Consider the following 46,554-nt stretch of genomic DNA (forward strand, 5'->3'; position numbering starts at 1 on the left):
CTTGCCATTAACCCTGCGACGCCATAAGGCGTTAGCGCTATCACCATTCTTACTAAGTTCATTACTATGGCTTGTAAGGCGTTAACACCGTTGCGAATTGGATCTGCTAGTTCGCTACGTTCAAGCATCACCTTGCGTGCGGCAATCCCCACAAGGACACCAAAAATAACGACGGCAATTATAGAGGTTGAGCGTTGGTTACTTAAATCAGCAAATGGATTTTCTGGAATAAAGCTCAATAGCATTTGTGGCACACTTAAATCAGCTACATTAGCTGCTTTACCCTCTAGCGTGCTCATTTTTGCTGCCTCACGGGTTCCCGAAACTAAGCCTTCAATACTTAAATTAAAGCCATAGGTTACGGCAATACCAATTAAGGCTGCAATTGCCGTAGTAAAGAGTAAAACAGCAATACTAATGAACGATATTTTGCCCAAAGAGCCTTGGTTTTCTAGTTTCACCACGGCGGCAATCATAAACACCAATACCAATGGCATGATGATCATTTTTAATAGCCCAACATAGCCTTTACCAACAACACTTACCCAACTTAAAACGTCATTAATAGACTCCGGGGAGTGGGAAAATAAAAATTGTAAGGCTAAACCAAAAGCACTACCAACAACTAAGCCAAATAAAACAGTGCGAGATAAGGTTTTACTTTTTTGCGAAAAAAGATAAATCGCAAACAGCAAACCGACAAATAATGCCAGCATTAATAAAACAGCAAGCGACATAACATCCTCTTTAAAGCTGTGAATAAGCGCGGCACTTTAGCGTTTTGTATCGGGTTACGAAAATACACTTTTGATATGCTATAGAACAAATTGATATGTGCTAATAATATTTGAGTATAAAAAATACTATTGCACACAAATATAACCGTTGAGCTTCTATTTAAAGGTGCTAATAATGAATGCTAAATTAAGCAATGATAAAAACAGTATGAATGGACTTCTTTGGTCGTTATTTAGATCTTAATAATGTGTTTATTCGTATCAAAAAGTTGTATTCAAAAGAATTTTTCCTAATTATTAATTAATAGTGAGAACAGAGATGTTGCGATCAGTTGTTGGTTTAATGTTTTTTATTTTTTTAAGTGGGTGTTCGAGTCAATACCCAAATCAGAACTTAGTCGGTAAACAGTTTCCAACTATCAGTGGTGAAAGCTTGGAGCAACAGCAATTTACTATCCCTACAGACTTTAACAACGCACAGACATTACTGTTAATTGGGTATAAACAAGATAGTCAATTTGATATTGATCGCTGGCTTATTGGCTTGGATATGAGTGGCATAAACGTCACCGCTTATGAGTTACCCACAATTCAAGGCATGGTGCCGCGTATGTTTAGTACTTTTATTGATAGCGGTATGAGAAAAGGCATTCCTAAAGAACTGTGGGGCGGGGTGATCACTATTTATAAAGACGGTGATGCAGTACAAGCGTTCACTGGTAATGAAAATCCGAATAATAGCCGCATCGTATTAATTGATGGTAGCGGTAAGATTATTTACTTTTATGATCGGGGTTTTTCGGTTGCTGCATTAAATGAACTAAAAATGGTGATAGATAAAAAGTAGTAATACCCTGTAATGACCCAAACATGGGCTGCATGTTTGGGTCATTTATTTTTAACTTAAGCTGCCTCTTACTCCGTTATTTTTATCAATCATTTTTATAGCAAGGGTAGTCACTGTAACCTTGCTCAGTGCCGCCATACATGGTGGCTGCATCGGCTTCATTTAATGGCCATTGATTTTTTATGCGCGCTGGTAAATCAGGGTTTGCGATAAAAGGGCGACCAAAAGCAAATAAATCACCGTAGCCCTTAGCTAACATTGCCACCGCTTTTTCAACGGTGTACTTACCAGCGTAAATAATACGCCCAGAAAATTCAGCTCTGACTGCTTGATAAAATTGCTCTGGTAAATCAGGGGCATTGTCCCAGTCAGCTTCTGCAATTGAGAGGTAGGCAATACCGGCTTGTTCAAGTACTTTAATTGCTTCAATGTAGGTATGGTGCGGGTTTGATTCTACTAACCCTAAATAAACACGGGTTTCATCAGTACTGCTAAATAAGGGCGCAAATCTAACCCCTAAGCGCTCCGGGCCTACTACGTCACTTACTGCCGCGACAATTTCTTTTAAAAAGCGCAGGCGATTAGTAAGAGAGCCGCCGTATTCATCATCTCGTTTATTGGTGTGCTCAGAAATAAACTGATTTACTAAATACCCATTAGCACAATGCAGTTCTACGCCATCAAACCCCGCTTCTAGCGCATTACGGGCAGCTTGTGCATACATGCCAACAAGCTCTTTTACTGCATCGGTTGTCAAAGCTTGTGGTTCACTTGGATCGGCTAAAGCGCCTTGAGCCGGTCCTGTTTCAATAAAGACTTTAACGCTATCAGCTGTTAGAGCTGAGGGAGCAATAGGTTTGGCTTCATTAGGCTGTAAGCTGGTGTGTGAAACGCGGCCAACATGCCAAAGTTGGGCAAAAATAATTCCACCTTCTGCATGTACTGCATCAGTTACTTTTTTCCAACCAGCTATTTGTTGATTAGAATGAATGCCCGGTGTCCAGGCATACCCTTGTCCTCTTGGTTCAATTTGAGTGCCTTCGGTAACCATAAAGCCAGCACTAGCACGCTGTGCATAATATGTGGCCATCACTTCGTTGGGGATATTGCCAGGAACCGTGCTGCGTGAGCGTGTAAGTGGCGGCATTACAATACGGTTTTTAAGCGTGTGTGGGCCTAAATTGATTGATGAAAATAGACTGTCGATATTTTTACTTGGTTGACTCATTTTAATACCTTTTAAATTAATAATGCTGTTTAGCGCCAATTACAATGCTGGTGAGCATAGGGATTAAAAGGTACAATTTGAAACAATGCTTTTTTGTTTAAGATACAATTATGAATGGTATATCTCGGCTTGATATAAAACAATTACGAATATTGAGTGCATTACTTAAACTAAAAAATGTGTCGGATGTGGCGCGAAAAATGGGCTTAACCCAGCAGGCTATTAGTGAGCAGCTGCGAAAATTGCGTGACTTATTTGACGATCGGCTTTTTATTCGCCAAGGCAATACAATGGTTGCAACACCTAAGGCAATTGCACTAGAGAAGCCCGTTAATCAAATATTAACTCAGGTAGAAGCGTTATTAATACCTAAACAATTTACCCCAAGTAGCTACAAGGGCGTATTTACAATAAGTGCGACTGATTACGCTATAGCAGCTCTTTTGCCACAATTATTAGAAATAACAAGACGCAAAGCGCCAGGATTAAAGCTGATTATTCGTGACTTTGCCTCTGATAATGTTAATCAATTAATAAGTGCAGGAGAGCTGGATTTATTAATTAGTTTTCCTGAATTTATCCCTGCAAACTTAATCTATGACACATTATTTGAAGAACAGCATATTTGTATTGCAGGGAAAGACACGGTGTTTTCTTCATCGACATTGAATCTTGCTGAAGTGGCGGCACACCCTCAATTAGTGGTTTCGGCGTCCCGTGCTAACTTACGAGGCTCTCACGACCAATGGTTTGCTGATAAGGGCTATGCGCGCAATATTGTAATGTCAGTGCCTGGCTTTTCATTTGTCCCCGATTTGCTTTGCAGTACTGACTTAATTGCTTTTTACCCATCGCGTTTACTGCCAAACGCCAAAGTGAAACAGCTTGAGGTTGAATTATTACCACCGCCATTTAAGGTGATTGCTGCATGGCATCCACGTTCAAATAACAGCGATATTCACCAGTGGTTAATAGCGCAATTAAAACGGATTTAGTGACTATTTAATTAGTTGACGAATATCGTTCCCTGTTGGTGCCTCATGGGCACGTAACGAAAAGGCGGGTAATATCGCTAATATATGGTCAAATATATCTGACTGAATATTTTCATATTCACCCCAATTAGTTGTATTGGTAAATGCATAAATCTCAATGGGTAAGCCATTTTTAGTTGGCTCTAGCTGCCTTACCATCAGTGTCATTCCCTGATGAATATGTGGGTGATGTTTTAATAGCGCGACTAAATAATGACGAAATGTGCCAACATTAGTGAGCCGGCGACCATTTAAAGTACAGCTCATATCTATTTTTTTCGTGGTATTTTGCTCGTTAATAGCCGGTAGGGTAATTTCGAGGTAGTGACTTAATAAATCTGCTTTTTTCAGCGCGGTGATTTCTTGTTCATCTAAAAAGCGCACACTGCTCATTTCTATGTGAATACTCCGTTTTATGCGCCTGCCACCGGATTCTGACATACCGCGCCAGTTTTTAAATGAGTCAGAAATTAGCGCATAGGTTGGGATAGTGGTAATAGTTTTATCCCAATTTCTTACTTTAACTGTGGTCAAGGCTATATCAATCACATCGCCATCTGCGCCGTATTTGGGCATTTCTAACCAATCACCAACCGCAAGCATATTGTTTGCTGAGAGCTGAATACCGGCCACCAGCCCTAAAATAGCGTCTTTAAACACCAGTAGCAGTACAGCCGATAGCGCACCTAAACCACTGAGTAATATTAACGGGGATTTATTCATTAATAATGAAATCGCTAAAATACCGGTTAATACGCTGGCGATCAGTTTAATTGTTTGTAAAAAACCACGTAATGGAAAGTGAGCTGCAATGGGTTGTCTATCAGATATCGCTTGAAAAATATTGAGCAAAGAGAACAGCGAAAGTAGTGCAAATAAAATGATCCACTGATCAGTAAACATCTCAATGATATGTAAAAAAGCCGTTCCTTCGGGAACCCAGAGCCTTGCTTGTATAACAACCACAGCACCTTGTAAAACAAAGGAAATATTACGTGTTAATTTAAGCGCTAAGTCGGCAGGCGTGTGGGTATCGGTTTGAACAACTTTATCACTAAAGCGGCCTTTAAGTAGTCGTTTTGAAACTGACCTTAAGATGAGGTGCAATATGAGCGCAAATAAGCCAACCCAGCACAGTACTAATATGTCGTACCATAAATACGCACTCCCAGGAAAATAAAGACTAAACCATTGCAGTAAAAATTCTCGCAGCTGCGATCGTATTTCAGTCATTTATATTCCCAAGAGATTTATTTGCGTGAGTTTCACTATTTAATGAAATCTAGTTAAGCAGATGGGGCGTGAAAAGTCTATTTAAGCCGCGCTTAAATAGACGTTTTAGAAATAATATTTATATTTTATTTTCAGCAAGTTGCAGAGTTAATTCCTCAAAAATACTCGGATCGTCAATGGTTGATGGAATTTGCAGTTCTTCACCATCAATAAGTTGACGTAAGTTTTTGCGTAAAATTTTACCTGAGCGTGTTTTTGGTAAGCGTTCTACACACATAATATTTTTAAGACACGCAATAGCGCCGATTTGATTACGCACGGTTTGCACCAATTGCTGTTCTACTTCTTTATGCGAGCCATGAAAATCATTTTTTAACACTACCATGGCCATGGGGTTTTGACCCTTGAGCGCATCATTAATACCAAATACGGCACACTCAGCAACTGCTGGGTGAGCGGCTACAATTTCTTCCATTTCACCAGTTGATAAACGATGCCCCGCGACATTAATTACATCATCGGTGCGGCCCATAATAAATAGGTAGCCATCATCATCAATATAACCGCCGTCGCCAGAAAGATAATAGCCTTCATATTCACTTAAATAACCGGCTTTAAAGCGTTCGGTATTTTGCCAAATAGTGGGTAAACATCCTGGTGGTAAAGGCAGCTTAATAACGACTGCACCTTGTTTATTGGGGGCGCATTGGTCACCATTCATATCTAAAATACGTACGTCAAACCCAGGAGTAGCAACCGTTGAACTGCCTGCTTTTGTAGGCAGGTGCTCAATGCCGACAGGGTTACAGGCTATCGCCCAGCCAGTTTCGGTTTGCCACCAATGATCAAGTACAGGTAGGCCTGTTTTTTCTTTGAGCCAATCGTAGGTGGGGGGATCTAAGCGCTCGCCTGCTAAAAACAAGCGTTTCAGACTTGAAGTATCGTATTGTTTAAACCCATCGGCATTGGGGTCTTCTTTTTTTATCGCTCTAAAGGCCGTTGGTGCGCTAAATAAAGCCGTTACTTTATACTGTTCAACCACACGCCAAAATGCACTGGCATCCGGGGTTCTTATTGGTTTACCTTCAAATAAAATAGTGGCGCAGCGGTACATAAGCGGGGCATACACTATGTACGAATGGCCTACAACCCAACCAATATCCGAAGCGGCCCAAAACACGTCACCAGGTTTCATTCCGTATACGGTTTCCATGCTGTAATGCATGGCAACGGCATGGCCGCCATTTTCACGAACAACCCCTTTGGGAGTACCCGTTGTGCCTGAAGTGTATAAAATATAAAGCGGGTGATCGCCACTTACCGGAACAGGATCAACGCCAGTAGCTGTTTGCATTGCAACAGCCCAGTCAATATCACGCTCAGGCATAAGTGGTGCAGTTACTTGCTCTCGCTGATAAATAATACAATGTTCTACTTTATACGAGGCTGATTCGAGGGCGTTATCAAGTAACTCTTTGTATTCAATTACGGTATTCACTTCTACACCGCAAGAGGCACTGAGTACTAACTTAGGCTTGGCGTCATCAATTCTTACGGCAAGCTCATGTGCTGCAAACCCGCCAAAAACGACCGAATGAATAGCGCCGATGCGAGCGCAGGCTAACATGCCAATTACGGCCTCGGGGATCATGGGCATATAAATAACCACGCGGTCGCCTTTTGTTACGCCTAAAGACTGCATTAATCCTGCGAATTTAGCGACTTCTTGTTGCAGTTCAAAGTAGCTGTAGCTGCGCGCGGTATTGGTTACGGGTGAGTCATAAATTAACGCTGTTTCATCGCCATGGCCGGCAATAACATGCTGATCTACGGCTAAAAAGCAGCTATTAAGTTGGCCATCGGCATACCAGTGATATAAACCGTTTTCATCTTGTGTGTAAGCTGTTTCGGGAGCCTGGTACCAAGGGAGGCGTTTACTTTGCGATAACCAAAACGCTGCCGGGTTTTGTTTAAACTCGTTGTAATGTTGTTTGTATTCACCTGACATAAAGGCTCCTGAGCAAAATTTAATATAACTTTATTTAGGGTCTGTTGACCTTTGCAAATTAAAGCTTGAAAGATCAACAGACCTTAAAACTAAGCGCTTTTTATCAGGAGTGATATTCGACTATGGTCGGTTAAATAATAAACGGATTGTGTGGTTTTTAGCTAACGCTATGGTTTATAACGAACTAACGACTAGTTTGATGATTTAAATGAGGTAACATATAAAAATGATGAACTATTTAATGTGGTAATAATGAGTCAAGTTGTCAGAGTAGGCGTTGCAGTGATAGTAATGCATGATAATAAAATTTTACTCGGTGAACGGTTAGGCGCACATGGTGCAAATACCTGGGCAACCCCTGGGGGGCATTTAGAATTTGGTGAAACGGTAGAGCAATGTGCAGTGCGTGAAGTCGCTGAAGAGACTGGGCTTACTGTTACTAATATTCGTAAACTCGATTTTACCAACGATATTTTTAGCGCTGAGAACAATCACTATATTACCTTATATGTACAGGCAAAGTATGAAGGTGGCGAGCCTGTAAATAAAGAGCCTAACAAATGTTTACAGTGGCGTTGGTGCGATATTAATAACTTACCTTCACCTTTATTTACTTCATTAAAAAATTACTTAACACAGGGTGTTTTACCTACTCGATACTAAAGGCGCGTTGGAATAGGGAGTTGCCATTTATTTAAAATTTGTTGGTATTCACCGCTTTCTTTTATCGCGTTTAATCTATCAGTAATAATTTTCGCTGTTTGCGGGTTAAGCTGCTTACTTGCTGCAAAGTGAAGAGAAGAAGGTAGCTCATCTAAATGTATACGCTTAGTAATTAAGCTTGGGTCGAGCCCTGTTCGCTTTAACTCGTTTTCAAGTGTGAGGGTGTTAGTCACCACAAAATCGATACGATTTTTATACAGCATTTTCCATAGCTGCTGGTAGTAACTCACTAAGACTAGATTCTCATTTTCAGTAAAGCCTTGAGCTTCTAGATAAGCCTGTGCAGAATAACCGCGAATAGTGGCTACTTTGTATTTTTTGGCAAAGTTTAAGTGAATCACTTCATCGTTATGACTACGTAAACTTACTAGGTATGCATCTGCAAAATACACTTTCCCCAGCCACTTAAACTGGCTATTTCTGTTTGGAGTTTTTAACAGTGACAGCATGATTGCATTAGGATTGGCTTGTTGTTGTGGAAACATACGCGCCATCGGCATTATTTCAAATTTTGCAGTTAAAGCCGTACCTTTTAATACTGCTTTAGCGATATCTACTAAGGCGCCCTGCGTTTCACCTTGAGGGTTTATAAAATGATAAGGCGGTAAATCTTCAGCGATGAAGGTAACCGGGTTTGCGTGACAGACCGCACTATAAAAAACCAATACAAAAACAGCTAACACCAAACGCATAAATAATTGTCTTTAAAGCAACACCATAAGGTTAGTGTAAAGAAAGTTAGTAAGAAGGTATACGACAAATGTATTTTTTGAGTAAGCAAAGTGTTTAATTATTGTTTTTTATGAATTGGCGAGGTGAGCAATGATACCAGCGCCTAAAGGCACGATTAAAAGAGCTTTGATCATTAAACCCCAACATAGTTGCAATACTGCTGAGCGAATAATGAGGAATATAAGTTAACAAACGGCGTTTTTGCTCTTGCTCAAGAAGATCACCAAAATTGGTGTTTTCTTGCTTTAGGTGGCGTTGCACTGTGCGCGGGGTCATATTTAAAGCACTAGCCGTTCTGATCAGTGAGCAGTCCTGCAAATCGTATTTAGCCATTAAAATATGATTAATTTTTTCTGTTAATAATTGCTGACTTTTAAACTGGGATAGCTGTTGCTCTGACATTTGCTTAAGCACAGCGTTAATCTGGGAGTTATCGGTTTTAAAAGGCAGGGTTAAGTAACTACTTGGAAACTCTACTTGATTAAAGTTAGCGCCAGCTTTTACTGGGCAATTAAACCATTGCGCTAATTGTTGCAACTCACTATCTGAAAAATGTGCTGTAAAATAAACGCAACTAGGCGAAAGCTGAGGATTAAGTAGTTGGCGTATAACACTTACCCACGCGGTCATATTTCGTAATACGGCCTGTGGGCTGCACTGTGGGTCTGCTAACCAGGTTACCTTGCAAAGTGTTCGTTGCTGTTCAAACTCAGCACGCCCTATGTTGGCCACTAAACTGTCGTAACTCAGTAATGCAGTAATGGCACTGGCTAGATTAGTACTCGATTCAATTAAATACCCAAGTACACCAAAATCAGCGGTACGTATTTGTTTTCCTAACTCAAACCCAAATAAGGAGTCGTTTAGCGTTTGCTGTGCATAACTAAGCAGCGCATTGTAGCTTTTTAAGCTAATACGTGGTGCTAATTGTTGTGTTTGCTTATTTGTATATTCATCAAATTCAATGGTAGTTAGTATCTCTTGGCTATCTAATTTTTTGCTTTGAAGATAATCCAAACAGCTAGAAAAGTAATGATCGGCTAAGGTTTTCATTTGTCGCCTAAAGCTAAAAAATAGTCATCTAATCGCAAGTTTGCCATGCAATATTTTTATATGCTAGAGATCTATAAAAATAATAGGGGGCACACAATGATTGAGATAAATGTTAAACATAGTGTGGCAGCAACGCCTGAACAATTACGCACCTTATTATTAGCGCATGCTGATTTGGGGCGCTTTTTTAATGCGCAGTTTAAAGTGTTAACACCGCAAGACTCGGGTGAAATAAGTGGCGGAAAAGGCACTATTAGACAAATAAAAATGCAAGGTACAACATTTAAAGAGCAAATAATAACGGCCGATAATAGCCACATTAGTTACCGTATTTTAGGGGATAAACCCGTTGCACAGCACCGTGGTGATATTTACTTAAAAGCCAATAATGCTCAGCCATCACTCACCGAGATCAGCTACCATATTCGTTGCATTGCGCCTTTGTGGTTACCCAATTTTATACTGGCTTTTTTTATAAAAAAAGATGTTAGCCAAGCACTTAAAAAAATAGCCAGCTATTTTCAGGAGAAACGCCATGAGCATTGAAATTATTTTATTGGCACTGAGCCCTATTTTTTTGCTGTTTGTAGGGTTTGAGTTTATAAAATTTAGACGTTACTACGATATAAAAGACAGCTTAGCCAACGCGTTACTTGCTTTATTACATCAAGGAGCTGATGCCATTGCGTTATTATTATTAATGCCGTTTTTTTATTGGCTGTATCAGTTTCGACTATTTGATATTGAATTGACAGTATTTACTGTATTAGGCGCTTTTTTACTGCAAGACTTTTTATACTATTGGTTTCATCGTGCATCACACCATATTCATTGGTTATGGGCCGCTCATGTAGTGCATCATAGTTCTACTAAAATGAACTTTACCACGGCATTTAGGCAAAGTTTAATGTATCCGCTGGCGGGAATGTGGCTATTTTGGTTGCCGATGATATTAATAGGCTTTGAGCCTGTGATTGTTTTTGCTGTGGTGGCACTTAATTTGGCTTATCAATTTTTTGTACACACTCAAGTGGTAAAAAAGCTCGGTTGGTTTGAAGCATTATTTAATACCCCATCGCATCATCGGGTGCACCACGCTATAAATAATGGCTACTTAGATAAAAACTTCGCTGGTGTTTTAATTATTTGGGATAAATTATTTGGCACTTACGTCGAAGAAGATGAAAACAAACCCTGTAAATACGGCATTATTGGCCAACTAAACAGTAATAACCCGATCAAAATTACCTTTCATCAGTGGCAGTATTTATTTAAAAGTACCTACAGGGCAAACGGGTTAAAAGCTAAATTAAAAGTAGTATTTGGTTACCCAACAAGCTCTCAAAGTAGTAATAAGTAAGCCTATTTTTTATATAAAAAAGCCAGGAGCAAATAGCATCACTCCTGGCTTATCTCACAGTAAAATTTAATTATTTGGCCGTTGTGATCACTGTATCAATTAAGTGCACAACGCCATTGCTAGTGTAAATATCAGTGGTTGTTACATTGCTGCCAGCTACTTGTAGTGATGTAGCCGGTAAGCTTACTTGCCACCAAATATCGTTCACAGCTTGACCATTACTCTCACCGGCTGCCGTATCACCTGAGAAGGTATATAAAGGGCGGCCAAGGTAAGCGACTTGCATACTGTCATCTGAGCGAGCAATCAAGGATAAACCCGGAATATTTTCGATAGACGCCGCAGTGCCTAACACGGGTGGCCACGTTGTTGCACAAGTTGCTTCACATACGCTCATTGCTTCACCTAAGTCGTTATCAAATACATACACCGTTTTACCTGGCATTGCATCGGCCATACCCGTTACTAAACGATTATTAGTTGCATCATAAGCTACGCTGTCTGTTGCTGTATTTTCGGTACTGGTAAAATCTACCACGTTTACGCTTAGCATATTCTCAGCAAGTGTAGTGACCATTTTACCGTTAGCAGCAAACGCATCAGTACTACCTACTTGGGCAGCTAATACATGTTGAGTAAGTACGCCAGTAAGTGCAGTAGTGTCAGCTAATAAAGCATTTAAATCAGCGGTAGGAATTTTACTAAATGCCGCATTTGTTGGTGCGAATACCGTAAACGATTTAGTGGTATCGTTAAACGTATCCACTAACCCTGCTGCTTGCAGTGCAGTTACTAGTGTAGATAATGCAGATGTTTCTGTGGCAACTGTTGCAATAGTTTTGGTCGGTGTGCCTACTTCAGCGGGTGGCATAATCACTTTGTTTAATACATGAATAACGCCGTTGTCAGCAGTTACATTCGCTGTAGTTACCGCCGCATCATTAATAAACAGTGAGCTGTCTACATACGATAAAGCAGCCATATCACCATTTGCCATTTCAACTTTGTTGTTCTCGCTGTTTGCAATGGTGGCTGCTGCATCAGATAGTACATTGGCATCTGCTACTACATGGTAAAGTAAAATATCACGAAGCGTGTCGGTATCTGCCAATAAAGCGTCAATAGTGTCTTGACCAAGGGCAGCAAATGCTGCGTCAGTAGGTGCAAATACCGTGAATGTGCTGGTTGGATCGCTAACCAATGCGTCTAAACCTGTTGCTGAGAGTGCGGCGAGTAATGTAGTAAAGCTGCCATTTTCACTTGCAACATCCGCAATTGTGCCAAAACTCTCTGGTAGGGCAACGTCAGCAACAATCACAGAGTCAATTACGTGAACAATGCCATTAGTTGTTTTTATATCAGTTATTACCACATTAGCGCCGCCAAACATCAAGATGTTGGTGTCTGCGTTAATTGAAATAGGTAAAGTATTACCAAGCAGTGTTTCAGCTGATTGACCGTTTAGAGACATTGCGGTTACTGAATCAATAAAGCCAGTTAACACATGTTGTTTTAGAATATTGCCGAGTACATCTGGATTAGCTAATAGGGTGTTTATCATTTTGCTACCAACAGCTTCAAATGCAGCGTCTGTTGGGGCAAATACAGTATACTCCTTTGAATTATCAGACAATGCAGCTGTTAAACCCGCAACATCAAGCGCTGTGAGTAACGTACTAAAATTACCAGCTTGTTGCGCTGTTTCAATAATATTTTTCGTTGGCGCAGTTTCAGAAACTTCTTTAGGCATTAAAACAGCATCAATGACGTGGATAATACCGTTATCAGTTTCAATATCAGTCATGGTAACGGTGCTTGTGTTTACTAACAGCGTATCGCCATTTAAAGATAGAGCAATATTTTGACCATTGACCATTGACAGTTGCAACCGTTGTGCCTGCGAGGCTAATTGCTGTTTGTGCATCAACACTACCTGATAAAACATGATAGGTTAATATTGAACTAAGCTTGTCAGTATCAGCTAATAAAGCGTTGATTTTGTCTTCACCTAGTAATGCAAAAGCCGCATCGGTGGGAGCAAATACTGTGTAACTATTCGTTGCATCATCAAGAGTCTCGTCAAGACCTGTTGCTTCTAAAGCTGCAACGAGTGTAGTGAAATCATCAGAACTTTGTGCAGCATCAAAAATGGTAGTAATTGGTTGTGGGTCAGTACTTACAGGTACGTTATCATCGTCATTACAGCCTTGGATCAGTAACAAGGGAAGTATGACTGCGCATAGCTTAAATACTTTATTCATAATTTTTCCTTTAATTGAATGTTACAGTGTTATAGCTGTGTGAACATTACGTAAGGGAAGCTGTAACTGATCAAAAAAAGGCCTGTTATTTTTTGTTTTGGGATATCGTTAAGATTTTATTAGACTATTTAGAAAAAATTCAGGTTACTAAGGATTTGGCGCCCCTAATAAAAATAAATACGCTGCAGATATACACGGATGAAGAATACACACATTCCTAAAGCGCCAGTAAAGTCATCAACACTGTGCTCGATGTAATAACCATAAAATATGATGACAGAGCTTGCAAGAAAGCCAATGGCAAAGCTGTCGGCTAGGCGTATATTGATAAATAAGTATTGCTACTATGACTCTTCGGGAATGACATAAACTAGACAATAAGGCCTATCAAAGCTGCTGATACCATGATAGGAATTAATAATTTTGGATTGACGAATTTTAATAATAAAAATTTACTTTTAGCGCGCACATCACAAACCATAGCCCTCGCATTTAATAGCACAAAACAGATGTTGTTAATGTTATATAAATTGCAATTTATGTATAATGCAGCATATTTCATATGTTAAAAGTTATTAATGAAGGTAATTTATGTCCAACTGTTTGCACTTGGCAATACCGGCAGGTGATCTCGAAAAAGCGAAAACATTTTATTGTGACGTACTTGGCTGTAAAACGGGCAATAGTGAAGCAGGGCGATGGGTAGACATTGATTTTTGGGGTAACGAGTTAACGCTTCACCAAAGCGAAGAGCGCTTACCAACGGTACGTCATGATGTTGATATGGGCGCGGTGGCAGTCCCTCACTTTGGCATTCATCTATCAGAAGATCAATTTCAAGCTTTAAAAACGCGCATTGCGGCTGCTGGTCTCGAATATTTAGATAAACCATACCGTCGTTTTGTTGGCAATGAATTTGAACAAGAGACGTTTTTTATTGAAGATCCAAACGGCAATGTTTTAGAAATGAAAACTATGGTAAACCCAGAAGTCTTATTCAAAAAAGACGAGTAATGATTATGCGCCTAAACGATTACTTTAGGCGTTTTCTCTTGTGTAGGTTTGCTTAGCCTGCGCTTTTCGTAATGACTTTTTTTGATACATTGCTTCATCACCGGCTTTTAAAACCTCATCTAAATTTTTAGGCGCTTCGCTATAGTTGATTTGCCCTACGCTTGCGTAAATAGCGATGGTGTTACCTTGGTGCTCTAAGCTAAGCGCATTTAACTTTTGTTCAAGAGTCGCAACTCGTTGGTTAATTTTATCTTTGCTGGTAAATAATGCCATAGCCACAAACTCATCCCCGCCTAAGCGTCCAACCGCATCTTCACTGCGCATATGGTTATTAATCAATTGCGCTACTTTGCTTAACACTTTATCGCCAACATCATGGCCATAACTATCATTTATTACTTTAAAGCGGTCTAAGTCTATATATAAAAAACACAGGATACCGCCTTGTTGAGCATGTTGAGTTAATAAGTCGTTTGCTTTTAAGCTCCAACCGCGACGATTATGTATATGACAAAGGGGGTCGTAATTAGCGTGTCGTTCAGCCTGTTTTTTTGCATAACTGAGTCTTTGTATTCGCTTGGCGACGGCGATGGCCAGTAGTAATGACTCAAGAGTAAAAGCAATCACAAACCCATAACGTTGAATAAAAGGGCTGTATTCGGTGAGTAATATTCTAAAAGTCATACTAATAAATACACAGCTTAAGGCTATAAAAACTAAGCCTGCCTCATTCACACCTTGCTTAGCTTGCACGGCTGAGAGTATAAAAATACTCATTACAATCAATAATGATAAGTAGCCTGTAATCGCTGAGGTGATATCAGCAATAGCGGGTAAATCTAAGGCTACTTTTTGTAAGCACAAGGTAAGTACACATAAAGCGGCAATTTTTAAAAATTTACTCACTTTTGGCCAATATTGCGGCAATTCTAATATTGCGCACATAAACCAAGTCGCACTTAATACGGTTAAACCAATGCTTAATGAATAAAGATTTCTGATAAACTCAGAAAACTGATTTTGAGCAAATAAATAGGGTTGACCTTCTTGTAAAAAGATAAAGCTAGCAATACAAAAAAGGTATGCACCATACTGTTTGAAAATAGCATCTTTAATACCATAACCTATTATTAGTACATAAAAAATAAGTGTGGCACACAAGCCATAAAACACTCCGAAAATTAAATTATATAACTGAACTCTGCCAATAAACTGTTGTGTATTTAGCCATGTAAAACGAGGAGTGTAGTTATTTGTTACTGTTACAATGAGCTGCGCGTTAAAGCTGCCTTGCTCCATTAAAACGGCTATCTGATTCGTTTTTAAGGGGGTCTTTGATACGCCATCTTGTTGCCACGAAAAACTCTTAAGTGCAGGACGAGTAAAAGTGAATACACCACTTTGGCTTAGGGTACATACTAATTCAAATTTGTTAACCCCTTTTTCTAGTCTTATGTCTGATGCAACACCTTGCAACAAGGGGGTTGATACATTGTTTGCAATAGCTGTTAAATAACAGTTATCTTCAGCGAAAGCTGCGCCGCTCAATAGCAGAGTAATAAAAGCCAATATGATACCGTTGAACCTGAGGAAGCGGGAGCTTGGGAAGAGGAAGCTATTCCTTATTTTCACGGTAGTATTGCGCATAAGTGAGACATAAAAATAATAATTACCTCATACTAGCAAAGCTAGTTTGCTTTACTAGTAAATATTGATAAGAAATAGTGACCTAGGCTGCAGTTAGTTGAACTTCGACTGGCTTCGGGTTAAGTTGTTCTGATAAGTTATTGCTTTAAAATAAACTGGTAGTTTTTTACTTGCTTGAGATCGGGGGGTTGATCACCCTTGGTGGATCTAAAGTAATTGATCGCATTAAAAAGGATTTTCATGAAAATAAAAACAACAATAGTTAATCGTACTTTATTATGCGCTTTATTAATTGCGCCTACCTTAAGTGTGGCTGAATTACCGGTTTCTCCTCAAACCCCAGAACAATGGCGCAGTGTTAGTGAGCGTGATATTGAAGCCGCTTACGGCATATCGGTACAAAACCACCCTGGTATGTTTGATGTTAACAACCCAGCCTTTCCTGAACTATTAAAGCAAGCAAAAGCAGAGGCACTTGCACTGTCTGCCAAAGCGAGCGGGCCGCAGGTTCATATTGCGGCAATTGCGCGTTTTAGTACTGTGCTACAAGATGGTCATGCAGGTGTGTTTTCAAGCGTTGAACGACCTGCTCGTCGTTGGCCTGGTTTTAGTGCCGTTTGGCGGGGTGATGCATTAAAAGTATATTACAGTGAAACAGATAATATAAATAAAGGTGATGTGATAAGTGGTTGCGATGGGCAAAGTACCGAGACTTTAATGCGACAAAGAGTGTTTAAATTTCATGGACAGGTTACACAACCTGGGCATTGGTGGCAGCAAGGTTGGCGGTTACTAATTGATGATGGTAACCCATTTTTAACACCTCTAAAAGAATGTCAATTTATTAAAGCTAATGGGCAAGCTTACAGTAAAACCCTTGATTGGTCTGTTCGGCCAAAGAGTGTAAGTAAGCATTTAACACATGCCTATAATGGGGATGAGCTTACAACCGATTTAACTTGGCCTGCGCAAAACATAGCGTGGATTGCTATGCCCAGTTTTGCAAATAACGATAAGCAAACTCATGATTACAATAACCTGTATAAAAAAGTGACTGATCAACGTACTAAGTTACTCAGTGCAAAAACGGTGGTTTTAGATCTTCGTCATAACCAAGGTGGCTCGTCTTATTGGAGCTTAAAGCTTGCAAAAGCGTTGTGGGGTGAGCAAGTTGTTGAACAAAAAATGGATAACTACTCACAAAATAGCCGGGTTTGGTGGAGAGCGTCAAAAGATAATACTAACTATGTTAAATCGTTAATTGAAGTGGTGAAAGATCAACCTGAAGTCCATAAAGAGATTAAAGAAATAGCTGCAGGTATGGCAAAGTCACTTGAAAACAATAAGCCATTTTATATAGAAGCAAAGCAAAGCAAATCAAATCAAAGCGAAAATACATCGCTAGTGAGTGACTTTAAAACACAGGTTTTTGTTATTGTGCCGCCACAGTGTGCAAGTGCCTGTCTTGGCGCCATTGATGTATTTAAGCAGTTTTCAAACACTCAGTTATTTGGCGCGCCAAGCAGTGCTGACTCATTGTATATGGATGTTCGACTAGCCGAGTTACCCTCAGGGTTAGGTAAAGTTATTATTCCTAATAAAGTGTATGTTGATAGAGCAAGAGGAAAGGGTGATTACTATAAGCCCGATATTGCCTATAACGATATTGATTGGACAACCGATAAGCTATTAGAAAAAATTAAACAGTTATAAAAAAAGCCGCTCAATGAGCGGCTTTGACTTTTCAACTATAAGGGGTAATCAAAAACTGTGTTTGGGCAATGTATTAATTGCCCATAGAGTATCTAACGCCAAAGGCATAACGAGGGCCGTATTGAGCCGCACTCAAGAACTGACTTTCGAAACGGCTAAATGAGCGCTCAGTTTCGTTGGTTAAGTTTACACCTTCAAAGAATACCGTTGTGCTTTCGTTAACTTCATAGTTCACACTAATATCCCACTGCAAGTACTCTTTCGCGTATTGTGGAGGAGCCGTAGCACCTGAATCAGGTAAACCTTGTGCAATTAAGTATTCATCACGCCATGCACCAGTTATTTTAACTGACAAACCATCTTTCTCATAAAAACCTTGTAGGTTTGCAGAGTCACTTAGGCCAGCCAATACAGCTTGAGACGCAAGGTAGTAGTTATCGTACTCTACATCACCATCAACAACGGTGGCATTGAAGCCCGCACCAAAGCCCGAGTCGCCAAACAAGTGCTGAACAGCAAATTCAAAACCGTTTACTTTACGTTTTCCGACGTTTTCAGGTGACTCGATAGTCCATTCAATCAATGGATCGGTTGCTGGGTCTGGTAATATGCGGTCGTTTTCACCAATGCCCACACCATTAGCTACAATTTCATCACGAATTGCAGTATCAGTTGCTTGATCTCCACGAGCTTCAATGGCGGCTACGGCGTTGTTCCAACGCTGACCTAAATAGACATCGTGTAAGCCTTCAAAGGTGGTTTTTATATTAGTTTTATCGATCCAGTCATCCACATCTTTCCAGAATAAGCCAATTGCAGCATAGCTGCCTTCGCTGTAGTAATACTCAAGGCTTAAATCTAGATTAGTTGATTTAAATGGCTTTAAATTCGGATTACCACGGCTACCGCTTCTTGAGTTTAATTTAGGTGATGGGGTTAAGCTTAAATTTCCAAGCATATCACCGAGTGTTGGTCTGGTGATTGTTTGACCCCATGAGGCGCGAGTCACTAAGTCATCAGTAAGATCAACTTTAATATCAATCATAGGGAGTAGTAAGTCGTATTGGCCTTCATAGTCAACTTCAACAAAGTCCCCACCGCTTGCGAACTGGGTTATCCATTCTGCACCGCCAGCCCAATACACTTGCTCAGCCACTCGGCTTTTAGCTGGGCTTACAATATCAGTTTCTTCATAGCGAAGGCCTAAGTTTACAAACACGTCGTAGTCGCTAACGTTAAACGCCCAGTTGCTAGAAAGATAAACGCTAATGGTTTCTTCTTCTACCTCATTAACAGGGAAGTTATCAAAGTTACCAATTTGATATACATCACTGCCAACTACGTCTTCAGTTAAATAAGCACTTTGACGAGCAAACGCTTCATCAAGATCATAGGTATAAGCATAACCTGGCGCTACGCCATTAGGACCAAATGAAAATTCGTCAAGGAATCCGCTTAAATCAACCCTTTCGAACATCGCATCTGGGAAAATTTCAGCGAAAGTACCATTACCAAAACCGGGTGAATTCGCGTTATTAGAACCGCCCCAACCGCTGAGTGTTTGCTTGGTATAGGCTGCGCCAAATTTAACGGTTTCAAGACCAATATCGGTATAGGTGAATAACTTACCATCTAATTGTACTTGAGAAACTTCTGACTCCCCCGGCGTTCTAGTGAAAATACTGAAGTTAGAACCAATTTGATTTGGGCTTACTTCTTGTGTGCCGTTGTTCCAATTAATATTAAAACCCGGTACATCCCCTTCGCGGAAAGAGTATTCTTTAGTAGAGAGATCTGCTGAGCCTAAAATAATACGGGCATTAGAGTTTAAGCCAGGATCTTTACCGTTATCAGTGGTGGTTTTTGAAGTATGCGCATCAAAATTAAAACTTAGGTTTTCTGTTGCTAACCACTCAACATTAATACCAGTTGCTTTTGAGTCTACTTCAGCAGTTTCACGAAATGCCGTGAATGAGGCATCATCACCAGCTGAGTTGTAGTAAATGGCTGTGCCATTTTCATCAAGCTCGTATGCATTTGCATTACCGCCAAATGAGCCGTTCCAAATACCCCACGATAACGAATTATTACCCGTTGTGGCTTGCGAAATTGTATGGTCAAGTGTGAAGGTTAAATTATCAGTAGGCGCAAATTGGAATGTTGCTTGGGCATTTAAACGCTCACGCTTAATATCATCTTTTGCAAAACTTACTTCTTGTGGGAAGAAGGCTGCTGATATGTATTCGCCTGAAATAGGTTCGAAAAATTGTTTCGCTGGGTTGCCATCCGCATCCATTGGACGATTATCAATAATATTTTCTGCATCAACCGATAGGTTAGGGTTAACTAACCAAGAGCGTACATTCGCAGACTGGCGTTGAAAGTCACGGCGGTGGTATGAAAAGTTAGCTGAAAAACCAAACATTTCGTCAGCGAAAGTATTGCTGTAAATACCTGCAATTTCAGGTGTTACCTCATCACCTTCTGCTACCGATGTATCGTGAATGCCTTTAGCCATTAATGAAAAACGCTGACCCGGCTTTTGTAGAGGTTTAGCGGTAACAATATTTACAGTTGCACCAAGGCCACCTGTTGGTGTATCTGCACGCGCTGTTTTCATAACTTCAAGTGAACTAACACCTTCAGATGATAAGTTCTCAAAGTTAAATGAACGTGTAAAACCGGTGCCCGCCATTTGACGGCCGTTAAGTGTTACAAGGTTAAATGATGGGCCAAAACCACGCACTGTAATTTGGCTACCTTCACCATTTGAACGACTTACTGATACACCCGTAATACGCTGTAGCGATTCAGCTAAGTTAGTATCTGGAAATTTACCCATTTCTTCAGCAGAAATGGCATCGACCACGCCAGATGCGTCACGTTTTACATCCATTGAACGGATTAATGAACCGCGAATACCTTTTACTTCAATAACTTCTAGTTCAGGTTCGGCAGTATTTTCTTGCGCAGCATAAGCGAAGTTAAATGTGCTTGCAGCGATGATAAGTGATACAGAAGCCGCTAATTGGCTTTTTTTAAACTTATTTGTGTTCATAATTGCTCTGCTTTTACTTAATTTATTACGGTAAGTAGGCGCTTATAATTTAGCACCTACCACTGAATTAGGGTTTATGGGTTAGCGATAACGACATTGTCGATACGATAAACTGCACCTTCACCTGTTCCCCATGCTGGGAAAACCATCAGTACATTGATATCGCTAATGTCCAAACCTGCATCAAATAATGATTGCACTGTAAACGTGTATGTTTGCCATTGCCCAATAACCGGTACTTCACCTTCAACGCTTTGTGCAAGTTGAAGTTCTACCGCCGTTGCTGCACCTGTTGACTCGATTTTAAATGTCCATACTGAGTCAGGATCATTTGGTGGTGTCACCATTTTCATTTCAAATTGCACAACACCATTTGCTAATATTGCTGATGCATCAAAAGAAACACCTTCGTCAGCTAAAAAGCCCATTACTGTTGGTGTAGCACCAATGACAAACTCAGCCACTGTGCCATGATCAGCATCGTCAGTTTCTTCAGTCGGTGTAGAGCCACCACAACAGTCCCAAATACTCCACATATCTGCGGCAGTATCTTGGAAGATGGTAATTTCGTTGCCTGCTGCTGATGCTGCGCTCGGATCATACATTTTAGCGTTATCTACACGGTAAACTGCACCTTCGCCTGTACCCCATGCTGGGAAGATCATCACAACGTCAATGGCACTTACATCTAAACCCGCACCGGCTAATTCTTCAAATGTGAAGGTGTATGTTTTCCACTCACCTGCAACAGGTGCATCGCCTGCATCTGTCAGTGGAACTTCTACTGCGGTATCACCTTCATTAGATTCTATTTTCATTGTCCAAACAGCCGCTGGATCATTTGGATTTGACATCACTTTTACATCAAACTGCAGTACACCATTTTCTAAAATACTTGTTGCATCAAATGGTTTACCACTACCACCGGCTGAGGTGCGAGTGTTGAAACCCATTACAGTAGGGGCTTCGCCAATGCTGAACTCTGCGGTTAAACCGTGTTCTTCATCGTCCATTGCTTCAATTGGCGTAGAGCCGCCACAACAATCCCACATTGGCCAATCTAAGTTTTGTCCGTCTGTGAATAGGTCTACAGATGGTGATTCACCGACATCGCCTTCAATAGCAACATTGGTAATTAAGTACTCAGCGCCTTCACCTGTTTGCCATGTTGGAAATACCATTAATACATCAATGGCACTTAAATCTAAGCCTCTTTCTTGTAGTAAAGAAAGTGGGAATGTATAGGTTTGCCATTGGCCTGTAACCGGTGTTACGCCTTCATTACTATCGCTAAGGGCTACATCGCCTGTATTAGGACCACCATCACCCGCTTCGGCTTTTAATAACCAAGTAGTTGAAGATGTTGGAGGAGTAACTACTTTCATATCAAAAGTTAAACGACCATTAAATTCAAGTAATGGTGAAGCATCAAACGGAGATGATGTCCCTGTAAAATCGTCAGGAAAGTGACCACCACGGGTAGAGAAACCTAATACGGTACCGTTATTATCGTTGATATTAAATTTAATAACGTCGCCTTTATCAGCGTCGGTAATGGTTTCTGGTGTGGTTCCGCCACAGCAATCCCAAGCGATCCAGTTTGCGTTTAAGCTACCATTGAAAATATCAAGGTTTTTTGCAACGCCATCACTTGGTGGAGTAGGTACAGGGGCTTTACCTTCAACAAGTGCATCTTCTAAGTTATCGTAACCTGGGCGTACTGTTTCACAACCCTTACCTGTGGCTGGGTTAGAGGCACATTCATAAACACGAACGTAATCAATCTCAAAGCTTTGACCTTCTGCAAATGCTGCAGCGTCAACGCCTAAGTTATTTACGTTTTCCGGCCAATCACCACCAACAGCATTGTTTAAAATAAGATAAAAATCTTTATCAAATGGTGCTGTATCCCAATGAGTTGTTAGCTCGCCGCTACCTTGTTCAAAGTATTCAGCAAACCAGCCTTTATGCTTTAAGCCAACAGCTTCATCTTTTGAATTGTAACGAACTTCAGAGCGACGTTGAGTGGCGTATAAATAGCCATCTACGTACCAGCGAATCTCACCTTCTTGCCATTCAATCGCGTAAGTATGAAAATCGTCTGCAGGATTCATCCCTTCAGGGAATGTATACGCTTTACCAGAGTTCGAGTTGTTAGGCCATTCACGACCATAGTGAAGTGTGCCATGAATATTAGCTTCAACGGTGCCATCTTCAGCAACTGTTTTTAAATTTACCGCTTCTAAAATATCAATCTCACCAGAGCGCGGCCAAGTACCATATTCTTCATCGGTTGGCATCATCCAAAATGCAGGCCAGCTACCTTGTCCAGAAGGTAATTTTGCACGCATTTCAAAACGACCATAAGTAAAATCTGCATTGTAACGGGTGTTTAAACGGGCTGATGTGTATGGTTTTTCTGCACCTTCATCTGCAGGTAAGGCGACTATGTTTAGTACACCGTCTTTAATGAAGGCATTTTGTTCACTGTCGGTGTAACATTGTTTCTCGTTGTTACCACCACCGGCACAATTTAATTCAAAGTTCCACTTGTTAGTATCAATACTAGTGCCATCAAATTCGTCACTCCAAACCATTTGCCAATCAGAAACAGGCTCTTGTGGATCGACTTTTGTGAAGTCAGATTTTGTCTCGGCACTTCCACCACAGCCAAATAGCATGGTCATGGATATTGCCGCAACAAGGCGGCTTACTTTGGTTGTTGTCATGTTCATTAGTTGAACCCCAGTATCGACAAAGAGTTAAAAGTACTTCGTTGTGGTTGTTATTGTGTCTACAAGCGAAGTTGTAAGCGCTTACATTTATCAATGTGTGTGTTGTAAGCGCTTACATAGAGTATGCTAAGGTTGTAATTTGGTCAACAACAGACTGCTTATTTTTTTAACTTTAAGTTTACATTACCTGCTTTTTTAGTTTTAAACTGAAAAGTTATTTAATTTTTAAATAACTTCAGAATAGCAATATATTAATGGAGATAGAGTTTTAGTCTAATAATATCAGTGAGTTGTTATTTTTTAGTGCCATCAAAATATTAAAAGTGAATCCACATGCTAATTAACAATATTTTTCTGTTATCGCTCAAAGGTATCTAATAGTAGGCATTTATGTTTATTAATTGGTTTTCAAAGGTCAGCGTTGAGTAATCAAACCAGCAGTTAATAACTTTAACAGCTGAACTGCCTAAATATTACTCTAGTGGCTTTGAGCCTGCTTCTAAGACTTTTAACAATACAGCTTTAAAGCGCTTAAAATCTTCAATATGGGGTAAATGACCTAAATCAGTCAGTTCAAATAGTTGGCTGTGAGGAATTAATGCCGCGGCTGATTTACCTAATTGATCGTAGCGGCCAAGTTCATAATCTACTCCTTGTTTCTTCCAGTTACGGCCAGGTCCTGTTCTGTCTCTTGTACCTATAATTAGTGAAACAGGCATGGTGAAGTTTTTAAACTCGGTGATAACGGGTTGAGTAAAAATCATGTCGTATGTTTTTGCGTTAACCCACGCTACTAGCTCTTTATCTGGGCCTTGAATTTGTCCGGTGATAAAATTCGTCAGAGCAGCAAATTGGTTATTCCATTTTCCGTCATAGTAATTTTTTTGCTGGTATGCTTTTACCCCAGCAGGTGTTTTCGCTAACTCATTTTTATAAAAAAAGTTAGTGTCTTTGTAATCAACATATTGCAGGTAATTTTCAAGGCCAATAGGGTTGAGTAAAATTAATTGTTGGGTTGTTTGTGGATACATAAGCGCAAAGCGACTTGCTAGCATACCGCCCATAGAATGACCCAATACAATTGATTTATTTATATTAAGTTGGCTCATTAAAGCATGGGTGTGACTAGCTAAGGCTGCAAAAGAGAACTGATAATCTCGTGGTTTAGATGATTTTCCAAAACCAATTTGGTCAGGTATCAGCACGCCATAACCGAGTTTTTGTAGCAATAGTGCAGTTTCAGTCCAGTAATGAGCGTTAAAGTTTTTACCATGCATTAAAGTCATAACGGGTTTACCAGCCTTTGCAGGTAAGTAAATATACGCCATTTTTAACGACAGCCCTTGTGAGTCAAGGTTAAAATAGTCAACGTCGAAATCGTAATTATAGTTGCTTAATAATGCGTCATAACTCAGTGGTTGCGGCGCTTGTGCATTTGCAATACCGAAGACAAAACATAAACTTAATAGCCATATTCTATACATAAGATCCCTCAATGATTTAAATTAAATCTGTCAAAACATATCTTCACATACTAAGCGAATAAACTCTAAAATTTAATACTATAAGTTAAGGCTTCCTTTGCTTATTCATCGGTAACCCTTATTGAGTATACGCTTTAATCTGCGTAGGCCACGAATCTGTGTTGGGTGATGAAGTATAAAAGGCACGGTTAAATCGTAATAATAAAAAGCCCAGCATTGTTGCTGGGCTTTATTTTTATAGCTTCTTATTCTAGAAACTGTAACTCATTGATACCCACAAGCTGCGTGCTTTTTGGGTGGTATTGTAATCAGATGTACATTCGTACTCTTCCTCTGAGGTTGCTAATAAGCAAGTACGGCTTGATAAGTCGTCATCTAACAGATTATTAATACGGGCATTTAATGCTAGGCTATCATTAATTTTATAACTTGCTGCTAAATGATATAGATCATAGGCTTTGTAGTAGAGCTTTTGTGTTTCAGGGCCCTGTGGACCAGACACATTTGCCGTACCACGGTAACGATCGCTGCGGATTTCAGAAATAAGTGAAATACTCAAATCATCCAATGGTTGCCATGCAAGCGTTAAGTTATACATATTTTTAGGTGTATTAACTAAAGGTAGTCCTTCATCACGGCCACTTTTCACTTCACTATCGGTGTAAGTAAAGTTCCCACGTAGTGACAACTGTTCAATAATCTGCCAATTAGCAGCAATTTCAACACCACGAGTAGCTGATTTATCTACGTTAGCAGCTTGCGTAAAGGTGGTGCTACCGATGCCAGCCCAACCTGCGCCAATTTCAACACAAGGTTCATCAGCTATGGCCACTTCACAGTTTGGTAAGTTATCTTGGTTAATGATTTTGTCTTTAAAATCATTGTAAAACACCGTTACGTTACCACTAAAACTATCACTGCCATTAAAGTAAGCAGCCATTTCGTAGTTTACACTGGTTTCTGGTTGTAAGTCTGGCGTGCCAACAAAAGGTTTAGTACCTTGGCCACCAAAACCTGTAATACCAGAGAATAGTTGGTTTGGCTCTGGGGTTTTGTAACCTGTGCTGATACCACCTTTGAAAGTCCATTCATCAGCAGGAGAGTAGGCTAAATAAGCGCGAGGACTAACTTGTGAGCCAAAGATATTATGATGATCATAACGAGCGCCGAAAGTTGCAGTTAGATTTGTGGTAATTTCCCAGTTATCTTCAGCAAATACAGCTGTTTGACGATGATCTTGAGTCGTACCTTCACGGAAGCCATCCCCGTACATACCAAATACACCATCTTCCATTTCGGCATCAAAATATTGTGCGCCTACTACAAAATAGTGGTTATCTATATTTGATTCAAACTTAGTATCAATAATTAAGTTATCAAGTTTTAGTGTACGCATTGGGCGTGGTAAAAAAGTCTCATCAAGTTGAGCGTAAATTGCATCCGTTAGTTCTGGCTTGTCGATGCCTTGATCTTGTACTGCTTGGTCCCAAATGGCCTGCACACCTAAACGCTCTTGTACATTAAGAGGTAATGAGCGACCAAAGTTTTCACTGCTGCTTTGGGTAATGCTGCTGGTCAGCGTACCAACATCGTATCGACCAACATGTGCAAATACAAATTGCTCACGTTCAACACGTTGATATGGAGTATAACCAACGCGTGGCTGTACAATGCCTTTGCTAACACGCCATAAACTGACTGGGCTATCTAACGTACCTGTTTGACCTTCGGTGTTATCGTAACGCTGTTTGGCTATGTCGTACTCAAAGGTGATTTCATTCTGATTATTGATCAGGTAGTTTATTGTTGCGCCGGCATTCCAGTTACGTGCTGCAACGATTTTTTTATCGCCAAAGCTACCATCATCAACCCACATGCTGCCATCTGGAAGTGGTAAACTTTCGCTGTAAGTTGGCTCACTTTCTTGACGGTCATAAAAACTACCACGGATCCCGTAAGTTAATCCCTCAACGCCGCTTGGTCCGGTCAAATATATATCGACTTTATTATCGTTACCGTATTGATCGTCTTGTTGGATATTACTGCTTACCGTGACGCTACCATGGGTGCTATCAAGATTTTTACGAGTGATAATATTGATTACACCACCGATTGCATCAGCGCCATATAAAGTGGACATTGGGCCACGAACGACTTCAATTCGCTCGATAGCCTCAAGTGGCGGCATATACATAAATTGGCTGTTACCAAAGTTGTTTGGGCCTATATTACCTACGTCACTTTGACGGCGGCCATCAATAAGCACTAGAGTATAGCTTGCGGGTAAACCACGCATGGTAATACTAATATTACCGTTTTTATCTTGTCCGGCACCAACATCGATACCTTCGATATCACGAAGCGCATCAGCAAGGCTAGTAAATGGCTTATTTTGTAGATCTTCGCGAGAGACAACTGAGACACTTGCAGGTGCATCTATTAATTTTTGCTCATAACCAGAAGCGGTGACAACCATCACTTCCATATTTTCAGCTGTGTCATCATCAGCAATAAGTGTTGTTGATGTTAATAATGCACTGATCAGTGAGGCCAGATAAAGCGGGCGGGATTTCATTGTACTTCCTTCATGACAAGAATAAAGATTATTAATCTAATAAGTAACCAAGGTGGGTATGATAACAATTATCAGTTGTATATTCAATTGCGAAATATTTACATTCAATGAATGATTTTCATATTAAATAAAGGTGGGGATGGAGCATGAGCATTAAAAAACCCAGCGTTTGATGCCGGGCTTAGTTAATTTAAGAGTATTTGCTTAGCCAAGTATTGACCGTGTTAGAGGTGCCTAATAAATGCAAATGGTATAGAGTTGTTGCTATTTAGAGAGCTTTATAAATTAAAGCGGGCACATATAGCAGTTAACTCATCGCATCATTATACTTTTCGGCTAGACTTTCTTTTTGACTTTCGGTTAGCGCTTTACCGGCTAGTTGAAATACTTCATGCTCTTCTTCAGCGAGATGATGATGTACAAGATGATGTAATTTTTTAGCGGTCACAAGCCACGCTGGTGAGCTCATATCAGTTTCTTCAAGTTGCTCAATCAATTCATCAAGTTCATGATGCTCTGCAATACTATGACGGGCTTTTTCATGGGTTAAATCATCAAACATCAAAGGATTGTAGAAATAACGCTCTTCAAATTTAGCATGTTCTACTAACTCATGTTTTAAATTATCCATAAGAGACTGTCTATTCGGTGACTCCCCCTGGGTTTTTATCAGCGCATCGACAAGCGAACGTTGTTTATCGTGATCATTACGAAGTGCTTCAAAAATATTCATGGGTTTTCCTTGCTTTACTCATTAATTACAATGAATATTGCAAGACAGAAGCCAACTTTTAAGTTGTTGTAATATATTGATTTAATTTTTATATTTTAGCTTGTTAGGATGTTTTCTTGTAAAAATTACCGAGTTAGGTCTTTATATTACATCCATATACATTGTTATTCAAAAGCAAAAAGGCCAACATGAATGTTGGCCTAAAAGCATATTTACACAAAATAAGAGAGTTATTTATTGGCGTCTTTTACCGCTTTTAACTTGCCTGCATGGTCAATCTCGAATGCTGGCATGTCTTTTTTGCCGTCAATTAAATAGTTATCCATCCAACGCATTAAACGTAAACTGTAATCATATTGCGCGGCTACTTTACGGTTACCATGACCTTCGCCTGGATAGTATACAAGGCGTACATCTTTGCCTTGTACTTTCATATAACGGTATAGTTCCATTGATTGTGCAGGGTGTACGCGAGGATCATCTTTACCATGCATGATCAGTAATGGTGTTTTAGACTGGCCAGCCCAGTAAATAGGGCTGCGCTCTAAATACCACTGCCATTTATCCCATGGGTATGAACGTGCATGCACAAGATTCATTTCGTTGGAAATATCAGTAGTTCCAAATTTAGATAGTTGGTTGGTAACACCTACAAACATTACGCTCGCAGCAAAGTGTTCAGTTAATTTTGTTGCGGCCCATGCTGATGCATAACCACCATAAGAGCCACCCGTAATACCAACACGTTTAGTATCAACTAAGCCCATTTCAACAAGATGCTGTTTAAAGTCAATTAAATCGTCAAACTCTTTACCTGCATAGTCGTTTTGACCAAGCTTTGAATAATCAACGCCTTTACCTGTAGAGCCACGGTAATTTGGGTAAAAGACTGCATAACCACGTGCAGCCCCCATTTGACCTGGGCGCGAGTAGTTTGTTACCCAACCGTCTTTGTCATGGCTTTCAGGGCCACCGTGCACTGACATGATCAATGGATAGCGCGTGCCTTTTTCATAATCTAATGGGTAGACTAATATGCCATCAATCTCAACACCGTCGCGGGCCTTAAGTGAAATAGTTTCTTGCTTAGCAAAACGTTTGTCATTCAACCAGTTGTTTGAATCCGTTAAACGTTGTGCTTTAGAGCCACGAATAATGAATACTTCATTTGGGTGCTTTGCAGTGTTTGCACGTAGCGCTAAGGTTTTATCTGAATCAGAAATACTCAGATTTGATGCAATAAATTGGCCTTCATTAATAATTTTTTTGTATTTATTAGAGCCGGTTTTAATGCTTGCGACAAAACTTTGCGTACCTACATTGGCAATAAAATTAAGCGTGTTGCGTTTATGTGACCATTCAAAATCAACGATATGACCCATGAAATTAGGTAACCAATCACTTACTTCACCTGTTTTTGTGTCAGCTAAAAATAAACGACCAGCTGCTGGATCATGCTTATCTTCGGCACCTAGAATTGCGATGTAACGACCATCATGAGACAGTTCAGCACTGTCTAATTTACCTTCAGTAGCAAACGACATCGTCACTTGATTAGTCGCAATATCAAATAAGTGCCATTGTGATTTAGTGTATTTGTCGTCAATTAGCGCTGTAGGCTGGGTTTTTACTAATAACTTATCGCCTTTTGCGGCCCAGTTTACATCACTTACATAGTTCGCAACGTTAAGCGCTGTTGGTGTCAGAGGTTTATCTGTTTTGGCTAAATCGACAATAAATAGTTGTTTATCTTTTAAGCCTAGCTCATACACCTCAGCCATAAAGCCTAATTTTTTTAGCTCTTTTTCAGATTTATCAGCCGCTGGCATAGCTAAAATAGCGAGTTGTTTGTTATTCGGGCTTAACTGATAGCTAGAAATTGATGTGTCTTTAAGCGATAGTACTTTTTGCGCTTGACCACCATCCACTGGAATTTGATATAACGCGGTAAACTTGTCGTCTTTAAGTTTTGCTAAAAAGTAGATCGTTTTGCTATCGTTTGACCATTGAATACTCTTGATACTTACAGAGCCGGTAATGAAAGGACGCTCGACACCTTCATCATCGACGACATAGAGTTCGCTGTAATTGGCGCCATTCTCGTCGACGTATAATTCACGTGGCACTGAGCGGGTAAATGCAACATTGTCACCATCTGGACTAATGCTGGTTTGAATAACTGACTGAATTTTAGGGATATCTTCTACAGTAAGCGATGTGGCTGCAAATGCCAGTGAGCTTGAGAGTCCAAGAGCCAGTGCTAGGCTAGTTTTTATCATGAATTTTCCTTCGCATGTTTTAATTATCGAAGGATTATAACAAGGTGTACCTTAAATGCTAAAATATGCGATTAATAGGCAAACATTGTCGGCTAATGGCTGTAGCGCACACCAACATAAAAGCGACGGCCATTTTGATAAATGCCCGTTGGCGCATATTCATTACGCTCATAAAGGTAAGTGATCTCATCGGTGAGGTTTATCGCTTCAATAACAAAATCAAGGCTATCAGATATTTTAAAAGTGACGCTACCATCAAGTTGGCCAAAATCATCCATCATAGTCTCTCCCACACCCGTGGCAAAATGTGTGCGATAGTTATACGCCAAGCGTGAGCTTAGCCAATCATTTTCATAATAACTGGTTAGATTAATAGTGTGTTTTGAGGTGCCGGGTACATAATCGTCGCGCGCTGATGTGCTATCTGTTCGGTCGCCATCAACAAACGTATAGTTGGTGATCAAGCCAAAACCATAGATAAGCTCTTGTTGATAGCCAATCTCAACACCGCGAATAGTACCACCACTGCCATTGATTGGTCTGTCAATGGTCATTTCAATGCCTTCATGTTGTTCAATGGTACGTTTAAATTCAACAAATGATTCGACATCTTTATTAAATAACGCCACAGAAAGGAGGGCTGCATCATTAAAATACCACTCAACGCTTAAATCAAATTGATTGGCTCGATAGGGGTCTAAGTCAGGATTGCCTCCTTGACCCTGTGCTTGAGTGACATTGTAATTAGTTGAAGGCATTAAATGATTATACTGAGGACGTGACATTACGCGTGCGGCGCTGATACGGGCGATCAGGTTCTCATTCAAATCAATACTGATATTGGCGCTGGGTAATATATCGACATAATTTTTATTATGTTGCTGCCATGCAAAACTTTCTTGTTGTTCAACCGGTGAACCAATACGTTTATAAGCACCAGCGTCTTGCCTAGTATTTACAAGCCTTACGCCAAGGTTAGCACGGTAGTCATCACCATCTAGCATCAATTTAACATAACCTGCGGTGGTGCGTTCTTGAATATCAAATCTGCTAGCTTTTTCTTGTTGTTTTATAAAGTCGATAGTTTGGAAGTCTTTTGATAACGCACTAATATTGGCGAAGCTATAATTTCTGAGGGTATATTGATCACCAATATCGGACAAAAAGCCATGGGGAAAACTAGCAGGGTAATCCGCTAACGTCCAATCAAGCTGTTGAGCTATACCATCAAATGCGCCATTGAATGAACGGTAACGAATAAAATCGCGTTGATGGTCGCGGTATTTTGCACCTACTTTAATCGCGCTGATGATAGAATGATCAACTGCGCGTTCAAAATCACCTTGTAAATAGAGCTCTTGATCATTGGAATCTTGGCTGTCGTTACGTGCTTCTGTCAGTTGCCAAGCCTGTGCATCAAGGGGAGAAACATCATAATTGGCAATAATATTTTTACGCTCAGTGGTGTTTACGCTAAAAGCAGTATTGGCGGAAAATTGCGATGTGTGATCTTGCTTAGAGCCACCACCGCCTTTGGTAAAACCAATTTGGTATTGGTTCTGCCAAAGGTGTGCTTGTTGACTGACAATTAAATGCACACTGCTGGTATTTATTTCAGATTCTCGCCAAATAGCTTCCATTGCAGTACTAAAAGGCAGGTTTTGTGCATTTTGCTCAGGCACTTGTGAATAGCGGGCGTAAGTTAATGTGTTATCACTTATACGAGCATCACTGATATGGCCACCTCTGGCAAACACGCTACTGGGTTGCCATAAAAAGTTTTGGTTACTGTTATCGGCATTAAGTACTGAATACAAGGTATTAAGTTGAATATTCCAATCTAAGTTTGGTTGATATTCAAAATTCGCAGTTGCACTAGTCAAAATACGTTGTTGCTGGAAAATAGCTGAGCCACCTCCGCCAGGTGTCCAAATATTTTTTATATCTGCGGTGTTATCGTCACTTGCTGTGAGCGTACCATCTGTATTTTGTTGGAAGTTTTGCTCATGCCAACCCCAAGATTCAAGACCATCACGACGCAATGAACGTTGATTACGCGTGAAAGTTATCAGAGCACCAAAATTTTTATCTGGATTAGTCCAGTTATAAAATGCAGCCAGTTGTGGGTCAAACTCGCCAGATAAATCATTGTATTGTATTTGTGCGTTGGCAACAAAATGATTACGTTCGGTATGCAATGGACGCTGAGTTTTTATATTGACAGAGCCACCGAGTGACCCCTCGTTATGGTCTGCTTGCGGGGTTTTATAAACTTCAAGCGAAGATACTAAATCAGCAGGTAATAATGTGTAGTTAAAACCTCGGTTTGGCTGAGTTGAGATCCACCAATCGGCCGAGGCAATGGCTTGGCCATTCAAAAAAGTACGATTTTGCTCAGGTGTTGTGCCCCTGACACCGACACGCTCACCTTCACCTTGTGCACGCGATAGTGAAATTCCGGTAATACGTTGCAATGCTTCGGCAACATTTTTATCTGGGAACTTACCAATATCTTGTGCACTAATTGCTTCTATGATTGATTGGCTATCACGTTTATCTTGCAGTGTTTTGATAGCGCTGTCATGAAAGCCCCTAATTTGAATTGTTTCTAATTTTTTTTCGTCGCTGGTAACAGGGGGATTTGCCATACTCATAAATGAGCAGAGTGTGAAGAGAATCGTCATGTTAACAAAATTGACTGCTTTTATCGGCATATTCGACCCAGTTGAAGCGACATTAAAAATTATGCTGCAGCTAAGTACTTATAAGATAAGTGCTTAGCTGCGGGCTATGTTATGATTTACTGTACTTGCTTATAATACGCCTTCTTGGCTTATTTAACCATAGATTAACGTGTGTAAAAAACGAACTATGCCAACACCCGAGCTAAAACAGTTATTACTTAATGATGTACTCGTTGACTTTACTGCCTTAAAAGTGAAAGTGGCAGGGCGTTGGTGCGCGGTTGAAGCAAAGCAATTGATGTTGCTAAAATTATTACTTGAGCATCAAGGCCAAGCGGTTCCTCGTGATATAATTATGGATAAGATTTGGCCAGAAGTGGTGGTCAGTGATAACTCGGTGAGCCAGCTGGTCACCCAACTGCGTAAAAGTTTAAAGGATGATAAAAACACCGCGCTCTTTATTAGAACTGTCCCGCGAGTTGGCTATCAATTAATAGCACAAGTAAGCGATGCCCCGACATTATTAGACAAAGTCACACCAGCAACGCCACGTACATCCGTTTTATTTATTACGCTTGGATTAATTTTTGGCACCATCATTACACTTATTAGTCAGTATTTACTTGCACCTAAAGCGCCGAGTTTAAATTATGAGTATCAATCACGGATCACCTCAGCTCCTGGTGCAGAAGTATTTTTACGTTATTCCCCAAATGGTAGATATTTAGCGTTTAGCCAGTCAAACGAGCAGCAAAGTCAGTTTGATTTGGCGGTTTATGATCAACAAAGTAAAACTGTCCACAGTATTAAAAACTCAGGTTATTCTGAAGAAGCGCCAGTATGGTCTCCGGATGGTAAATGGCTGGCATATTTTAGATATGATCCACTGAGCTGCGATATTCGGGTGATCCCTGTATCTAACGCAATTGAAACGTGGCGTTTGAGTCCCGAGTTTAAATTGACCCGCTGCCAACAACGCCACGGCCCAACCAAACTACATTGGGTTGATGAGAATACGATTTATACCACTCATTGGCAGGATGAGCAGCCACGGCTAGTAAAATATACCTTAGCATTTACACCTACGCCAACTTTATTAGAGCAGCAAATCGTAGGGGATTTTAAACCAATCACTTTTGATATTAACAAGCATAATAAAATGCTGTTACTGGAAAAAGATCAAGGCTGGTTTAGCGTTAGTGAAGTTGATTTAACACAATCACTTAAGCGTACTGAAATAAAGCGCAGTCGTCATAGTCATGCGCCGTTATTATTTGACAGTGAAGACAATTATTATTGGCTCGGGGATGATGCATTACGCCGTTATGACTATCAAGGTAATGAACAACTAGTTCACCAACCGCTAGGCTTTGTTGCCGATTTAGCGGTTAACCCGCAAACAGGCGATATTGCCCATGCTGAAGGACAAGCGCGCGTTAATTTGTATCAAATTGAACTCGATTTTACTCAGGATTTGCCTCAGATCCGTAATGCTGTACAACTGTCATCGTCGGCACGAATGGATATTTTACCTGCGGTATCCCCCGACGGGCAGCAAAGCGCGTTTATTTCATTACAGCGCAGAGGGATCACGGGCTTTACTCATATAGAAGTATGGCTTAAGCATAAACAACGTAAAACCGCGAACTTGATCGCTACTCTGCCCAGTGATATTACGCCAAAATACCTGCTTTTTTCTCCTAATGGTGACAACGTATTATTGGCTGACGAGCAACAAAATGTGTATTTGATCAATACTTTTTCGCGGCGCTTAGTACCAATAATTTCGGGTTTTGAGCAGCTTAATGCAGTGCATTGGTCGCCAGATAGTCACAGTATTTATTATCAAGTTAAAAAGCAGCAAAGCACGAATGAACAGGCACAATGGCAAGATTGGCGTTATGATATTCAGCAGATGAGTAACTCATTGGTTGCTGATAGCGTTAAGTTTGAAACCTTAGACGAAGAACATCCATTGTGGCAACTTAATAGCTCGTATTTAGAACATGATTTACACGTGCGAACTTATCTATCAGCGGTGTTAGAGCAGCAATTACCATTAGCGCAATTATTGCCATCACTTGAGTTATTTAAGCCTGCGGTATTTAAACATGGTATTTATTATGTACTCCGTCAAGGGCATCAATTATTGCTGTATTGTTATTTAACAGAGCAAAAGCGTAATGTGTTTATAAAAGAGCTTGGTGTTTATGGTTACGACATTGATATTAATTTAAATATCAGTAGTTCAACAGACGGGCGTCAAGTGGTATTTAGTCAAGTGGATGGCATTGAAACTGATATTCTATTACACAAAGCAGTTAAGGTAGTGTCGCCATAAATTGTTTGATTCGGCTTTGATCCCAGTTACGAGCATTCGCTTCTTTTAGAGCACTATTAGCCAGTTTTTTAGCGTGTTGCGGTTTATTACTAGCAGCTTGAATTCGCGCTTTTAGTAATAATAATTGTGGGTGTTCACTATCATCTATCAGTGCTGAATTTAATGCGGCAGTTACTTGTTGGGCGGGCTTTTTTAACTCAAAAAGCAATAAGGCGAGATCGCGTTTGGCACTAAACAAGCCTTGCTCTGCTGCAGCTTTTAACCATTTTAAGGCCTTATTCGGCGCATAATCCACATATTGGCTATTGAGTAACTCTCGGCCTAAACGGTATTGCGCATTAGCAAAGCCACTTTGTGCTGCGAGCACAATCCAATTCAATCCTTTTTCACGATCAACTTTACCGTACTCGCCGCGAAGCATATTTGCGCCAATACGATACTGCGAATTAGCATAGCCATTGACAGCTGAACGCAGTAGTAATTCACTGTTAGCATTTGCTTGTTGCCAGTGATATTTCAATAATCTAGTTGCGTTGTAGTCGTCAGAACTTAGCCAATTGGCAATATAATATTGCACTAAGGCGTTACCTTGTTCGGCGGCATCAATTAAGTCTGAAATTTTTTCATTGTATTCACGTTGTTGGCTTTTGAAGCTTTGTTCATACTGTTTACCTTTATAGGTCGTAAAGTGATACAGTAGAGAACGGTTGTAATAGGGCAATGTTTGGCTATCACCTTGATATTTCCAACGTTTAACTGCGTTGATAATGGCTTTATCAAAGGTTTTTTCAGGGTATGAATCAATTAAGGAAACATCTGTTACTGCGCCGCTTTTATCAATATCAAACTCTAACCAGACCCAGCCTTCGATACCATTTTTATAGGCATGTTCTGGGTATTTTGGCTCTACAGTATAGCTACGTTGTGGACTCGCATGAGGGGCTGGACTGGCGTTTAATTCTGGCCGTAATTGTCGGTCATACCACTGAAAGCTGAGTTGTTTTAGCAGTGCATTATAGGCATCATCAAGAGGTTGTTGATTGTTACTCTGTCTGGCTATCAGCATTGCAGTATCGCGTGCATCAAGTAAGCCAAAATCTGCCGCTAAACTAAACCAGGCATAGGCTTGGGCTTTATTTTTTTCAACCCCTTGGCCATGTAAATGCATAACAGCAATATTGTAAATTGCATCGGCATTACCCAAATAGGCTAATTGTTGGAATTCGCGCTTCGCATCGTTGAAGTTTCCCTGATGGTAATCGAGAGTTGCACTCAGTAAGTCAGCTTTAGTCTGGAACACAAAAAATAGGCAAAGCAATACAATTAAGAATTTGTAACGACAAAATCTTGTTGTTTGTTTATTGTAATGACTAACTGTGCTTTCTGACACGTATTATGCTTCGCCGATGTTGATCGAGTAACTTTTTTACCTATTGATTGTACTTGTTTTGTTTATTATTACTAGCGCCTTTGTGCTACTAATAATGGTAATTTCCTAAGCATGAAAAAAAGCAGGCAGTCAAATGACTACCTGCTTTAAACCCCTGGGCATAGGGGCGATGCCGTCCTTGGCGAGAGTCGAATACCTGTGTTAGCTTGGAGTTCGACAAAAATGGATATTAAAAGTTAAAACGTACTCCGGCTACAAAACGACGACCATCCGCGTAAACACCGGTCAGTGCTTGTTGCACACCTTTTTCTTGATAGCTAAAGGTATGCTCGTCTGTTAAATTAATTGCCTCTAACACAAGCGCTAGATTATCGTTTACGTTATAGGTAAAGTTCGCATCCACCTGACCATAATCATCAACATAACCATGGCCTTGGCCTGAGTTGTAACCAGTACGGAAGTTATATGAAATACGGGTACTAAAGGTTTCTGTTTCATAGTAAGTACTTAAATTGACTGTGTGTTCAGAGTTACCTGGAATAATCGTATCATTGCCATCTGCATCTTTTGCTTCACCATCGACAAATGTGTAGTTAGCATTTAAGCCAAAACCATCAAGGATTTCTTGTTGATAACCAAGTTCAAGACCTTGGATACGACCCGATCGACCGTTAGTCGGGCGGTTTACTAAGATCTCAACACCTTCATGTATTTCAAGATTTGGTGAAACATCTAAGAAAGATTGAATATCTTTGTAAAATACAACAGCTGAGAATAAACCTGCGTCACTGAAATACCATTCAACCCCAGTATCAAACTGGGTTGCACGATATGGGTCTATATCAGGGTTACCACCGCTGCCTGTCTGTGTTTCGAGGTTATAAGAGGTTGAAGGAGTCATTGATGCATAATCTGGACGCGACATAACACGTGCTGCACTGAAGCGCAGTAGTACATCGTCATCTAAATCAATTGCTAAATTGATGCTCGGTAAAATATCAAAATAGTCACGGTCATCATTGGTCCATACTTCCGAGCCACTTTCACCTACATAGGCTGCCGTTGATTGCTGAGTTTGCACCAAACGAACACCTAAGTTACCGCGCATACCTTCAACATCTATATCTGCTTTGATATAACCTGCGGTAATTTTTTCTTCAACTTCAAAGGTACTCGCTTTGAGTACACGGTAGTTCCAATCAAGAGCATCACCTTCACGGCGAACTTTATCTGAGTCGGTGATTGCGTAATTACTCAGTGTACCGTCAGAGCCTAGGCCTGATAAATAATCTGATGGCATTGATAGCGAATAGTCTGCTAAGTTCCAGCCCAAATCGGTGCGGTTATCAGTGGTGTGTTTAGTATTAAAACGTGAATGGTCTCGGTACTTTAAGCCAAACTTAACTTTACTAAAGACAGCGATGTCAATTGGGCGCGTAAAATCAACTTGTAGGTAAGTTTCATCATCCTTGGCATTATTATTATCGTAACGTAAAAAACCTAGATCCCAGTTTTTACCATCAGCTGGATCTGCACCATAGCTAGTACGCACATCTTCTACATTTGAGGTGTCGAAACTATGTATATAGTTACCTTCCCAACCAACACTGCGATCAGCTTGCGAGCCGCCGCTGCCTTCGGTATATCCAACATGTACACTGGTCAACCATAAATCACCTTGGTAATCCGCTTTTAAATCGTATGACTTAGTGTTGATTTCAGAGTTACGTACTTTGGTCTCATCAAGAATATTATTAGCCGTCGGTGATAACCCTAAAGTCCCGCCAACGAGCATAGTACCAACTTGATCATTTTCTATTAATGTGACATCAGTGTATTGTGAGCCACCGTAACCAGGCAGCCAAAGAAAGTTTTGATTTTCATTATTTGCTTCAAGGGTCGAATCAAGGGCATTGAAGGTTAAATCTAATTGCTCAGTAGGTCGATACTGCACAGCTAAATTGATACCGGTACGGATACGCTCTTGTAAAAACATGGCAGAACCACCACCGCCTGGGCTGTATACGTCTTTGTACTCAGTACCATCTTCTAAGGTGATATCACGTTTTGCCCAGCTCCATGATTCAATACCATCACGGCGCAAATTACGCTGTTGGCGAACCAATGAAATAAGTGCACCGAAGGTTTCGTCTTCAGTTTTAAAGTTGTACATTGCAGAGAGTTGTGGGTCGGTTTCGCCTGAAATTTCACTGTATTGAGCAAGTACTGAGCCGGCAAATTTATTCGCTTCTAAATCAAGCGGCTTACGAGTTCGTACTATAACAGTTCCACCTATAGAACCTTCATCGATGTCGGCTTCAGGTGATTTATAAACTTCTAATCCAGATACAACTTCAGAGGGCAGCATCGTGTAGTTAAAACCACGGCTTGCGGCAGAGTTTGTCCACCAATCGGCAGAGCCAACAGCTTGGCCATTCAATAATGTGCGGTTTTGGCTCTCGCTCGTACCACGAATACTAACACGTTCTCCTTCACCAAAGTTACGGCTAATTGATACGCCAGTTATGCGTTGCAGTGATTCTGCAACATTTTGATCGGGGAATTTACCGATATCTTCCGCAGTTACTGCATCGACTATGGCATTTGAATAGCGTTTAGTATTTAGCGATTTAACAACGCTGCCACGAATACCACGAACTTGGATTACTTCAACTTCATCTGTGCTTTTAAGCTCGGCGCCGTGGGCTACCATAGGTAAGCTCAATGCCGATGTAATAAGTGATGCGCTAACTGCTAAATATAGCTTATTTATTTTTACTTTTAACATCCTCGATTCCCCTTGAATCAAAACTTTATTTTGTTGTATCAGATTGTGTATATGTTATTCGTACCTATGTATTCACTTTTAAGATCCGAATTGCATTTAAGACGCTGTCTACAAACTTAAGCTGGCAACTAAGGGAGATTAGTTTATGGCTACCTTTATTTGTAAAAGTAACCTGTACCAGCTTTGTTTGTGCCTCTATTAAACGCCTTTTTAAAAATAGAGTCTTGAATTTGGATGAATAGTTGTGAAAGTGACAAAATTGAAAATAAAATGATGCAGTTTGCTTTTTAATTTATTTATATCAATAGTTTAAATTTATTATTTATTTTTGTTTTTTAATAAATTAAGTTTACTCAATCTATTTTTTGATTTTAATTTTTACAATTCACAACTAGTGGATTAAAAAATGAAAGGAAAAAGGTAATTGAACAAGATTATTGGCATTAGTACACCCGACGTTTATTTAGAACGTTTAATTACGAGCGTATTTTTGTGGCTAAAAATGAGTGGGAAAATTATAAAGATTGATGCAGGACGGATCTGATTATCTTAGATTTATTGAAAGTGCTTATACCAATCGTGTTAAGTTACTGACCATTTAGCTCGCTAGAATGGTTAAATATTTAAGTCGATTGGTATTATAACCCTTTAAGGTTTGATACTTAAGAAGAGTTGATCGCAGAGTTTTTTAGCAACTCATTAACGGCGAGTTAAGATTTCACGATAGGGAAGTAACTAAGAGCAATAGGTTCACGTTTACTTTTAAATTAAGCGCCTAGCAGGCTAGACACTTAATTGCTTTATAAACTCTTTTTCGGTGGGAGTGCAACGTTGGCAAAGATTAATCCAGCCACCAATGACATAAATATTAGGAAGGTTTGTTGGCCGATGTGCTCAGCATACACAAAGTCTTGCCCTTCAATTAATGAGTTTAGACCTATGTAAGTTTTGCTACCTGGAACTAATACAATCAAGCCTTGCATGGCAACAATTGAGGCAGGAGCGTTTGCTACGCGGTTAAATAGGTTACTAAATACACCCACCGCAAATGCACCTACAAATGTTCCTAAGGTGTAATCTAAATACATCGCAGAGCCAATACTGCTGCCATAAGCGATAAAGCCAGAGGCGATAGACCATGTAGCATGTTTTAGTTTGGTTCTAAAAATAACGATTAAGCTGCTACAGAGTAAAAAGATTGCCAACCAAGCCGTCCATTTAGGTAAAGGGTCAGGTTGTACGAAATCGGCTTGGCCGAATAGTGCAAAACCAATCGCAATGCCGATGAAGGCACCAAAATACAGTTTAAACAACAGCATAAAAGCATCCATCACACGCGCTGTACCAGAAACTAAATGCCGCGCTGCAAGTTCTGCTAGGCCCAGTGCTAATGCAAGCCCGGGTATAAACACAATAATCGCAGACAATACCACTAAACGAATATTAATCCCGACGTCTAAATGCACGCTTACAGCGCAGGCCAAAATAGCCGAGACTATCGCCACTAATGGCTCTAACATATGGCCTACGCGTTTTGAACGCGCTGACCACAGTACAAATAAGTAAACGACAGAGGTAAGTAGCGCTGACCAAAATACGTCATTCCAGCTGGTGCCCATCAGCATTGCAAATGCGCCGCCAGAGGTAGCAAAGGCAACCCCTGTGGTAAAGCGATTATACGGATTTGGCATAATAAAAATGGCGTCGAGTTGAACGTCAACTTCTTGTAGCGTGAGTTCGCCATTGAGCATTTTATTAACCAGATCATCGGTATCGGCTAACGACCCTAAATCGTGATCACCAGGATCAACACGGGCAACGTGAGTATATTCATCTTCATGGCCATCTGTCCAAATCACAAAAGTTACGGAAGTGGGTGACATTACAAATGAAGATTTAAGATCAAGGTAAGTAGCCACTTCCATTAAGTGAGCTTCGAGTCGATAAGCTGGGGTACCATACTTATGAAGCATCTTACCCAGTTTAACGATAAATTTGCGCTTTTCTGTAAACGTTGCGGTTTTCAAATTTGTATTGAGCCAAAATTTAAATTATTCAGTTAAAAAATATAGACAATACATCTAAATTTGCCTACCTAGTTTGGCGGGAATTTTAAACACTAATCACCGCCTGTCTAGTTTTTTTTATTTGTTTTTAGCTTCAATCCACTGTGCCATATATTGAGTGCTGCGCATTGTGTGATGTTTGAGCATTTGGCCTGTGAAATTTGCTTCGCGGTGAGCTTGCAATTGCTCTTTAATTGATTGAATTTTAATGATTAAATTATTAGATAAAAGCTGTTTGTCGTAGTGCGTTTTTAATATCGTATTACCGGCTGTTTGTGCCTGCGTAAATAAACTTTTATTTTGATACAGTGCCACAGCGGCATCGGCAAATTGCTGTGGCTCATTTTCAACCACACCACTCCAAGGTAAATCATGGTGCATGCCCTCACTACCAATTGTCGTTGTAACACTGGGTGTTTGCATGATCATCGCCTCTAACAGCTTTCCTTTAATGCCAGCACCAAAACGCAGCGGTGAGATACACACACGCGCACTTTCCATTACTTGATAAGCATCAGTGGCCCAACCTTTAATTAAAAAGCCAGTTTTAGGGTTATTGAGTGCCGTGGCTTTTGGTGGTGGGTAAGAGCCATAAATATGTAACTCAGCCTGCGGTAATTGTTTACGGATCAGCGGCCAAATTTGCTGTAAGTACAACACTGCATCCCAGTTTGGGGCGTGGCGAAAATTACCTATGGTCATAAAGTGTTGGCGTTGCTCAAACGATTTAGTTTGTTCAGGGAGTGAGCTTAAATCGACCATAAAAGGCAGATGATGCAATAAGTTACTGTCGACTTTAAATACATCAGCAAGTAATTGCATTTCAAAACTTGAGATAATCAAACTTAAATCACAGCGTAAAATAGCGGCTATTTCTCGTTTGGCGATGTCAGAATGTAAATCACTATGATTAAATGCTCGGTTGCCTTTATGCGCTTCATGGCGGGCATTGCGTAAGCATTGTAAATCTTCAGTATCAAGGATTTTTACTGCGTTAGGGCAATGTTTATCTACTCGCCAGCCAAATTGTTCTTCCATCATAAAACGGTCAAACATGACGATATCAGGGGCGTAGTTGATAACATATTCATCAAAACTTGCACAATTAAGGGCAATAGTTGCGCTGCTGATCCCGTAGTCATCCAGATTAACCATATGCTCGGTTTTTTGTGCGGGACTGGCAAATTCAACCGCCCAATTTTCATTTTTAAACGCTTTTAATAGCGACATCATATGAGTGCCGGCCGCTGATGAATTTGGTTCTGGCCATACATAGCCAATTACTAAGACTTTTTTCATTGACTTGAAGCTCTTACTTGCAGATGAACATCGACTAAAGTGCGCACCGCAGGGGTGCCTTGATTAAGTAATTCTTGCAGTACTTGGCAAGTATGTTTACCAATATCGTCTGCATTTATGGTGACGCTGCTTAATGATGGAGACATTAAACATGAATCAGCTAAATCATCAAAACCGACTACTTTTATATCTTTACCGGGGATCAAACCATGTTGGCGAATGGCTTCGACGACACCGTATGCAATAACATCATTAAAACAAATAATCGCTTTAGTCGCAGGGTATTGCGCATACAACGTAGCAAAGGCATCGCGCCCGCCTTGACGGTTCGTGGCGGCGGTGATCGTTGGTTTGTCTTGATGGATATTAAATTGCTTTAGGGCACTGTGAAAACCACTTAAACGTTCATGATGATCAGAAATATCATTAGTTCCACCTATAAAAGCAATATCCTCAATACCTTGTTGTAAAATATGGCTAGTGGCTAGATGAGTGCCTTTTTTATTGTCCGGTAATATTGTCGGGGCGGCACAAAAAGGCACTTCGCGCATAATGTGAATGACCGGGAAACCACTATTGATCAGTTCATCAACCCACTGCTGGGTAGTTCCCGGGGCAGGGCACATGATAAATGCGGCAACATTATATTCTTTGAGTGTTTTAACAACTTGTGTTTGGCGCTCCACACTTTCGGCGGTGTTCACTAACATCGGCAGCATGCCAAGGGTATGAATATGGTTTTCAAGTCCTACCGCTATTTGCGCAGAGTAAGGGTTAGTTAAGTCATTAATAACTAACGCCACTAAATTAGAGCGGCGACTTCTCAGTGCTGCCGCATCTCTATTATATACATAGCCAAGCTTATCAATGGCATGCAATACTTTTTCTTTGCTTTTATCACTGACTTTGTCACTGTGTGTAAGCACTAACGACACCGTTGACTTAGAAACTTGTGCTTCTCTGGCAACGTCAAAAATAGTTATTTTATCGGTTTTTTTTTTCATTTTAATGTATGCGTCAGCAATTGCTTGAACGAAGGATCCAGTTTAACGCAGTTTGAGCTAATAAGTCATCTATCGGCGTTATTGAAGGTAGAATCGTAAAAACTTTATGAATGTTGCAAAACATGTTTATATACAGGAATTAATAAAAAATACCAAGGATACACTATGAAAAGCATGCTGCTTTTATTCGCCCTCTTATTGAGTGTTGGCTTTAGTCATTTTAGCCATGGCGCGCAGGGGTATCAAACCCCATCAAGTGATTTAGCCGCGCTGGTTGATGCTAAATTAGCACCGAGTAGCTACCTATCTGCTGATGGTCAATGGTTAGCGCTGTTTGAGCGAAAACGTATTGAAACATTAGATGATTTAGCAAAAGAAGAATTGAAATTGGCGGGTATAAAGTTAAACCCGGCAAACTTTTCACGCTCACGTCCTCGCACTAAATTTAGTGCGTTACAAGTTAAACATATTGCGACTGGCGCTGTGATTACCGTTAATAATTTACCTCAAGGGGTGATCCGCTCACCTAAATGGTCAAGTAATAGCGAATATTTAGCGTTTATTGTTGAGCAACCAACTCAGGCGCAATTGTGGGTGTATAACGCCGAAACTAAACAAGCACGTCAGTTGTCAACTGTGGCTCTTAATTCAGTGCTAACAGCTACCCCTTATCAATGGTTACCAGATAGCACGGCAATTGTTGCTAACCAAGCGGTTAACCTTGGCAAGCCGAAATTAGTTAGTGATGCAAATAGCGTTGTGCCGGTTATTCAACAAAGTAGCGGTCAAAAAGCGCCAGCACGGACTTACCAAAATTTATTAACCAGCCCGTTTGATGAGTTGCAGTTTAAGTTTTACGGCCAAGGTCAATTAACTTATATTCCTCTGAGCGGTGTTGCGTTATCGATTGGCAAACCAGCATTATTTAAATCATTTTCGATCTCGCCTGATTCAACCAATATTTTAGTAGCCACTATCGACGAACCATTTTCGTATCAAGTACCCTATAGCCGCTTTGCGACAACGTGGCAGGTGCTTGGCATGCGTGGTTATACGTTAGCGCAATTGTCTAAACAGCCACTGGCCGACAACATTCCACAAGGTTATGACAGTGTGCGAACGGGTCGTCGTGATTTTCAGTGGCGTGATGACCAAGGTGCTGAGATCATTTGGGCAGAGGCGCAAGATGGCGGCGATATGAAAACCGATGTGCCGTATCATGATCATCTATATAGTTTACGCTCACCTTTTAAACGTGAACCAAAACTATTTGCTAAACTAGAACGACGTTTTTCAGGTATTGAGTGGGCGAATGAAAACGTTGCGTTTTTAACCGAGTGGCGTTTTAGTGATCGCCAGTTACGTACCTATGTGATCCAACCACGCGATGCGGATAATAACCGCGTATTGTTTTCACAGCGCAGCTATAACGATGCTTATAAAGATCCGGGCGACGCTATTTATGAGCGAAATGATCTCGGTGTAAACGTTATTAAAGTGGTTGGTGGACGTTATATATTTTTGCGCGGTGATGGTGCGTCAGAGCAAGGGAATGTGCCATTTTTAGATCAGTACGACATTAAGACCAATACAACCAAACGTTTATGGCAATCAAAAGCGCCATATTACGAGCGAGTTCGTGCCATGCTTGATGATGAAGGTGAGCGATTAATTACTATTCGTGAATCTAAGACCGAACAACCTAACTTCTTTATTCGCGATTTAGATGCCGACACTCTGACTCAGCTCACTACCTTTGAGCATCCATACCCGGCGTTTAAAGGGGTGACTAAAGAACTTGTGCGTTACCAACGTGATGACGGTGTTGAACTCTCTGGTACGCTATATTTACCTCCAGGTTACGATAAAACGCAAGGTCCATTACCTGTATTAATGTGGGCATACCCACTGGAATATAAAGATAAAGCAGTTGCATCGCAAGTACGTGAATCGCCGTACGAATTTACCTACATAGGTTATTGGGGGCCAATGCCTTACCTCGCAAAAGGTATTGCTGTATTTGATGATCCGAAGATGCCAATCGTCGGTGTTGATGGTAAAGAGCCAAATGATTTATTTAGAAAGCAGTTAGTTGCAAGTGCCAAAGCTGCGGTAGATGTGCTGGTCGAAAAAGGCATTGCAGATAAAGATAAAATCGCCATTGCAGGCCACTCATATGGCGCCTTTATGGTAGCAAACTTATTAGCTCACAGTGATTTATTCAAAACCGGTATTGCCCGCAGTGGCGCCTATAACAGGACCTTGACACCGTTTGGGTTTCAAGGAGAAGAACGTGATTTTTGGCAAGCACAGGATGTATACGCCAATATGTCACCGTTTTTTCATGCTGAAAAAATTAACGAGCCGATGTTAATGATCCACGGCCAAGAAGACCCGAATTCTGGCACCTTCCCAATGCAAAGCGAGCGTATGTACGCTGCGCTAAAAGGTTTAGGTAAAGAAGCGCGTTTAGTGATGTTACCTTACGAAGCTCACGGCTACCGTGCTCGCAAGAGTTTACTGCATGT

At 40.5% G+C, this 46,554-nt stretch carries 30 protein-coding genes (1 of these 30 running past the window's edge); 9 read left to right on the top strand and 21 right to left on the bottom strand.

Annotated elements, in window-relative coordinates:
* On the bottom strand, positions 1-737 hold the 5' portion of the coding sequence (locus H5182_RS02230; protein WP_149979997.1) for an L-cystine transporter. Its footprint begins 604 nt before the window's first position; 737 of the gene's 1,341 nt are visible here — the first part of the coding sequence; the start codon lies at positions 735-737; its stop codon lies beyond the left edge, outside the window.
* Positions 738-1,056: 319 nt separating this feature from the next.
* On the opposite strand from H5182_RS02230, the gene H5182_RS02235 reads away from it, so the two are divergent.
* A complete protein-coding gene (locus H5182_RS02235) occupies positions 1,057-1,584 on the top strand; it encodes a hypothetical protein (protein ID WP_182757438.1) in 528 nt (175 codons plus the stop codon).
* 85 nt (positions 1,585-1,669) lie between these two features.
* On the opposite strand, the gene H5182_RS02240 is transcribed toward H5182_RS02235, so the two are convergent.
* Complete coding sequence (locus tag H5182_RS02240) at positions 1,670-2,812, bottom strand: alkene reductase (RefSeq protein ID WP_182759430.1); 1,143 nt, start codon at positions 2,810-2,812, stop codon at positions 1,670-1,672.
* Between the two features lie 110 nt (positions 2,813-2,922).
* Between H5182_RS02240 and H5182_RS02245 the strand changes: the two genes are divergently transcribed.
* The gene (locus H5182_RS02245) at positions 2,923-3,807 is read left to right on the top strand and encodes a LysR family transcriptional regulator (RefSeq protein WP_182759431.1); all 885 of its coding nucleotides are present in this window, start codon (positions 2,923-2,925) and stop codon (positions 3,805-3,807) included.
* 3 nt (positions 3,808-3,810) lie between these two features.
* Here the strand turns inward: H5182_RS02245 and H5182_RS02250 are convergent, their stop codons facing one another.
* Both H5182_RS02250 and H5182_RS02255 read right to left on the bottom strand, forming a co-directional pair.
* A complete protein-coding gene (locus H5182_RS02250) occupies positions 3,811-5,079 on the bottom strand; it encodes a mechanosensitive ion channel family protein (protein ID WP_182730753.1) in 1,269 nt (422 codons plus the stop codon).
* A gap of 118 nt (positions 5,080-5,197) precedes the next feature.
* Complete coding sequence (locus tag H5182_RS02255) at positions 5,198-7,087, bottom strand: AMP-binding protein (RefSeq protein WP_182734003.1); 1,890 nt, start codon at positions 7,085-7,087, stop codon at positions 5,198-5,200.
* 252 nt (positions 7,088-7,339) lie between these two features.
* On the opposite strand from H5182_RS02255, the gene H5182_RS02260 reads away from it, so the two are divergent.
* On the top strand, positions 7,340-7,750 hold the full coding sequence (locus H5182_RS02260; RefSeq protein WP_182759432.1) for an NUDIX hydrolase: 411 nt from the start codon (positions 7,340-7,342) through the stop codon (positions 7,748-7,750).
* Here H5182_RS02260 and H5182_RS02265 read toward each other — a convergent pair.
* Both H5182_RS02265 and H5182_RS02270 read right to left on the bottom strand, forming a co-directional pair.
* Positions 7,747-8,502 carry an ABC transporter substrate-binding protein gene (locus tag H5182_RS02265; RefSeq protein WP_145234308.1) on the bottom strand — a complete coding sequence of 252 codons (756 nt, stop codon included), beginning with the start codon at positions 8,500-8,502 and terminating at the stop codon, positions 7,747-7,749. The two genes, H5182_RS02260 and H5182_RS02265, sit on opposite strands and share 4 nt — an antisense overlap.
* A gap of 94 nt (positions 8,503-8,596) precedes the next feature.
* A complete protein-coding gene (locus tag H5182_RS02270; RefSeq protein ID WP_182759433.1) occupies positions 8,597-9,595 on the bottom strand; it encodes an AraC family transcriptional regulator in 999 nt (332 codons plus the stop codon).
* 96 nt (positions 9,596-9,691) lie between these two features.
* Between H5182_RS02270 and H5182_RS02275 the strand changes: the two genes are divergently transcribed.
* Complete coding sequence (locus H5182_RS02275; RefSeq protein ID WP_182759434.1) at positions 9,692-10,141, top strand: SRPBCC family protein; 450 nt, start codon at positions 9,692-9,694, stop codon at positions 10,139-10,141.
* Complete coding sequence (locus H5182_RS02280) at positions 10,131-10,955, top strand: sterol desaturase family protein (RefSeq protein ID WP_182734009.1); 825 nt, start codon at positions 10,131-10,133, stop codon at positions 10,953-10,955. The genes H5182_RS02275 and H5182_RS02280 overlap by 11 nt, the downstream gene beginning before the upstream one ends.
* A gap of 70 nt (positions 10,956-11,025) precedes the next feature.
* Here H5182_RS02280 and H5182_RS02285 read toward each other — a convergent pair whose 3' ends face one another.
* The gene (locus tag H5182_RS02285; RefSeq protein WP_404936208.1) at positions 11,026-12,759 is read right to left on the bottom strand and encodes a fasciclin domain-containing protein; all 1,734 of its coding nucleotides are present in this window, start codon (positions 12,757-12,759) and stop codon (positions 11,026-11,028) included.
* On the bottom strand, positions 12,752-13,216 hold the full coding sequence (locus H5182_RS22605; RefSeq protein WP_259398213.1) for a fasciclin domain-containing protein: 465 nt from the start codon (positions 13,214-13,216) through the stop codon (positions 12,752-12,754). The genes H5182_RS02285 and H5182_RS22605 overlap by 8 nt, the downstream gene beginning before the upstream one ends.
* A gap of 591 nt (positions 13,217-13,807) precedes the next feature.
* On the opposite strand from H5182_RS22605, the gene H5182_RS02290 reads away from it, so the two are divergent.
* Positions 13,808-14,230 (top strand): VOC family protein, encoded by a 423-nt coding sequence (locus tag H5182_RS02290; protein ID WP_145234299.1) that lies wholly within the window; start codon positions 13,808-13,810, stop codon positions 14,228-14,230.
* A 24-nt stretch (positions 14,231-14,254) separates the two neighbouring features.
* Here the strand turns inward: H5182_RS02290 and H5182_RS02295 are convergent, their stop codons facing one another.
* On the bottom strand, positions 14,255-15,799 hold the full coding sequence (locus tag H5182_RS02295) for a diguanylate cyclase (protein WP_257326961.1): 1,545 nt from the start codon (positions 15,797-15,799) through the stop codon (positions 14,255-14,257).
* 318 nt (positions 15,800-16,117) lie between these two features.
* Here H5182_RS02295 and H5182_RS02300 point away from each other — a divergent pair, with 318 nt between their 5' ends.
* Positions 16,118-17,590: a S41 family peptidase gene (locus H5182_RS02300; RefSeq protein ID WP_182759435.1), complete on the top strand. Its 1,473-nt coding sequence runs from the start codon at positions 16,118-16,120 to the stop codon at positions 17,588-17,590.
* A gap of 73 nt (positions 17,591-17,663) precedes the next feature.
* Here the strand turns inward: H5182_RS02300 and H5182_RS02305 are convergent, their stop codons facing one another.
* The 7 genes from H5182_RS02305 to H5182_RS02335 all read right to left on the bottom strand — a co-directional run bounded on the left by H5182_RS02305 (position 17,664) and on the right by H5182_RS02335 (position 33,168).
* Positions 17,664-20,648 (bottom strand): TonB-dependent receptor, encoded by a 2,985-nt coding sequence (locus H5182_RS02305; protein ID WP_182759436.1) that lies wholly within the window; start codon positions 20,646-20,648, stop codon positions 17,664-17,666.
* Positions 20,649-20,722: 74 nt separating this feature from the next.
* Positions 20,723-23,383 carry a glycoside hydrolase family 16 protein gene (locus H5182_RS02310; RefSeq protein ID WP_182759437.1) on the bottom strand — a complete coding sequence of 887 codons (2,661 nt, stop codon included), beginning with the start codon at positions 23,381-23,383 and terminating at the stop codon, positions 20,723-20,725.
* A gap of 473 nt (positions 23,384-23,856) precedes the next feature.
* Positions 23,857-24,867: an alpha/beta fold hydrolase gene (locus tag H5182_RS02315; protein WP_145234287.1), complete on the bottom strand. Its 1,011-nt coding sequence runs from the start codon at positions 24,865-24,867 to the stop codon at positions 23,857-23,859.
* A 250-nt stretch (positions 24,868-25,117) separates the two neighbouring features.
* The gene (locus tag H5182_RS02320; protein WP_182757424.1) at positions 25,118-27,442 is read right to left on the bottom strand and encodes a TonB-dependent receptor domain-containing protein; all 2,325 of its coding nucleotides are present in this window, start codon (positions 27,440-27,442) and stop codon (positions 25,118-25,120) included.
* Positions 27,443-27,749: 307 nt separating this feature from the next.
* Positions 27,750-28,175, bottom strand: a complete 426-nt coding sequence (locus H5182_RS02325; protein WP_145234283.1) for a hemerythrin domain-containing protein — start codon at positions 28,173-28,175, stop codon at positions 27,750-27,752.
* Positions 28,176-28,405: 230 nt separating this feature from the next.
* Positions 28,406-30,454, bottom strand: coding sequence for a S9 family peptidase (locus H5182_RS02330; protein ID WP_182759438.1), 2,049 nt, complete (start codon positions 30,452-30,454; stop codon positions 28,406-28,408).
* A gap of 92 nt (positions 30,455-30,546) precedes the next feature.
* Complete coding sequence (locus H5182_RS02335) at positions 30,547-33,168, bottom strand: TonB-dependent receptor (protein ID WP_182730910.1); 2,622 nt, start codon at positions 33,166-33,168, stop codon at positions 30,547-30,549.
* Between the two features lie 139 nt (positions 33,169-33,307).
* Between H5182_RS02335 and H5182_RS02340 the strand changes: the two genes are divergently transcribed.
* A complete protein-coding gene (locus H5182_RS02340) occupies positions 33,308-35,479 on the top strand; it encodes a winged helix-turn-helix domain-containing protein (RefSeq protein WP_182734023.1) in 2,172 nt (723 codons plus the stop codon).
* Here H5182_RS02340 and H5182_RS02345 read toward each other — a convergent pair.
* From H5182_RS02345 to H5182_RS02365, 5 genes are all read right to left on the bottom strand, one after another.
* Complete coding sequence (locus H5182_RS02345; protein ID WP_145234275.1) at positions 35,460-36,779, bottom strand: TonB family protein; 1,320 nt, start codon at positions 36,777-36,779, stop codon at positions 35,460-35,462. The genes H5182_RS02340 and H5182_RS02345 overlap by 20 nt on opposite strands.
* Positions 36,780-37,098: 319 nt before the next feature.
* Positions 37,099-39,657, bottom strand: a complete 2,559-nt coding sequence (locus H5182_RS02350) for a TonB-dependent receptor (protein WP_145234273.1) — start codon at positions 39,655-39,657, stop codon at positions 37,099-37,101.
* A gap of 800 nt (positions 39,658-40,457) precedes the next feature.
* Positions 40,458-41,684: a threonine/serine exporter ThrE family protein gene (locus tag H5182_RS02355; RefSeq protein ID WP_149980016.1), complete on the bottom strand. Its 1,227-nt coding sequence runs from the start codon at positions 41,682-41,684 to the stop codon at positions 40,458-40,460.
* A gap of 117 nt (positions 41,685-41,801) precedes the next feature.
* Complete coding sequence (locus H5182_RS02360) at positions 41,802-43,022, bottom strand: glycosyltransferase (RefSeq protein WP_182734026.1); 1,221 nt, start codon at positions 43,020-43,022, stop codon at positions 41,802-41,804.
* The gene (locus tag H5182_RS02365; RefSeq protein ID WP_145234263.1) at positions 43,019-44,026 is read right to left on the bottom strand and encodes a LacI family DNA-binding transcriptional regulator; all 1,008 of its coding nucleotides are present in this window, start codon (positions 44,024-44,026) and stop codon (positions 43,019-43,021) included. Before H5182_RS02365 ends, H5182_RS02360 begins: the two co-directional genes overlap by 4 nt.
* A 174-nt stretch (positions 44,027-44,200) precedes the next feature.
* Here H5182_RS02365 and H5182_RS02370 point away from each other — a divergent pair.
* Positions 44,201-46,554 (top strand): S9 family peptidase (locus H5182_RS02370; protein ID WP_404936209.1); only part of this gene is annotated, 2,354 nt, incomplete at its 3' end.

Origin of the sequence: Pseudoalteromonas sp. SG44-17 (assembly GCF_014164235.1) — a bacterium.
GTDB classification, from domain to species: Bacteria; Pseudomonadota; Gammaproteobacteria; order Enterobacterales; family Alteromonadaceae; genus Pseudoalteromonas; species Pseudoalteromonas rhizosphaerae.

Coding starts and splice junctions, on each gene's coding strand:
- H5182_RS02330 (WP_182759438.1), bottom strand. CDS start 30,454: ATGATAAAAACTAGCCTAGCACTGGCTCTTGGACTCTCAAGCTCACTG.
- H5182_RS02245 (WP_182759431.1), top strand. CDS start 2,923: ATGAATGGTATATCTCGGCTTGATATAAAACAATTACGAATATTGAGT.
- H5182_RS02280 (WP_182734009.1), top strand. CDS start 10,131: ATGAGCATTGAAATTATTTTATTGGCACTGAGCCCTATTTTTTTGCTG.
- H5182_RS02315 (WP_145234287.1), bottom strand. CDS start 24,867: ATGTATAGAATATGGCTATTAAGTTTATGTTTTGTCTTCGGTATTGCA.
- H5182_RS02265 (WP_145234308.1), bottom strand. CDS start 8,502: ATGCGTTTGGTGTTAGCTGTTTTTGTATTGGTTTTTTATAGTGCGGTC.
- H5182_RS02235 (WP_182757438.1), top strand. CDS start 1,057: ATGTTGCGATCAGTTGTTGGTTTAATGTTTTTTATTTTTTTAAGTGGG.
- H5182_RS02255 (WP_182734003.1), bottom strand. CDS start 7,087: ATGTCAGGTGAATACAAACAACATTACAACGAGTTTAAACAAAACCCG.
- H5182_RS02335 (WP_182730910.1), bottom strand. CDS start 33,168: ATGCCGATAAAAGCAGTCAATTTTGTTAACATGACGATTCTCTTCACA.
- H5182_RS22605 (WP_259398213.1), bottom strand. CDS start 13,216: ATGAATAAAGTATTTAAGCTATGCGCAGTCATACTTCCCTTGTTACTG.
- H5182_RS02320 (WP_182757424.1), bottom strand. CDS start 27,442: ATGAAATCCCGCCCGCTTTATCTGGCCTCACTGATCAGTGCATTATTA.
- H5182_RS02350 (WP_145234273.1), bottom strand. CDS start 39,657: ATGTTAAAAGTAAAAATAAATAAGCTATATTTAGCAGTTAGCGCATCA.
- H5182_RS02325 (WP_145234283.1), bottom strand. CDS start 28,175: ATGAATATTTTTGAAGCACTTCGTAATGATCACGATAAACAACGTTCG.
- H5182_RS02365 (WP_145234263.1), bottom strand. CDS start 44,026: ATGAAAAAAAAAACCGATAAAATAACTATTTTTGACGTTGCCAGAGAA.
- H5182_RS02260 (WP_182759432.1), top strand. CDS start 7,340: ATGAGTCAAGTTGTCAGAGTAGGCGTTGCAGTGATAGTAATGCATGAT.
- H5182_RS02310 (WP_182759437.1), bottom strand. CDS start 23,383: ATGAACATGACAACAACCAAAGTAAGCCGCCTTGTTGCGGCAATATCC.
- H5182_RS02290 (WP_145234299.1), top strand. CDS start 13,808: ATGTCCAACTGTTTGCACTTGGCAATACCGGCAGGTGATCTCGAAAAA.
- H5182_RS02360 (WP_182734026.1), bottom strand. CDS start 43,022: ATGAAAAAAGTCTTAGTAATTGGCTATGTATGGCCAGAACCAAATTCA.
- H5182_RS02275 (WP_182759434.1), top strand. CDS start 9,692: ATGATTGAGATAAATGTTAAACATAGTGTGGCAGCAACGCCTGAACAA.
- H5182_RS02270 (WP_182759433.1), bottom strand. CDS start 9,595: ATGAAAACCTTAGCCGATCATTACTTTTCTAGCTGTTTGGATTATCTT.
- H5182_RS02300 (WP_182759435.1), top strand. CDS start 16,118: ATGAAAATAAAAACAACAATAGTTAATCGTACTTTATTATGCGCTTTA.
- H5182_RS02305 (WP_182759436.1), bottom strand. CDS start 20,648: ATGAACACAAATAAGTTTAAAAAAAGCCAATTAGCGGCTTCTGTATCA.
- H5182_RS02250 (WP_182730753.1), bottom strand. CDS start 5,079: ATGACTGAAATACGATCGCAGCTGCGAGAATTTTTACTGCAATGGTTT.
- H5182_RS02240 (WP_182759430.1), bottom strand. CDS start 2,812: ATGAGTCAACCAAGTAAAAATATCGACAGTCTATTTTCATCAATCAAT.
- H5182_RS02285 (WP_404936208.1), bottom strand. CDS start 12,759: ATGACTGATATTGAAACTGATAACGGTATTATCCACGTCATTGATGCT.